General features: G+C 62.6%; 50 protein-coding genes, 1 tRNA gene and 1 pseudogene (2 of these 52 only partly in view). 26 read left to right on the top strand and 26 right to left on the bottom strand.

Annotated elements, in window-relative coordinates; genetic code table 11:
- Both ABIE33_RS10605 and ABIE33_RS10600 read left to right on the top strand, forming a co-directional pair.
- Positions 1 to 419, top strand: the 3' end of a protein-coding gene (locus ABIE33_RS10605; RefSeq protein WP_429124573.1) for an aminotransferase class III-fold pyridoxal phosphate-dependent enzyme. The gene continues 2,638 nt to the left of window position 1, outside the view; 419 of the gene's 3,057 nt are visible here — the last part of the coding sequence; the start codon falls outside the window, past its left edge; it ends in the stop codon at positions 417 to 419.
- 110 nt (positions 420 to 529) lie between these two features.
- A complete protein-coding gene (locus ABIE33_RS10600) occupies positions 530 to 1,540 on the top strand; it encodes an amino acid ABC transporter substrate-binding protein (RefSeq protein ID WP_429124572.1) in 1,011 nt (336 codons plus the stop codon).
- 444 nt (positions 1,541 to 1,984) lie between these two features.
- Here ABIE33_RS10600 and ABIE33_RS10595 read toward each other — a convergent pair whose 3' ends face one another.
- From ABIE33_RS10595 to ABIE33_RS10580, 4 genes are all read right to left on the bottom strand, one after another.
- Positions 1,985 to 2,872 carry a branched-chain amino acid ABC transporter permease gene (locus tag ABIE33_RS10595; RefSeq protein ID WP_429124570.1) on the bottom strand — a complete coding sequence of 296 codons (888 nt, stop codon included), beginning with the start codon at positions 2,870 to 2,872 and terminating at the stop codon, positions 1,985 to 1,987.
- Positions 2,873 to 2,898: 26 nt separating this feature from the next.
- Complete coding sequence (locus ABIE33_RS10590) at positions 2,899 to 3,636, bottom strand: ABC transporter ATP-binding protein (RefSeq protein WP_429124569.1); 738 nt, start codon at positions 3,634 to 3,636, stop codon at positions 2,899 to 2,901.
- Positions 3,637 to 3,726: 90 nt separating this feature from the next.
- Positions 3,727 to 4,890 (bottom strand): ABC transporter substrate-binding protein, encoded by a 1,164-nt coding sequence (locus ABIE33_RS10585; RefSeq protein ID WP_429124568.1) that lies wholly within the window; start codon positions 4,888 to 4,890, stop codon positions 3,727 to 3,729.
- A gap of 33 nt (positions 4,891 to 4,923) precedes the next feature.
- The gene (locus ABIE33_RS10580) at positions 4,924 to 6,801 is read right to left on the bottom strand and encodes an ABC transporter permease subunit (RefSeq protein WP_429124566.1); all 1,878 of its coding nucleotides are present in this window, start codon (positions 6,799 to 6,801) and stop codon (positions 4,924 to 4,926) included.
- A gap of 178 nt (positions 6,802 to 6,979) precedes the next feature.
- On the opposite strand from ABIE33_RS10580, the gene ABIE33_RS10575 reads away from it, so the two are divergent.
- The 5 genes from ABIE33_RS10575 to ABIE33_RS10555 are packed head-to-tail and all read left to right on the top strand — an operon-like array spanning position 6,980 to position 12,102.
- Positions 6,980 to 7,861, top strand: a complete 882-nt coding sequence (locus tag ABIE33_RS10575) for a MurR/RpiR family transcriptional regulator (RefSeq protein ID WP_429124564.1) — start codon at positions 6,980 to 6,982, stop codon at positions 7,859 to 7,861.
- A gap of 42 nt (positions 7,862 to 7,903) precedes the next feature.
- The gene (locus tag ABIE33_RS10570; RefSeq protein WP_429124562.1) at positions 7,904 to 8,566 is read left to right on the top strand and encodes an isochorismatase family cysteine hydrolase; all 663 of its coding nucleotides are present in this window, start codon (positions 7,904 to 7,906) and stop codon (positions 8,564 to 8,566) included.
- 36 nt (positions 8,567 to 8,602) lie between these two features.
- Complete coding sequence (locus ABIE33_RS10565) at positions 8,603 to 9,949, top strand: glutamine synthetase family protein (protein WP_429124560.1); 1,347 nt, start codon at positions 8,603 to 8,605, stop codon at positions 9,947 to 9,949.
- Positions 9,950 to 9,964: 15 nt separating this feature from the next.
- The gene (locus ABIE33_RS10560; RefSeq protein WP_429124558.1) at positions 9,965 to 10,786 is read left to right on the top strand and encodes an N-formylglutamate amidohydrolase; all 822 of its coding nucleotides are present in this window, start codon (positions 9,965 to 9,967) and stop codon (positions 10,784 to 10,786) included.
- On the top strand, positions 10,783 to 12,102 hold the full coding sequence (locus ABIE33_RS10555) for an aspartate aminotransferase family protein (protein ID WP_429124556.1): 1,320 nt from the start codon (positions 10,783 to 10,785) through the stop codon (positions 12,100 to 12,102). The genes ABIE33_RS10560 and ABIE33_RS10555 overlap by 4 nt, the downstream gene beginning before the upstream one ends.
- Before the next feature lie 26 nt (positions 12,103 to 12,128).
- Here ABIE33_RS10555 and ABIE33_RS10550 read toward each other — a convergent pair whose 3' ends face one another.
- Both ABIE33_RS10550 and hutC read right to left on the bottom strand, forming a co-directional pair.
- Positions 12,129 to 15,056, bottom strand: coding sequence for an aminotransferase (locus tag ABIE33_RS10550; RefSeq protein WP_429124555.1), 2,928 nt, complete (start codon positions 15,054 to 15,056; stop codon positions 12,129 to 12,131).
- Positions 15,057 to 15,119: 63 nt separating this feature from the next.
- Positions 15,120 to 15,869, bottom strand: coding sequence for a histidine utilization repressor (gene hutC, locus ABIE33_RS10545; protein WP_429124553.1), 750 nt, complete (start codon positions 15,867 to 15,869; stop codon positions 15,120 to 15,122).
- 132 nt (positions 15,870 to 16,001) lie between these two features.
- On the opposite strand from hutC, the gene hutF reads away from it, so the two are divergent.
- The 6 genes from hutF to ABIE33_RS10515 all read left to right on the top strand — a co-directional run bounded on the left by hutF (position 16,002) and on the right by ABIE33_RS10515 (position 22,364).
- Complete coding sequence (gene hutF / locus ABIE33_RS10540; RefSeq protein ID WP_429124551.1) at positions 16,002 to 17,375, top strand: formimidoylglutamate deiminase; 1,374 nt, start codon at positions 16,002 to 16,004, stop codon at positions 17,373 to 17,375.
- Between the two features lie 44 nt (positions 17,376 to 17,419).
- Positions 17,420 to 18,454 (top strand): ABC transporter substrate-binding protein, encoded by a 1,035-nt coding sequence (locus tag ABIE33_RS10535; RefSeq protein WP_429124549.1) that lies wholly within the window; start codon positions 17,420 to 17,422, stop codon positions 18,452 to 18,454.
- Positions 18,455 to 18,616: 162 nt separating this feature from the next.
- Positions 18,617 to 19,474, top strand: coding sequence for an ABC transporter permease (locus ABIE33_RS10530; RefSeq protein WP_053249722.1), 858 nt, complete (start codon positions 18,617 to 18,619; stop codon positions 19,472 to 19,474).
- On the top strand, positions 19,467 to 20,294 hold the full coding sequence (locus ABIE33_RS10525) for a quaternary amine ABC transporter ATP-binding protein (RefSeq protein WP_429124546.1): 828 nt from the start codon (positions 19,467 to 19,469) through the stop codon (positions 20,292 to 20,294). The genes ABIE33_RS10530 and ABIE33_RS10525 overlap by 8 nt, the downstream gene beginning before the upstream one ends.
- A complete protein-coding gene (locus ABIE33_RS10520) occupies positions 20,287 to 21,774 on the top strand; it encodes an HAL/PAL/TAL family ammonia-lyase (protein ID WP_429124544.1) in 1,488 nt (495 codons plus the stop codon). Before ABIE33_RS10525 ends, ABIE33_RS10520 begins: the two co-directional genes overlap by 8 nt.
- Positions 21,771 to 22,364, top strand: coding sequence for a HutD/Ves family protein (locus ABIE33_RS10515; RefSeq protein WP_429124542.1), 594 nt, complete (start codon positions 21,771 to 21,773; stop codon positions 22,362 to 22,364). Before ABIE33_RS10520 ends, ABIE33_RS10515 begins: the two co-directional genes overlap by 4 nt.
- Positions 22,365 to 22,398: 34 nt before the next feature.
- On the opposite strand, the pseudogene ABIE33_RS10510 reads toward ABIE33_RS10515, so the two are convergent.
- Positions 22,399 to 22,581 (bottom strand): annotated as a pseudogene (locus ABIE33_RS10510) (acetyltransferase); the annotation flags it as partial.
- A 488-nt stretch (positions 22,582 to 23,069) separates the two neighbouring features.
- On the opposite strand from ABIE33_RS10510, the gene ABIE33_RS10505 reads away from it, so the two are divergent.
- The 4 genes from ABIE33_RS10505 to ABIE33_RS10490 all read left to right on the top strand — a co-directional run bounded on the left by ABIE33_RS10505 (position 23,070) and on the right by ABIE33_RS10490 (position 25,103).
- Positions 23,070 to 23,228, top strand: coding sequence for a hypothetical protein (locus ABIE33_RS10505; RefSeq protein ID WP_429124540.1), 159 nt, complete (start codon positions 23,070 to 23,072; stop codon positions 23,226 to 23,228).
- Between the two features lie 64 nt (positions 23,229 to 23,292).
- The gene (locus ABIE33_RS10500; RefSeq protein ID WP_429124539.1) at positions 23,293 to 23,550 is read left to right on the top strand and encodes a hypothetical protein; all 258 of its coding nucleotides are present in this window, start codon (positions 23,293 to 23,295) and stop codon (positions 23,548 to 23,550) included.
- A 59-nt stretch (positions 23,551 to 23,609) separates the two neighbouring features.
- Complete coding sequence (locus ABIE33_RS10495) at positions 23,610 to 23,834, top strand: hypothetical protein (protein WP_429124537.1); 225 nt, start codon at positions 23,610 to 23,612, stop codon at positions 23,832 to 23,834.
- Between the two features lie 207 nt (positions 23,835 to 24,041).
- A complete protein-coding gene (locus ABIE33_RS10490; RefSeq protein WP_429124536.1) occupies positions 24,042 to 25,103 on the top strand; it encodes an EamA family transporter in 1,062 nt (353 codons plus the stop codon).
- Positions 25,104 to 25,424: 321 nt separating this feature from the next.
- Here the strand turns inward: ABIE33_RS10490 and ABIE33_RS10485 are convergent, their stop codons facing one another.
- The 4 genes from ABIE33_RS10485 to ABIE33_RS10470 form a co-directional block, all read right to left on the bottom strand.
- The gene (locus ABIE33_RS10485; protein ID WP_429124534.1) at positions 25,425 to 26,174 is read right to left on the bottom strand and encodes a hypothetical protein; all 750 of its coding nucleotides are present in this window, start codon (positions 26,172 to 26,174) and stop codon (positions 25,425 to 25,427) included.
- A gap of 209 nt (positions 26,175 to 26,383) precedes the next feature.
- Positions 26,384 to 26,460 (bottom strand) — tRNA-Met (locus ABIE33_RS10480).
- Positions 26,461 to 26,594: 134 nt separating this feature from the next.
- On the bottom strand, positions 26,595 to 27,851 hold the full coding sequence (gene mnmA, locus ABIE33_RS10475; RefSeq protein WP_429124532.1) for a tRNA 2-thiouridine(34) synthase MnmA: 1,257 nt from the start codon (positions 27,849 to 27,851) through the stop codon (positions 26,595 to 26,597).
- 177 nt (positions 27,852 to 28,028) lie between these two features.
- Positions 28,029 to 28,778, bottom strand: coding sequence for a helix-turn-helix transcriptional regulator (locus tag ABIE33_RS10470; protein WP_429124530.1), 750 nt, complete (start codon positions 28,776 to 28,778; stop codon positions 28,029 to 28,031).
- 487 nt (positions 28,779 to 29,265) lie between these two features.
- On the opposite strand from ABIE33_RS10470, the gene ABIE33_RS10465 reads away from it, so the two are divergent.
- Positions 29,266 to 29,541, top strand: coding sequence for a DUF1153 domain-containing protein (locus ABIE33_RS10465; protein ID WP_003527546.1), 276 nt, complete (start codon positions 29,266 to 29,268; stop codon positions 29,539 to 29,541).
- Between the two features lie 259 nt (positions 29,542 to 29,800).
- The gene (locus ABIE33_RS10460; protein WP_429124528.1) at positions 29,801 to 30,082 is read left to right on the top strand and encodes a GNAT family N-acetyltransferase; all 282 of its coding nucleotides are present in this window, start codon (positions 29,801 to 29,803) and stop codon (positions 30,080 to 30,082) included.
- Between the two features lie 266 nt (positions 30,083 to 30,348).
- On the opposite strand, the gene ABIE33_RS10455 is transcribed toward ABIE33_RS10460, so the two are convergent.
- Positions 30,349 to 30,699, bottom strand: coding sequence for a hypothetical protein (locus ABIE33_RS10455; protein WP_053249711.1), 351 nt, complete (start codon positions 30,697 to 30,699; stop codon positions 30,349 to 30,351).
- Between the two features lie 442 nt (positions 30,700 to 31,141).
- Here ABIE33_RS10455 and ctrA point away from each other — a divergent pair, with 442 nt between their 5' ends.
- Positions 31,142 to 31,843 carry a response regulator transcription factor CtrA gene (gene ctrA / locus ABIE33_RS10450; RefSeq protein WP_429124526.1) on the top strand — a complete coding sequence of 234 codons (702 nt, stop codon included), beginning with the start codon at positions 31,142 to 31,144 and terminating at the stop codon, positions 31,841 to 31,843.
- Positions 31,844 to 32,153: 310 nt separating this feature from the next.
- Here ctrA and ABIE33_RS10445 read toward each other — a convergent pair whose 3' ends face one another.
- Both ABIE33_RS10445 and chpT read right to left on the bottom strand, forming a co-directional pair.
- Complete coding sequence (locus ABIE33_RS10445; protein ID WP_025424707.1) at positions 32,154 to 32,516, bottom strand: response regulator; 363 nt, start codon at positions 32,514 to 32,516, stop codon at positions 32,154 to 32,156.
- A 266-nt stretch (positions 32,517 to 32,782) separates the two neighbouring features.
- On the bottom strand, positions 32,783 to 33,436 hold the full coding sequence (chpT, locus tag ABIE33_RS10440) for a histidine phosphotransferase ChpT (RefSeq protein WP_429124523.1): 654 nt from the start codon (positions 33,434 to 33,436) through the stop codon (positions 32,783 to 32,785).
- Positions 33,437 to 33,714: 278 nt separating this feature from the next.
- Here chpT and ABIE33_RS10435 point away from each other — a divergent pair, with 278 nt between their 5' ends.
- Positions 33,715 to 34,305, top strand: coding sequence for a DUF1134 domain-containing protein (locus ABIE33_RS10435; protein ID WP_429124522.1), 591 nt, complete (start codon positions 33,715 to 33,717; stop codon positions 34,303 to 34,305).
- Positions 34,306 to 34,564: 259 nt separating this feature from the next.
- On the top strand, positions 34,565 to 35,746 hold the full coding sequence (locus ABIE33_RS10430) for a hypothetical protein (RefSeq protein ID WP_429124520.1): 1,182 nt from the start codon (positions 34,565 to 34,567) through the stop codon (positions 35,744 to 35,746).
- A gap of 18 nt (positions 35,747 to 35,764) precedes the next feature.
- Here the strand turns inward: ABIE33_RS10430 and ABIE33_RS10425 are convergent, their stop codons facing one another.
- Positions 35,765 to 36,601: a TrmH family RNA methyltransferase gene (locus ABIE33_RS10425; RefSeq protein WP_429124518.1), complete on the bottom strand. Its 837-nt coding sequence runs from the start codon at positions 36,599 to 36,601 to the stop codon at positions 35,765 to 35,767.
- 4 nt (positions 36,602 to 36,605) lie between these two features.
- Positions 36,606 to 36,989 (bottom strand): hypothetical protein, encoded by a 384-nt coding sequence (locus ABIE33_RS10420; protein WP_025424712.1) that lies wholly within the window; start codon positions 36,987 to 36,989, stop codon positions 36,606 to 36,608.
- A 29-nt stretch (positions 36,990 to 37,018) separates the two neighbouring features.
- Here ABIE33_RS10420 and ABIE33_RS10415 point away from each other — a divergent pair, with 29 nt between their 5' ends.
- Both ABIE33_RS10415 and rpoH read left to right on the top strand, forming a co-directional pair.
- The gene (locus tag ABIE33_RS10415) at positions 37,019 to 38,047 is read left to right on the top strand and encodes an RluA family pseudouridine synthase (RefSeq protein WP_429124516.1); all 1,029 of its coding nucleotides are present in this window, start codon (positions 37,019 to 37,021) and stop codon (positions 38,045 to 38,047) included.
- A gap of 210 nt (positions 38,048 to 38,257) precedes the next feature.
- Complete coding sequence (gene rpoH / locus ABIE33_RS10410) at positions 38,258 to 39,163, top strand: RNA polymerase sigma factor RpoH (RefSeq protein ID WP_025424714.1); 906 nt, start codon at positions 38,258 to 38,260, stop codon at positions 39,161 to 39,163.
- An 87-nt stretch (positions 39,164 to 39,250) separates the two neighbouring features.
- Here rpoH and ABIE33_RS10405 read toward each other — a convergent pair whose 3' ends face one another.
- Positions 39,251 to 41,536, bottom strand: coding sequence for a hypothetical protein (locus ABIE33_RS10405; RefSeq protein ID WP_429124514.1), 2,286 nt, complete (start codon positions 41,534 to 41,536; stop codon positions 39,251 to 39,253).
- Between the two features lie 63 nt (positions 41,537 to 41,599).
- Positions 41,600 to 42,898, bottom strand: a complete 1,299-nt coding sequence (locus tag ABIE33_RS10400; protein ID WP_429124512.1) for an adenylosuccinate synthase — start codon at positions 42,896 to 42,898, stop codon at positions 41,600 to 41,602.
- 207 nt (positions 42,899 to 43,105) lie between these two features.
- Between ABIE33_RS10400 and ABIE33_RS10395 the strand changes: the two genes are divergently transcribed.
- Complete coding sequence (locus ABIE33_RS10395; RefSeq protein ID WP_429124510.1) at positions 43,106 to 43,990, top strand: DMT family transporter; 885 nt, start codon at positions 43,106 to 43,108, stop codon at positions 43,988 to 43,990.
- A gap of 123 nt (positions 43,991 to 44,113) precedes the next feature.
- Positions 44,114 to 45,928, top strand: a complete 1,815-nt coding sequence (locus ABIE33_RS10390; RefSeq protein WP_429124509.1) for a methyl-accepting chemotaxis protein — start codon at positions 44,114 to 44,116, stop codon at positions 45,926 to 45,928.
- A gap of 137 nt (positions 45,929 to 46,065) precedes the next feature.
- Here ABIE33_RS10390 and ABIE33_RS10385 read toward each other — a convergent pair whose 3' ends face one another.
- The 8 genes from ABIE33_RS10385 to tilS form a co-directional block, all read right to left on the bottom strand.
- Positions 46,066 to 46,581, bottom strand: coding sequence for a GNAT family N-acetyltransferase (locus ABIE33_RS10385; protein WP_429124507.1), 516 nt, complete (start codon positions 46,579 to 46,581; stop codon positions 46,066 to 46,068).
- A 182-nt stretch (positions 46,582 to 46,763) separates the two neighbouring features.
- A complete protein-coding gene (gene serA / locus ABIE33_RS10380; RefSeq protein ID WP_429124505.1) occupies positions 46,764 to 48,359 on the bottom strand; it encodes a phosphoglycerate dehydrogenase in 1,596 nt (531 codons plus the stop codon).
- Positions 48,360 to 48,445: 86 nt separating this feature from the next.
- Positions 48,446 to 49,624, bottom strand: a complete 1,179-nt coding sequence (locus tag ABIE33_RS10375) for a phosphoserine transaminase (protein ID WP_429124504.1) — start codon at positions 49,622 to 49,624, stop codon at positions 48,446 to 48,448.
- A gap of 164 nt (positions 49,625 to 49,788) precedes the next feature.
- On the bottom strand, positions 49,789 to 50,625 hold the full coding sequence (locus ABIE33_RS10370; protein ID WP_429124502.1) for an outer membrane protein: 837 nt from the start codon (positions 50,623 to 50,625) through the stop codon (positions 49,789 to 49,791).
- A 193-nt stretch (positions 50,626 to 50,818) separates the two neighbouring features.
- Positions 50,819 to 51,655, bottom strand: a complete 837-nt coding sequence (locus ABIE33_RS10365) for an outer membrane protein (RefSeq protein WP_429124500.1) — start codon at positions 51,653 to 51,655, stop codon at positions 50,819 to 50,821.
- A gap of 229 nt (positions 51,656 to 51,884) precedes the next feature.
- Positions 51,885 to 53,237 carry a phosphoglucosamine mutase gene (glmM, locus tag ABIE33_RS10360; protein ID WP_429124497.1) on the bottom strand — a complete coding sequence of 451 codons (1,353 nt, stop codon included), beginning with the start codon at positions 53,235 to 53,237 and terminating at the stop codon, positions 51,885 to 51,887.
- A 320-nt stretch (positions 53,238 to 53,557) separates the two neighbouring features.
- Complete coding sequence (ftsH, locus tag ABIE33_RS10355; protein ID WP_429124495.1) at positions 53,558 to 55,501, bottom strand: ATP-dependent zinc metalloprotease FtsH; 1,944 nt, start codon at positions 55,499 to 55,501, stop codon at positions 53,558 to 53,560.
- 100 nt (positions 55,502 to 55,601) lie between these two features.
- A protein-coding gene (tilS, locus tag ABIE33_RS10350; RefSeq protein ID WP_429124493.1) for a tRNA lysidine(34) synthetase TilS crosses the window boundary here: on the bottom strand, positions 55,602 to 56,526 show its 3' portion. The gene runs 416 nt beyond the window's last position; 925 of the gene's 1,341 nt are visible here — the last part of the coding sequence; the start codon falls outside the window, past its right edge — the gene reads right to left on this strand; it ends in the stop codon at positions 55,602 to 55,604.

The raw sequence follows: 56,526 nt of genomic DNA, 5'->3' as shown, positions 1-56,526 counted from the left end.
GCATGGAGTACTTCAACACCTTCGGCGGAAACCCGGTTTCCTGCGCCGTCGGCCTTGCCGTGCTCGACGTCATAGAGGGGCAGGACCTGCGTGGCAACGCGCTTGCCATCGGCAACTATCTCATCGAGTCCTTCCGGGCGATGCAGGCGCGCTACGAGGTGATCGGCGATGTGCGCGGCATGGGTCTGTTCCTCGGCATCGAACTCGTCAGCAACCGCAAGACCAAGGCACCCGCCACAGAATTTGCCCGGGCCGTTTCCAATGGCGCGCGCCAGCGCGGCGTGCTGATGGGGACCGAAGGACCGCATGACAACGTCTTGAAGATGCGCCCGCCGATGATCTTCTCGAAACGCGACGCCGACCACCTGCTCGCAGTCCTCGAAGAGACCTTTGCGGATGTGAGCAAGAAGCTCGGCTAAAGGCCGGGCTCGATACCGCCGTAACCGATAGCAGTTGGCCGGGACGCCCACGCATCCCGGCAGCGAAGACGCATGCCTTCATAACAGCATAACAAGAGGAGAACAGGACAATGAAATCAGGAATTCTAGCGCTTGCGGGTGCGGCATTTCTCGCCGGCACGGCGGCAAACGCCGCCACGCTCGATGTCGTGAAAGAACGCGGCGAGCTTCGCTGCGGCGTCAGCCAGGGCGTGCTCGGCTTTTCCGCACCGAACGACAAGGGCGAGTGGAGCGGTTTCGACATCGACTTCTGCCGTGCGGTCGCTGCCGCAGCGCTCGGCAATGCCGACAAGGTGAAGTACGTGCCGCTCTCGACCAAGGAGCGCTTCACCGCGCTGCAATCGGGCGAAGTCGACCTGCTGTCGCGCCAGACCACCTGGACGCTGTCGCGCGACAGCGATCTCGGCATGAGCTTCGTCGGCGTCAACTACTATGACGGCCAGGCCTTCATGGTGCGCAACGACCTTGGCGTGAAGAGCGTCAAGGAACTCTCGGGCGCCTCCGTTTGTACGGAAACCGGCACGACCACCGAGCAGAACATGGCCGACTACTTCAGCTCCAACAATATCCAGTATCAGGTCATCGCGTTTGAAAAGCCTGACCAGACGATCCAGGCCTTCAACACGGCGCGCTGCGACGTCTATTCGACCGACGCCTCGGCACTCTACGCCCAGCGCCTGACGCTGAACGATCCGGATCGCTTCGTCGTGCTGCCCGAAGTCATCTCCAAGGAGCCGCTCGGACCGGCCGTGCGCCAGGGCGACGAGCAATGGTTCAAGGTCGTGCGCTGGACCCTGTTCGCGATGATCGAGGCTGAAGAGCTGGGGATCACCAAGGAGAATGCGACGAAGATGCAGGAAAGCGGCACCGTCGGCCAGAAGCGTTTCCTCGGCATCGACAACGAAGCCGGCAAGGCGCTGGGCCTTGGCCCGACCTGGGCCTTCCAGGCCGTCTCCGCCGTCGGTAACTACGGCGAAGTGTTCGAAAAGCATCTCGGCAAGGACAGCGCGCTCAAGATCGACCGCGGCCTCAACAAGCTGTGGAGCCAGGGCGGCCTGATGTACGCGCCGCCGGCGCGCTGATCGCAGGCAAATCCGGAGAAGGTCTTCCCTCCGGAATTGCGCCAACCAATAGACCAGCCAACGATTTCGCCGCGGCCCTCACCGCGGCGTTTTTCGCTTTTGCCGCTGGCGAGAAGCGGTTTGCCAACGAGCGCGCAGTTTTCCGTGGTTGCGGCTGGAATCCGCAAGCTCGCATCCGCTCGTTGGGGAAATCCGTAGGCGTCCGACAAAACCCCTCATTTCTGTGCTTGTCACAGAAATCCAGCCAGCCCAAGTCCTTGGGCTGAAAACGGTCTCTGACCCGACAGACGTCGGGTCGCTGGATCCCCGCCACAAGGGCGAGGATGAGGGAACACGAAGTGCCCCTTTCCAAAGACAATAAACACCTGTCAATACGCCGATGCTGCCACGCATTACTTATGTTTCAGCCTGGCGTTCGAGCCAGGTCGCGCGGCCGCCGTCTTATCAGAGCTTGACGATCGTCTTGCGCGCAAGCAGCCCCTGCGGCGCAAAAAGCAGCACGCCGATGACGAGCAGGATGGTGAAGGCATCGCGGTAGCTGAGCAGGCTTTCCGGCAGGTAGGCCTGCAGGAACACCTCGATGAAACCGAGCAGGAAGCCGCCGGCGACGGCGCCCGAGAGGCTGCCGAGCCCGCCGATGATTGCGGCGATGAACGCCTTCAGGACCGGCAGGAAGCCCATCAGCGGATCGACGCTGCCGCGCTGCGCCACCCAGAGAATGCCGGCGACGCCTGCAAGCAGCCCGGAAATGGCAAAGGCGGTCGCAACCACCGCATTGGCGCGAATACCCATCAGCCGGACGATGGCGAAATCCTCGGATGCTGCCCGCATCGCCCGGCCGAGAACGGTGGTGCGCAGGAAGAGATTGAGCCCGACGAGCATGATGACGGTGACGAGGATCGACGTGCCCTGGATGAGGCCGAGATGAAGCCCGCCAATCTCGATCGTGCCGGAAAAGCTCTCCGGCATCGGCACCGGCTTGGGCCGCGCCGAGATGAAATTCTGAAAGAGGACGCGCAGGATGGCGCTGACGGCAAAGCTGGTGAGAAGCAGCGTCGTGCCATTGGCGCCGCGCACCGGCCGGAAGGCGACGCGTTCCATCAGCATGGCAAGCACTACGGCGATCATCAGCGCGCCGAAGACCGCAAGCGGAAACGGCAGCCCCAGCAGAAGGGCGAAGCACAGCCCATATCCGGCCGCCGTCATCAACTCGCCATGGGCGAAATTGATCAGCCCCATGATCGAGAAGACGACCGCAAGCCCGAGCGCGAGCAGCGCATAGGTACCGCCGAGGCTGAGCGCATTGACCAGCTGCTGCAGGAACATGTCCATCGTTGTGACCTCTTGCCCGCGGGCCCTCAGGCGCCGAGATAGGCGCCCTGGATTTCGGTTGAATTGCGAAGCTCGGCGGCGGTGCCGGAAAGCACGATCCGACCGTTCGCCATGACATAGCCGGTGTCGGCGATTTCGAGCGACAGCGCCACGTTCTGCTCGACGAGCAGGATCGTCAGCCCCTTCTGGCGCAGGCCGGCAATCAGGTCGAAGATCAGGTCGACCACCTGCGGCGCGAGCCCGAGCGACGGCTCGTCGAGCAGCAGGAGGTCGGGCGACGACATCATCGAGCGGGCGATCGCCAGCATCTGCTGCTCGCCGCCGGAGAGCGAACCGGCCTTCTGACCCAGACGCTCCTTCAGGATCGGAAAGCGCGACAGCATGTCTTCGCGCACCTCGGAGATTACGCCGCGCGCCTTGTGCATGGCGCCGCCAAGCAGCAGATGTTCGTCCACCGTCAGGCTCGGAAAAATGCGCCGGCCTTCCGGCGTCAGCGTCATGCCGAGCCTGACGATCTGTTCCGGCGGCAGACCGGAAATGTCCTGGCCGTTGAAGGCCACCCGCCCCGCCTTCTTTGCCACAAGCCCCACCAGCGCATTCAGCGTCGAGCTCTTGCCGGCGCCATTGGCGCCAAGCAGCGTAACGATCTGCCCCTTGCCGACGGTGAGATCGACGCCTCTCAGCGCCTCGACGGCACCATAGGCGACCTTGAGGCCGCTGACCTCGAGCAAGGGCTTCTGAACTGGAATTTCACTGTGCATCATCGGGGCAAAGTCCTTGCCATGGATTGCGAGACGGCCAGTTGCGACCGATCGATCTCCGGCACCTAGCCTGAGATCGCAAGCGGCGTTGGATCAGGGGGCCGGAATGTCGGCAGCGGCCGGAACGCCCTGGCTGATCAGCTCACGGTTGCCGCCTCCGATGCGCACCAGCGAGACCGAGCGCAGCGGCATGCCCTGCGTGCCGGCGTAGCTGATCGGACCGGTGACGCCCTGGACGTTTTCGAGCGAGGCGATGGCGTTGCGGATGGCAACCGGATCGGTGCTGTTGGCTTCGGTCACGGCGGCATCGATGACCTTGCCGAGGTCGTAGCCGTTGGCGATGTAGACCGTGTCCGGCTCCTGGCCGAACTTTTCCTTGTACTTGACGTTGAAGTCGGCAAGCGGGCTGCCTTCGCTGGCAAATCCGGCCGTGGTGAAGACCACGCCGTCAACGGTCGCGCCAAGGCCGAAGGTCGTCGGTGAGTCGATGCCGTCGCTGCCTAGGATCGGGATGGTGACGCCGGCGCCGCGCAGCTGGCGGATGAAGGCCGGGAAATCGGGCTCGTAGGCCGCGGTCATGATGACGTCTGGCGCCGGGTTCATCGCCTTGATCTTGGTGACTTCGGCGCCGAAATCCTGCTGGCCCATGCTGAAGGTGCCTTCGCCCAGAAGCTCGCCGCCCTTGGCCTTGAAGGCTTCGCCGAAATACTCCGGAAGCTTCAGCGTGTAGGCGCTATCGGGAGACTTGAGGATATAGGCCGTCTTGTAGCCCTTCTCGACGGCGTAGGTGGCAAGCACCGAGGCCTGGACGTTGTCGGCGGGATAGTTGCCGAACATGTAGTCGCCGACGGCAAGCGGCATGGTCGGGGTCGTGGCGCAGAACGAGAAGGCCGGGATCTGGGCGGCCTGCGTCACCTGGCCGGCGGCGATCGACGGATCGGCGTCGCAGGGCGTGATCATGATCTTGACGCCCTGGTCGACCAGTTCCTGCGCCACCAGCGCGGTCTGGGCCGCGTCCGAGCGGGTATCCTTGGCGACGAGCTTGATCGGGAACTTGCCGGCAGCTCCACCGGCGGCGTTGATTTCCTCGACCGCCATTTCCAGGCCCTTCAGCGAGGGCTGGTCATAGGGAGCAAGGCCGCCGGTCTGGGCGGTTGCAAGACCGATCACCAAATCCTCGGCAAATGCCGGCAGCGGTGACAGCGCGAAGCCGCCAAGGATGGTGGTGAGGCACAATGCCCTAAAGTTGGATTTCATCGGTAAGCTCCCTCTTTCTGATTTCGTTGCTGATCAAACTGGACTGTGAAGGCCGCCTGCGTCCGGCTGGAGACCACCGGCCTCGACAACCTCGCTCCCTGCCCGCACCGACGCACGGCGACGGCCGATATAGGCTTCGATTACAGCCGGATTGGCCTGGATCTCCGCCGGCGTACCGATGGCGATCTGCTGGCCCTTGTTGAGCACGACGACGATGTCGCAGAGCCGCATGATCAGCTTCAGGTCATGCTCGACGACGAGCAGGCCGAGGCGGTACTTCGTGCGGATGCGATCGAGCACATGCATCAGTTCCTGCGTTTCGGCAGGATTCATGCCGGCGGCCGGCTCGTCGAGCAGCAGGTAGCGCGGCTTCAGCGCCAGCGCGCGGGCAATCTCGAGCCGGCGCTGCGCACCATAGGAAAGTGTGCCGGCGAGCTGATCGGAAAAAGCGTCGAGACCAACCTCGGCCAGTACCAGCCTGGCGCTTTCCATCGGGTCCTCGCCGTTGCCCTTCAGCGCACTTGCAGCCACCGTGACGTTTTCAAGTACGGTCAGGTTCTTGAACAGGCGGATGTTCTGGAAAGTGCGCGCAAGCCCGGCGACGGGAACGGCGTGCACCGGCAGCGATGCGATATCCCTGCCGTCGATCAGTACGCGTCCACTCGACGGCGGTACGACGCCGGAGACGCTGTTGATCAAGGTCGACTTGCCGGCCCCGTTCGGGCCGATGAGGCCGGTGACGAGCCCCGGCTTGATCTCGAAGTTGGCGTTTTCCAGCGCCACGAGACCGGCGAATTTCTTGCCGAGATTTTCGACCTTGAGCGTTCCGCCCGGTGGGATTGGCGCAACCTTTTGTGCACCATCAGACGATGCCGCAGGCTTCGAGGCGACGCGCTTCAACCAGGCAAAACGCTCGTCCAGCTCCCGGACACCGAAGAGCCCGTCCTGCAGCCGGTACATCACCACCAGGATCGCAACGCCGATGCCGATATCCGTGAGGCCGAAGACGGTCGGCAGCGTGACGAAACCAAGATCGACACCGCCTTCGAGTTTGCGCAGAAGTTCGACGATCAGCATGATTACCGCGGTGCCGCCGACCGCACCCGAAACGGTGGTGACGCCGCCGAGGATCAGCATGGCCAGCAGGACGAAGGTCAGGTTGAAGTAAAAGTCCTTGGGCGAGAAGGCGCCGAGGAAATGCGCCAGCAGCGCGCCGGCAGCACCCGCCAGAATGGCGCCGAGGACCCAGCCGACAAAACGATGAAGCCTGACGTTGACGCCGACGGCAGTCGAGGCAATCTCGTCCTCGCGCGACGCCCTCAGCTTCAAGCCAGCGCTCGAATCCCGATAGAGACGGGCAATGGCAATTGCGGCAACGGCAAAAGGCAGCGCCACCCACAGATTGACCGCGCGCGGAATGCCGAAGAAAGTCTGGCTGCCGCGGGTGATATCTGTCGAGGCGACCAGCACGACATGGACGATGACGAGAAAGCCGAGCGTTGCAATCGACGCCGATGAACCGGCAAGGCGCGCAACGGGTATGCCGATCAGCACCGCGACCAGCGCCACGACCAGCAGTGCCACCGCAAGTGCCGGCAGGAACGGCATGCCGATGCCGGCCAGCCATTCCGGCAGGTGCGGCAGCGCTGTCTTCTGGACGATCGGGTTGATGGTCAAAAGGCCCGACGCATAGGCGCCTATCGCCATGAAGCCGACATGGCCGAAGGAAACGATGCCCGAATTGCCGGCATACATGCCGATGCCGAGCACCGCGATCACGTTGATCATGAACAGCGTCACGAGGCGCTCGCCGCTACCCGGAAAGAACAGCGAGGCGACGGCAGCGGCCGCCAGCAGCGGCAACGACGTTAAAAGGATACCGACGACGGTTTCTCGCCTGACGCGAACCATCTGCATTCCCCCGAATTGTCGGCCCGCCGTTGTTTTTGGCTCGGGCCAGTTCCCGAAATGAAAGTTATCCCATCTCGATCAAATGTCAATCTTGTTTCAAAAAACATTATCTGCTAGCAATTATGTAACAAAAATTAGAAACTGGGGTTCAAGCCATCATTTTTGGGAGGCGGAAATCGTGGCAATCCGGGATCGACTGACAGACGGGGCTATTACCTTCACGCGATCGGAACTGAAGATCGTGCGGCAGCTGCTGTCGAACTATCCGGCAGCGGGACTGAATACCGTCGCCTATCTGGCCTCGTCGGCAGGGGTCAGCAATCCGACCGTCGTGCGCTTTGCCAACAAGCTCGGCTTCGAGGGCTATCCGGAGTTTCAGAAGGCGCTGCTCGGCGAAGTGCAGGAGCGCATGAGTTCGCCGTTGTCGATGCTCGACGAACGGCGGCCGTCGCTGGAGCAGGAGAACTTCTATCAGTACTTCCTGCGCGCCAGCATCCACGCGCTCGAAGCCTCGATGCAGATGCTGCCGTCGGAGGATTTCGAGGCGGCCGTCGACGCAGCCGCAGACACGAGCGCACGAGCGCATTGCCTCGGCGGCCGTTTCAGCGGCTTTCTCGCCGGCCTGCTCTGGTCGCACATGAAGCAGCTCAGGGGCGACACCCGCTGGATCAACGGCAGCCAGGCCGACCAGGTCGACCACCTCGTCGACCTCGGCAAACGCGACGTGCTCTTCGTCTACGATTACCGCCGCTACCAGAACGACACCATTCGCTTCGCCAGGCAGGCGGCCGCACAGGGCGCCCGCATCGTGCTGTTCACCGACCGGTGGCTTTCGCCGATCGCGGATTTTGCCACGGTGACGCTGACGGCGCCGGTCGACACGGTCTCGCCCTATGACACGATGGTGCCAGCAGTCGCCCAGACGGAGGCGCTGATCGCAGCGCTCACCGCTCGTCTCGCCACCCAATCCCGCGCCCGCATCGAGCGGATGGAGGAGCTGCGCCGCGGCTACGCCATCACCGAAGACGCCCTCAACTCGAACGTCGACGACGGCCGCTGACACGCTTGCCGAAAGGCAGAACCACAACCGAGGAGAATCCGAATGAGTGCCGTTACAGTCAAGGTCGGGGACGACATGCTGAGACGCGACAGCGATTACGAACGCGGCCGCACCTCCCTGCTGTTCGTCGACATGCAGCGCATCTGGTGCGAGCCCAATCTCGATCCGACCCACCCGCAGGACGCCGACAGCTACTATCACAAGCGGCTGCGCCAGACGGTGATCCCCAACCAGGTCCGCATCCTGGAGGCTGCCCGCAACGCCGGCTGCGAGGTGTTGCACACCATCATCGAGAGCCTGACGCTTGACGGTCGCGATCGGTCGCTCGACCACAAGCTTTCCGACATGCATGTGCCGAAGGGCTCGCCCGAGGGCCAGGTCATTCCCGAGCTTTCGCCTGTAGACAACGAGATCGTGCTGCCGAAGACCTCGTCCGGCGTCTTCAACTCGACCAACATCGATTACATCCTGCGCAACCTCAACACCCGCTACCTGATCATCGCCGGCGTCATCACCGACCAGTGCGTCGACATGGCGGTGCGCGATGCCGCCGATCGCGGCTACCTCGTCACCGTCGTCAACGACGCCTGCGCGACCTACAGCCCCGAGCGCCACGAAGGCGCCCTTCGTGCCTATTCCGGCTACTGCTGGACCACTGACACCGACACCGTCGTCAACCGCCTTCAGGGCCTGCGCCAAGCCTGAGCCGCCGCCAAGGATCTTGAGACAAGAGGGGAATTCATGACCGAGACCAACAACGGCAAGGCTCACTCCGCACTGACGGAGCTCGCAACCTTCGTCACCACCGACATCGCCGGCATCACCCGCGGCCGCAGCTTCGCCGCTTCGCAGATCGACGACTATCTGCGCAAGGGTGTGGGCTGGGTGCCGGCCAACCTGGCGCTGACGCCGTTCGACCAGATCGCCGAGAACAACCCCTGGGGCTCGGCCGGCGACCTCCGGCTGATGGCCGATCCGGCGAGCAAGGCGCGCGTCACCTGCCTGCCCGACGTCACGCCGCTGCATTTCTACCATTCCGACATCACCGACCTCAAAGGCGACCCGTGGGAATGCTGCGTGCGCAGTCTCCTCAAGCGCACGCTCGAAGAGTTCGAGCGTGAGGCTGGCCTGAAAGTCATCTCCGCTGTCGAGCAGGAATTCCAGCTTCTCGGCGTCGACTGGCCAGACGCGCCGTCCTTCGGCCTGCGTGCCGAGCGCCGTGCCGACCCCTTCGGCCCGCTGCTGATGACGGCGCTGCAGGAGGCGGGCGCAGAGCCAGAAATGTTCCTGCCGGAATACGGCAAGGACCAGTTCGAGATTACCTGCCGCCCTGCAGATGCGCTGACGGCTGCCGACCGCGGCGCGACGATCCGTGCCATCACCAAGGAAGTGGCGGCGCTGTTCGGCTGGAACGCCAGCTTTGCGCCGAAGACGAGCGCCAACGGGGTCGGCAACGGCGTGCATCTGCATGTCAGCTTCACCGATCTCGACGGCAAACCCGTCACCTTCGACGCCTCGCGTCCGGGCCGCCTGTCGAAGGTTGCCGGCTCCTTCGCTGCTGGCGTCGTCCGCCACCTGCCGGCACTCACCGCCTTCACCGCCCCGTCGGTGCTGTCCTACATGCGGCTCGTTCCGCACCACTGGAGCGCTGCCTATACCTGCCTCGGCGAGAAGAACCGCGAGGCGACGCTCCGAATCTGCCCGACGCTCGACCTGCCCGGCAGCAACCCGGCCAAGCAGTTCAATATGGAGTACCGCGCCGCTGACGCCTGCGCCAGCCCGCATCTGTCGCTGGCCGTCCTGCTGAAGGCCGGCCTCGAAGGCATCCGCGCCGGCCTTGAGCAGCCGCCGCTGATCAACTCGGATCCTTCGGATTTTTCCGACGAGGACCAGCAGAAGCTCGGCATCCGTCGTCTGCCTTCCAGCCTGCCGGAAGCGCTGGAAACGCTTGCCGAAGACAAGGTGGTCACCGGCTGGTTCGCCAAGGACTTCCTCGATTGCTACGTCGCGATGAAGCGCAAGGAAATTGAGATCGTCGACGGCCTGTCGCCCGACGAACTCTGCGCCCGCTACGCGGCCGTCTACTGACACGGATAGGCTCCCATGACTTCGACAACGGCCATCAAGAGCCACGACCGTCGCGGACGGCACGACCCGCGCCAGCCGCTGCTGGCGATCGACGAGCCGCCGCCCTATGCGGTGTTCAACCCGGACGGCACGTCGCCGTTCCTGCTCTTATGCGAGCATGCGTCCAACCGCATGCCGCGCGCACTCGGCGACATGGGCCTGCCCGAACACGAGCGCCGGCGCCATATCGCCTGGGACATCGGCGCACTGGCGCTCGCCCAGCATTTGAGCCTCAGCCTCGACGCACCGCTGTTCTTCACCAACTATTCAAGGCTGGTGATCGACTGCAATCGCCCGCTTTCGGCACCGTCCTTCATCCCTGAAGTCAGCGAGACGACGGAGATCCCGGCAAACCGGGATCTCACCGAAGCGGAGCGGAAGCAGCGGGTGGACACGTTGTTCAAGCCCTTTGCCGATGCTGTTGCCCGGCGCCTTGACCTGCTGGAAGCGAAAGGCGAGCGGCCGTTCGTCGTCGGCGTGCACAGCTTCACCCCCGTCTACTTCGGCAAGCCGCGGCCATGGCAGGCGGGCATTCTCTATCGCGATGCCGAGGCTTTCGCACAGTCGCTGATCCGGGGCCTGAACAGCAAAGACCAGCTGACGATCGGCGACAACGAGCCCTACAACATTCACCCGGACGAGGATTACACCGTGCCGGTGCATGCCGATGCACGCCAGCTGCCGGGCGTGCTGATCGAGGTCCGGCATGACCTGATCGACACCGATGCCGGTGCTGCAGCCTGGGGCAAGCGGCTGACCCGTTGTCTCCAGACTAGCCTTGGGGAGTGCAGCCCGTGAGCGAAAACCTCTACGCCAGGGACGGACACGCAATTGCCGGCCTGCAGAAGCTGCGCTTCTTTCCGCTCGCCATCACGGGCGGCCGTGGCGCACGCCTCGTCGTGGAGAATGGCCGGGAACTGATCGACCTTTCCGGCGCCTGGGGCGCTGCGAGCCTTGGCTATGGCCACCCGGCACTGGTGGAGGCGGTATCGCGGGCCGTCGCCAACCCGGCGGGCGCAAGCGTTCTGTCCGCCGCCAACGCACCGGCAACCGCGCTTGCGGAAAAGCTGCTCAGCCTTTTCCCCGGCAACGGGCGAAACAAGGTGTGGTTCGGCCATTCCGGCTCGGATGCCAACGAGGCCGTCTTCAGGGCAATCGCCAAGGCCACCGGCCGCACCGGCGTCATTTCCTTCGTCGGCGCCTATCACGGCTGCACCACCGGCTCGATGGCCTTTTCCGGCCATAGCGTCCAGGCGGGCGCGGCCAAGGCGGAAGGCCTGATCCTGCTGCCCTACCCCGATCCCTATCGACCCTATGAAGGCGACCTCACGGGCGAGGCAACCCTCGATCTCCTGAAACAGCAATTCGCGACGACGGCACCGCCGGAGCAGATCGGCTGCGCCTTCATCGAGCCGATCCAGTCGGATGGCGGGCTGATCATGCCGCCGAAGGGTTTCTTCCAAAAATTCGCCGACCTCTGCCGGCAACACGGCATTCTCGTCGTCTGCGACGAGGTCAAGGTCGGGCTCGGCCGCAGCGGCAAGATGCATTGCTTCGAGCATGAGGATTTCGTTCCCGATATCCTGACGATCGGTAAAGGCCTCGGCGGCGGCCTGCCGCTTTCCGCGGCCGTCGGCCCGGCCGAGATCATGGACTGCGCCACCGCCTTTGCGATGCAGACCCTGCATGGCAACCCGGTCTCGACGGCTGCCGGCCTAGCCGTCCTTGAAACCATCGAGCGAGAGGGACTGGCCGAAGCGGCCCAGCGAAAGGGCGAGCGTCTGCGCGGGGGACTGCGCCAACTTTCCGGGCGCCACGCCCTGATCGGCGATGTGCGCGGACGTGGCCTGGCTACGGGCGTGGAGTTGGTTGCCGACCGCGACAGCCGCTCACCGGCGGCAAGAGAAACAGCCAAGCTGATCTACCGCGCCTATGAGCTCGGTCTCGTCGTCTATTACGTCGGCATGAACTCCAACGTTCTGGAAATGACGCCGCCGCTGACCGTATCGGACGCGGACATCGACCAGGCGCTCGACATTCTCGACCGTGCTTTCGGCGATGTTGCAGCCGGCCGGGTTTCCGACGCGGTGCTTGCCGACTTTGCCGGCTGGTAAGAGCTGCCCGCCGGCAGGACCATTCCCTACCAGCCCTCTTCCAGCACGCACGTCAGCATGTCGGCGAAGAAGTCGGCGCTCTCGCGGCTGAGGCAGAGCGGCGGCTTGATCTTCAGGACGTTCAGGTGGTCGCCGGTCGGCTGCATGATGACGCCGAGCTCAAGCAGGCGGTCGCAGATGGCGGCGGTCTCCTGCGTTGCCGGCTCCAGCGTCTCGCGATCACGGACGAACTCGACGCCGAGGTAAAGCCCCATGCCGTGCACGGCGCCGACGAGCGCAAACCGCTGCTCCAGCGCTTCGAGCCTCGTCTTGAGGTAGCCGCCGACAACGCGCGCGTTGTCCTGCAGTTTTTCTTCTTCGAGCAGATCGAGAACCGTCTGGCCGACGACCGAACTCACCGGACTGCCGCCGGCCGACGAGAAGAAATAGCCCTCCTTCTCCAGGGCGTCGGCAATCTCGCGCCGGGTGATGACGGCCCCGAGCGGATGGCCGTTGCCCATGCCCTTGGCGATGGTGATGACGTCGGGCACGACGCCCTGCTCCGCAAAACCCCAGAAATAGTCCCCGAGCCTGCCGTAGCCGACCTGGACCTCGTCGGCGATGCAGACACCACCACGCTGCCGGACCATGGCATACACGGCGTCGAGATAGCCTTTCGGCAAGGGAATGCCGCCGGCATTGCCATAGACCGGCTCGCAGATGAAGCCGGCAACCCCTTCGGCCCCGTCCTCCAGCTCGCGCAGCTTGGTCGCCACCGACCGGACGTAGTTGTCGGTCGTGTCGGCTCCGCGGAACGGCCCGCGATAGGTGTTCGGCGCCACCACTGCATGCACCCAGTCGGGACGGGTTTCGAGTGCCTGCGGATTGTCGGCAATCGAGGTCGAGACCGCGTCGCTCGCCACCGTCCAGCCGTGATAGGCCTCGAGCAGGCTGACGACATTGCGCTGGCCGGAGAAGGCCCAGGCAAGCCGCAAGGCGAGATCGTTCGCCTCCGACCCGCTGTTGACCAGGAAGACCGTATCGAGACCATCGGGCGCGAGCGCGGCAAGCCGTTCGGAAAACTCGGCAACCGAGGCGTAATGAAAGCGCGAATTGGTATTGAGCAACGACCATTGCCGGCCGATTGCCGCGGCCAGCCGTGGGTGTCCATGGCCGAGGATGGTCACGTTGTTGACCATGTCGAGATAGGCCCTGCCCTCGACATCGAACAGGTGCTCCTTCCAGCCACGCTCGATCTGCGGCGGCGCGCGATAGTAGTTTTTCTGCGGCCTGGCGAAATGTCGATGGCGGCGATCGAGCAGCTCGGTCGAATGCGGCGTCTGTGCATCGCAGTCGAAGCCAAGAATGCCTGATGGTGACGGGCAGAGCATGCGCCAGGCGTCGGCCTGGCGTGCCGAAGCAAACAGCGGCGGGGTCAGCCCCGGTTCGCGGCAGAGCTGCACCCGCATCAGGCCAAGCCCGTGGCCGGCCTCGACCACCGTGCCGATCGGCGTGCCGGCAGCAATCGTCTCCTCCGTGTCCTCGGGTGGCTCTAGACCGGAGAGGTGAAGAATGATCGCAGGTCCGTTCAGGATCATCCGCCCGTCACGCCATTCGATTCGACCGGCAAAGGGCGCCCTGACGACGGTGCCGGTCGGCAGGCAGAGATCGACATGCAGCGCGAAGGTCGGCGTCGCCCGCGATGCCCGAAGTGCGCTCTCCGTCAGCCGATACTCGCCATAGTGGGTCGACGCCATCCCGATCGCATGCGCCGCCGTCTGCAACAGCGAGGCAGGAAGGGTCTCGTGCTGCCAGCGCTCCTCGGGAAGCAGCGGGCTCAGGATGGAAAGATCGATCTGGCGCACGCCGGCCGGCTCGATATCGACAAGCAGTCCCTCGCCAACCACCGGCATCGTCGCCTCCACCACCGCATCGACGGCACGCAGGATCGCATATTGCATCAGGGCCGGTGGCACAGAGACGGCAACGTCGAAGATCTCGCGCTCATGGGCGGCATTGCCCTGCACATAGGCGTTCTCAGGGTCGATGGTAAGCTGCTGTTCGGAACTGGCAAGCAGGACGGCGGCGCGCGCAACGATCAGCGGCCATAGCGCCTTCAGTTCGCTTTCCTCAAGCGGACAAACAGCGTGAAAGGCCCTGACGGCCGGCAGAATGAAGAGAGGATCGCCATCGGCATGATGCAGCAGCGAGGCGCAGGTCACCGCCAATTCCGCGACGAGCCAGCCCTTGAGGATATCGCCGAAATCGATGACGCCATCCGGGATCGGCCGGCCGGCAGCATCCGGCTGCCCGACCACATTGTCGTCAGTCACGTCATGGTGGATGGCCTGGAGGCGCAGATCGGCGGTCAGCGGCTGAAGTCGGCGCATGGCCCCGACCATGGCCTCGGCGATGCGCTTCTTCAGCCCCTCGTCGTTCATGGCGGCAAGCAGGTGAAGCGCGACCGGGGCGGCGTGCCTCAGGTCCCATTGCAGCTCGCGGTCGAGACCCGGATGGTCGAAATCGCTGAGCGCCACCGCCAGCCGACCGGCGATGTCGCCGAGCGCGGCCACGGTTTCCGCCGTCAGATGCTTGCGCCGTGTCAACGGCACGCCATCGAGGTAGGTCAGCAGACGAACGCGATAGGCCCCGCCGCGCATCGTTACGTCGGTGATATCGTTGCCATCGAGCGCGCGCACCACCTGCGGCGCCCGCACCGAGCCGGTTTGCCGGGCAAGATGCAGCAAAGCCGCGTTCTGAGCTTGCAGTTCCAGCGGATCATAGGCCGCCTGGCAGATCTTCAGGACGAAACGCGCCTCGCCGGTGTCGATCCGGTAGTTGCGATCCTGCTGGCTGCCCAGTTCTGTCAGGGCGCCGGAAAGGCCGAAATGCTCCGAAAGAATGCGCGCAGCGTCCTCGGGCGTCACATCGGGCCTTGGCAATTGCGTGCGAAGCTTCAGCGCGTCTTCAACCATAGTGTCGCCTCCATGACATCCGGCACCATGCCGACTTCCGAATCGACCGAACGGGTCTCTTGGCTATTGCGACACACCTTCAAGGCGATAGCGCGTCCCAGGGTAGAGAAGGCGCGCCGTCGTCACGTTGGCAGTGTCGGACCAGGTGCGACGCCGGATCATCAAGCACGGCTCGTTGCGATCGATGCCGAGCAGCTTGCATTCCCATGGCTGCGGCGACACCGCCTCGACGATCTGTTCGGTGCGGGTGATCGGTGCGACCGCCGTAAGGTAAGCGTTCGGCGTCATGTCGCGAAAATCCTGCTCCATGTATCTCGGGCAGATCGCCGGATTGACGAAGCGATCCTCGATCTGGATCGGCAACCCGTTTTCCGAGTGAACCATGATCGAATGGAAAACCCGCGCGCCGGTCACGAGCCCAAGCGCATAGCCAATTTCCGAAGGTGCGACCTCTTCCTGCATCAACGTCATGCGCGAGGTGTGTGCATGGCCGCGCTCGCGGATCTCGTCGGCGATGTTGCGCACTTCCAAAAGCGCCGTGCTGCCCTTGTGTGCAGCGACGAACGACCCGACCCCCTGCACGCGGGTGATCGCACCCTCGGTCGCCAGCTCTCGCAGCGCCCGGTTCGCAGTCATGCGGCTGACGCCGAGATCGGCGACGATCTCGTTTTCGGAAGGAATGCGGTGATGTGCCGGCCATTCCCCGCTGTCGATGCGGGTGCGGATGAACTGCTTCACCGCCTCGTAGCGTGGCACCGGTCCGTCCTCGAATCCGGCCATGTCGATCCTTCGCCTGAGTGCCGTTATCGGCATTTGCCCCGTCCTTTCCGGATGGCGAACAAATCATGCGCATCCGGCAATGATTCTTTTCGTTCATTTCGCGCTTGCGCGCCACCGTAAAATATCTATAGTTCCATATACAACTACGTACAGGAAAATCGCAACATGGCAACTTTTCCCGTCAACCGGCTCTTCGCCGATCATGCGCTTCTGCCGACAGGCTGGGCGCAGAATGTCGCCATTGCGCTCGACGCATCAGGCGGGATCGCTTCCATTGAGACCGATCAGCCGGTCGCCGACGGCGACGAACGTGTTGCCGGGCCGCTGATCCCTGCGATTGCCAACCTGCATTCCCACGCCTTCCAGCGCGCCATGGCGGGCCTCGCCGAAGTCGCCGGCAGCGGCAACGACAGCTTCTGGACCTGGCGGGAAGAAATGTACCGCACCGTCGGGCTGGTAAACCCTGATGACGTCGAGGCGATCGCCGCCAAACTCTATATGGAGATGCTGAAGGGCGGCTTCGGCCATGTCGCCGAGTTTCACTACCTGCACCACACCGCAGACGGCACGCCCTATTCCGACCCGGCCGAGATGTCGCTGCGCATTCTTGCCGCCGCGCAATCGACCGGTATCGGGCTTACGCATCTGCCGGTTTTCTACGCGCATGCCAATTTCGGCGGCGTCGCCCCGAATGCCGGCCAGCGACCCTTCCTGCATGACCCCGATCAGTTCCTCGCACTGCTCGAACGGCTGTCGCCGATCTGCCGCGACAACGGCCAGACGCTCGGCTATGCCATTCATTCGCTGCGCGCCGCGACCCCGGAAGAGATGCGCACGATCCTCGAACGGGCGCCCGTCGCCGGACCGATCCATATTCACGTCGCCGAACAGACCAAGGAAGTCGAGGATAGTCTTGCCTGGAGCGGCCGCCGCCCGGTTCAGTGGCTGCTCGACGAAATGCCCGTCGATGAACGCTGGTGCCTGATCCACGCCACCCATCTGACCGACGAGGAACGACAGCGGCTGGCGCGGTCCGGCGCGGTCGCCGGCCTCTGCCCGGCAACCGAAGCCAATCTCGGCGATGGCATCTTTCCGGCCGTCGATTACATGGCCGAAGGCGGACGCCTCGGCATCGGCACCGACAGCCATGTGGCAACCAGCGTCGCCGAAGAACTTCGCCTGCTGGAATACGGCCAGCGCCTGCGCGACCGCCGCCGCAACCGCCTCGCCGGCCCGGGCGCGTCGGTCGGCCACACGATTTTCGAGGCGGCGCTCAAGGGCGGCGCCCAGGCCGTCGGCCACCAGACATCGGGCATCGCCGTCGGCGCCCGTGCCGATTTTGTCGTGCTCGACGGCTCCAACCCGTACATCGCCGCCGCAAGCGGCAATCAGATTCTCGACCGCTGGCTGTTTGCGCTCGGCGGCGAGACCGTCCGCGACGTCATGGTCGCCGGACAGTGGAAGATCCGCAACGGACACCACGACCGGGAGGAAGACATCGACCGCGCCTTCGCGCGGGTGCTTATGAAACTGAAGTAGCAGAAATAGCAAATCGAAGCGAATATCAAAAAAGGGGAATGCGCATGTCGATCAGCAAACTGAAACTCACCCTCGCCGCCACCGGCCTCGTGCTCGCCGCTTCCGCCGGCAACGCCAGTGCCTCCTATTGCGGCGACGGCAAGACCGTCACCTTCGCCGGCATCGACTGGGAAAGCGGCGCCTTCATCACCGAAGTGATGAAGACCATCCTCTCCAAGGGCTACGACTGCCAGGTGGATTCGATCCCCGGCAACTCGGTGACGCTCGAACAGGCAACCGCCAACAACGACGTCCAGATCTTTGCCGAGGAGTGGCTGGGCCGCTCCGACATCTGGAACAAGGCCGTCGAGGAAAAGAAGGTCGTTGCCGTTGGCAAGACCTTCGTCGGCGCCAGCGAAGGCTGGTTCGTGCCGGAATACGTCATCAAGGGCGATGCCAGCCGCAACATCGAGGCCAAGGCGCCGGATCTGAAGAGCGTCTCGCAGCTTTCCGATGCCAAGATCGTCGAAATCTTCGCCGATCCGGAGGAGCCGTCCAAGGGCCGCTTCCTCAATTGCCCGTCGGGCTGGACCTGCGAGGGCGTCAGCACTGCCAAGCTTGACGCCTACAAGCTCGGCGAGACCTATGTGAACTTCCGCCCCGGCACGGGCACAGCGCTCGATTCCGCCATCACCTCGGCCTATCTGCAGGGCGAGCCGATCCTGTTCTACTACTGGTCGCCGACGGCGATCATGGGCAAGTTCAAGCTCGTGCAGTTGGAAGAACCGGCCTACAACGAAGCCTGCTGGAAGGAGCTTTCGAGCGCCACCGGCAAGCGCGACCAGGGCTGCGCGTTCCCGTCCGTCGACGTCTCCTACGGCGTCAACAGCACCTTTGCGCAGGAAGCCCCCGAGATCATCGCCATCCTGGAAAAGGCGACCTTCCCGCTGGAAGCTGTCAATGGCAGCCTTGCCTACATGACCGACAACAAGGTCGATGCGGTGGCGGCGGCGGCCGAGTTCCTGAAGACCAAGGGCGACGTCTGGGGCAAATGGGTCTCCGACGAGGCCCGCGGCAAGATCGAAGCCAGCCTGAAGTAAAGTCCGTTCGGTCGGCCGACGCGGGTCTGATGCGCCTCGCCTCCGTCTGAGACGGGGCGGTCCCATCGGACCCGCGCCGGCCCCACCCTTCGACACCCCGAGGCAAGCGCCATCGGCCGCCGCGTTGCGCCCGTCCATGGCCCGAGCAAGGAACGACATCCGATGTTTCCGGATTCCCTCAATCTCTCCATCCGCGCGCCGGTGAACGAGTTCATCCAGACGCTGGTCAGCAGCTATGGCTGGGTCTTCAAGGCGATCAGCGCGGTCATCCTGAAGGCCGTGCTCTTCATCGAATGGATCCTGCGCGGCCTGCCCTGGTGGGTCGTCATCCTCGCCTTCATGGCGCTTGCCTGGCAGAGTTCCAAACGCTGGACGCTGACGGTCGCCGTCGGTGCGCTCCTCTTCTTCGTCGGCGTACTCGGTCTCTGGGACCTGACCATGCAGACGCTGGCGCTGATGCTGATGGCGACGCTGGTGTCGGTGGCCATCGGCGTGCCCATGGGCATTCTGGTTGCCAAGAGCCGGCTGGTGCGCAACATCACCCTGCCGGTGCTCGACGTAATGCAGACCATGCCGAGCTTCGTCTATCTGATCCCGGCGCTGATGCTCTTCGGTCTCGGCAAGGTGCCGGCGATCCTCGCGACCATCATCTATGCCGTGCCGCCGCTGATCCGCCTCACAGACCTCGGCATCCGCCAGGTCGACCACGAGGTCGTCGAAGCGGCAACGGCTTTCGGCGGCAGCCCGAACCAGATCCTCTTCGGCGTCGAACTGCCGCTCGCGACCCCGACGATCATGGCCGGCCTCAACCAGACAATCATGATGGCGCTGTCGATGGTGGTCGTCGCCTCGATGATCGGCGCGCGCGGCCTCGGCGAGCAGGTGCTGAACGGCATCCAGACGCTCGACGTCGGCAAGGGCCTGGAAGCCGGCATCGGCATCGTCATTCTGGCAATCGTACTCGACCGCATCACGCAAGGTTTCGGCAAGAGCCGGACGGAGGATCCCCGCAATGGCTGATATCGAGATCCGCAACGTCTACAAGATCTTCGGGCAAGACGCGAAAGCCGCGCTCGCCATGGCCAAGGACGGCCTCGACAAATCGGAGATCCTCGCCCGCTCCGGCTGCAGCGTCGGTCTCAACGACGTCAGCCTGACGATCGGCGCCGGCAAGATCTTCGTCATCATGGGCCTGTCCGGATCGGGCAAGTCGACGCTGGTGCGCCACATCAACCGGCTGATCGAGCCGACCAGCGGCCAGGTGGTCTTTGACGGCAGCAACATCCTCGAGCTCGACGCCAAGGCGCTTCGCACCTTCCGCATGCACCGCGTCAGCATGGTGTTCCAGAGCTTCGCGCTGATGCCGCATCGCACGGTGCTGCAGAACGTCGTCTACGGCCAGCGCGTGCGCGGCCTCTCCAAGGCCGACACCCGTGACATCGGCATGAAATGGATCGAGACCGTCGGGCTTTCCGGCTACGACGCCAAGTTCCCGCATCAGCTGTCGGGCGGCATGAAGCAGCGCGTCGGGCTTGCCCGGGCGCTTGCCGCCGATACCGATGTCATCCTGATGGACGAGGCCTTCTCGGCACTCGATCCGCTGATCCGCGCCGACATGCAGGACCAGTTGCTGCAGTTGCAGCAGAACCTGTCGAAGACCATCGTCTTCATCACCCACGATCTCGATGAGGCTTTGCGCATCGGCTCGGAAATCGCCATCCTGAAGGACGGCCAGGTGGTGCAGGTGGGAACGCCCGACGACATTCTCGACAAGCCCGCCAACGACTATGTCGCCCGTTTCGTCCAGCGCCGTCAGGGAAGGCCGGAAGCGCATGACTGAAACCATCACCCTTGATGGACCGGCAGACTGGGCAGACATCGCAGCAGTCGCAAACGGCGCCCGACTGACGCTTTCCACTAGCGCCCGCGAGCGCATCGTCAAGGCGCGGGCCGTGGTCGAGGCACTGGTCGATCGCGGCATTCGCGGCTACGGTATCAACACCGGCGTTGGTGCCCTTTGCGATGTCATCATCGACAGGGAAAACCAGCAAGCGCTGTCGCGCAACATCATCCTCAGCCATGCCTGTGGCGTCGGCGAACCGCTCGGGCGGGCAGAGGCGCGGGCGGTGATGGCAGCCCAGATCGCCAATTTCGCCCATGGCTATTCCGGCGTCCGCATCGAGACGGTCGATGCGCTCACGGCGCTGCTCAATGCCGACCTCATCCCCAATATCCCCTCGCGCGGCTCGGTCGGCTACCTCAGCCATGCCGCCTCCATCGGCCTCGCGCTGATCGGCCATGGCCAGGTAAACGATGGCAAGGAGACCTTGAGCGGTGCCGAAGCCTTGCGCAGGATTGGGCTTCAGCCCCTGCGGCTGCAGGCCAAGGAGGGCTTGAGCCTCGTCAACGGCACGCCCTGCGCCACCGGCCTTGCCGCGCTGGCGCTGTCGCGCGCACAAAAACTCTTCGCCTGGGCGGATGCCGCATCGGCGCTCACCTATGAAAACCTCGGCAGCCAGGCCAATGCCTTTGCCGCCGGGCCGCTGGCGCTGCGCCACTCGTCCGGACTACAGGCGGTCGGCAACACGCTGCGCGACTTTCTAGTGGATAGCCCGATGCTGGCGGCAAGCGCCGGCACGCGCACGCAGGATCCGCTCAGCCTGCGTGCCGTTCCGCATGTGCACGGCGCTGCCCGCGACGCCTTCGACCATGTGGCCGAGGTGGTGAACCGGGAGCTTGCAAGCCTCACCGACAACCCCGCCGTTTCCGGCACGCCGGAGGCGCCGGAAGTGCATTCGCAGGCCCATGCCGTGGGTGCGGCCCTCGGCCTTGCCATGGACAGTCTCGCGGTGGCCGTCGCCGAAGTTGCGGCGATATCGGAGCGTCGCATCGACCGGCTGGTCAACCCGCTCGTCAGCGGCCTACCCGCCTTTCTCGCCGGCGACAGCGGTGTCTCCTCCGGCTACATGATCGCCCAGTATACGGCGGCCGCCCTTGCCGCGGAAAATCGCCGCCTGGCAGCCCCCGCCAGCCTCGACGGCGGCATCACCTCGGCGCTGCAGGAGGATATCCTGACGCATGCCACGCCCGCCGCCTGGAAGGCGCTCGCCATCGTCGACAACCTTGAGCGCATTCTCGCGATCGAGTTGCTCGCCGCCACACAGGCCTACGACCTGCAGCCGCGCGCAACCGGGAAGGCGAAACGCACGGGCGCGCTCTACCAGCGCATCCGTGCCGCCGTTCCCATCTATGCCGACGACCGGCCGATGAACGAGGATTTCGATCGCATACGGCGGATCATTCAGGAAAGCGCGCCATGAAACTCCTGCCCGCCTCCGGCCACAAGCGCATGCCCTGGAAAAACGGTGGCGGCGAAACCATCGAGATATCAGTCTTCCCCGATGGCGCGTCGCTTTCGGAATTTGACTGGCGGATGAGCATGGCGACCGTCGCCAGCGATGGCCCCTTCTCCAGCTTCCCCGGCATCGACCGCACGTTGTCGATCCTCGAAGGCAACGGCATGACGCTTCTGATCGAGGGACGCAACCCGGCCCGATTGACTGAGGCGGATGCCCCCCTTGCCTTCCCCGCCGACGTCGCCACTTCGGCCACCCTGATCGACGGTACGATCGTCGACCTCAATGTCATGACCCGCCGGGGCAAGCTCGTGCATCGCGTGCGCAGGCTGGCGATCGAGGGCGAACGCTCGCTCACGAGCGAGGCTGCCACCGCCATGCTCTTTTGCCATCGCGGCGCGGCGACGCTGATTGGCAACGGTCAGACGATGGTGCTTTCGGCCGGCGACGCCTTGATGCTCTCTGGGCCGCTTGCCGCCACGATAAAGGCGCCGGCACCGTGCGAGCTGTTTTTCATCGAGATCGACCCGTCACAGGGCCGTCTGACGCCGTGAACGCCGTGAACGCCGCCAGCGGCCAGCGTCTGGATTAAGACCGGCGCAAGTGCAGCAACGGATAGGGCCTGCCGTCATCGTCAACAGGCGAGCGGCCGGTCGTTTCAAACCCCAGGCGGGCATAAAAACCGGCGCCGGAAAGATTCTGCTCGTTGACATCGACCGTCAGCACCGGATGCAGCGCGACCGCATGCTCGACCAGCGCGCGCCCGACGCCGCCGCGGGCAAACGCAACCCCCTGACGACCGAAGTGCGCTTCTTCATCAACCGGAACGGCGATCTGCTGTCGGCGACGGTTCACCGCTCCTCCGGCAGCCGCAAGGCCGATGCCGAGGCCATCGCCGCAGCAGGCGGGCAGCCCCGTTCCCGAAAGCGCCTGCCGCCAGGCCTGCCAGAATGGAAATGCGCATCAAGATCCAGATGGACTCCGATGCCGTCGGCCGGCCTCGGCAAGTAACGCGGACTCCTTAAAGGCGGCTCGAGGTCTGGCGAAGCGGACTGGCACCTAAAGATGCCGTCATGACCGAGCGAAACTGACCGCTCTCGACACGCGAGGCCGTCTTCTAGCACCGCACGCCCTGTTCAGAATTCGGTAACCATACGGCGTGTTACCCGGGGAACAGCGCATTCGACGCCACACGATAGTCTCCATGCCACGGTTTGACAGTCTCTCAGCAACAAACGCAAGGCTTGGAGGATACGGACATGATCAAGACCGGTTTCGGCGTTTCCATCACCGTTCTGGCCTTCTCGGTCGCAGTGATTGGCTTCATGCATGTCGCCCTGTCCCAATATCGGGCGGCCGAAATTGCAGACATCACCCTGCCGGACTACAGCACGATCACTTCGTCCATCCATCGCTAAGGCGCGCCGTCTCGATTTCCACCGAGCAGGAAACGGGTGGCTTGCCCGACGCTGAGGGGCAAGAATGCTCGATCAAACGATCGAGCCAGCCATGATGTCCCTGCTCACCCTCCACACGTTGGCAGCCGCACGAGGCGACGGTCTTCGCCCCGAGTTCCTCACCGCTATCGCCCAAGAAAACCTGATGTCCGAGGCCGGCAAGGACGGCGTTTCACTTCACGCAGGCATTGAGCACCGTGATGGCCTCATCGGCGCCTGCGAGATTGACCCTGGTTTGCGCAGCGCCGGCCGATTGAAACGTCAGTTCAGCGCTTTGCGCTAACGCCGATTGCAACGCGATGGTCGGCCCGCCAGCGTCCGCGCTGACAGCAGGAGGCTGATTTGGCGGCAGCAACCTGGGCAGACAGCCATTGGCTACGACGGGTTCAGGCAACCCCAGAGCTTCGAGACTGCGGCCGACGTACCGGCGAGATCGACCTCGATCTGCTCACCGTTGATCCGCATGACCAGTTTGGCGCTTTTCTCCAGATCCCCCTGATAGCCGCACTCTTGGCGGCAAGGCGACGGGCGAACATAAGTACGGCGATCGCCATGATCCCGGCTTGACCGTTGCGTAGCCGGCCGGCGCTATTCTCCGCGTCAGGCAGGACTGGCCGGTCTCCCTGAAACTTGAACGGCCGATGGCGCTGGTGGAGAAACCTCCCCTTCCCATTGCCGGCACGAACAAACCCTTCCCCTGGCAAAGCTTTGCTGCTTGGATGGACAAAACCGGCCGCCTCATGGCCGATGCAACCCATTGCCGGAAAGTCTTTGATGTCGAGCGATCATTCCCACCTCTGGCCCGGCATTCCCCTCGCCCTGGGTTCCGCCGTTCTCTTCGGCGCCTCGACGCCGCTGTCGAAGCTTCTGCTCGGCGCCATTGATCCCTGGCTGCTCGCCGGCATGCTTTATCTCGGCGCCGGGGTTGGTCTGGCGATCGTCCACCGTGCGCGCGCTCTCGTTGGGCTCGATGGTGTCGAGGCGCCGCTGGCGCGCGCCGACATTCCCTGGCTGATCACCGTGATCCTGTTCGGCGGCGTGCTCGGTCCGCTGTTGCTGATGTTCGGCCTATCCCAGACCACGGCCGCCTCCGGATCGCTGCTCCTGAACCTGGAGGGATTGGCGACGATGGTCATCGCCTGGCTGGTGTTTCGCGAGAACGTCGACCGTCGCCTGCTTCTGGGCGCTGCGGCCATCTTGTGCGGTGCGGTGCTGCTGTCGTGGAATGGTGCGGGCCTGAGCCTCGATCGCGGCAGCCTGCTGATCGCAGGCGCCTGTCTTGCCTGGGGCATCGACAACAACCTGACGCGCAAGCTTTCTTCCGCCGATCCCGTCCAGATCGCCATGATCAAGGGTCTCGCGGCAGGCGCGACGAACCTCGTGCTTGCCCTGTCGCTCGGCGCGTCGCTGCCATCCGTCGGCCTCACCGCCGGCGCCGCCCTCGTCGGCTTTTTAGGCGTTGGCATCAGCCTCGTCTTCTTCATGCTCGGCCTGCGCCATCTCGGCACGGCGCGAACCGGCGCCTACTTCTCGCTCGCGCCCTTCATAGGCGCCTTGCTCTCGATCGCGCTTTTCCGCGACGCCATCACCCTGCAGTTCCTCTCAGCCGGCCTGCTGATGGCCTTCGGCCTCTGGCTGCATCTCGCAGAGCGCCACGACCACGAACACAGCCACGAGACGCTGGAGCACGAACACGCCCATATCCACGACGAACATCACACCCACAGCCACAACAGCCCGGTCACCGAACCGCATTCCCACTGGCACCGGCATGAGCCGATGCGGCATAAGCACCCGCATTATCCGGACCTGCATCATCGGCATAGTCATGGGTGAGAACGCTTAGGGTTGAAAGCAGAACTGGAGCGTCACTGCTCAGGCCGTATGATGAGGAAAAACAACGATGAGGCCGGTCAGCCTTGATGGATCTTTTCATGCTGGGTCCGCTAACGACGTTTCTGTGAAACCTCTGTAGGATGGAATCACTTCTCTCGCCTGGCAAACCAGCCGAACCTGCGTGAAGGACCCTACCCTGCAATGATCCTCCGGGCAGCCTGGCTTCCATCAGCCTGCCCGTCAGACGACTAGCTGAAAAGTCTCTTGCGTATCCAAGAGGATTTTCTTTGTATTCTGACTTAGCCGCCATTGACCGCTGGTTTAGAATGGAATGTCATCGTCGGATTCCATCGATTTCTTCTGCTGCCGGAATGCCTCAGAGGGCCGAACTGGAAGAATGGCAGTGGGCCTATCAACTCTTATCCGTTGCTCGCTTTCATTACCCTTCTCTTGCGCAACCGTCTGGAAGACGTTGGTAAGGAGTTTGGTAGCGATATCATATGAGCCGGCCAGCGCACCGGGTGCAGCAAGGATTTCGACGGTTATCCTGGTCAGCGCAAGAAGACTTAAGCGTCTTTTGTCCAGAGCGTCCTCAAAATTTGCTAGGCTCTTCAGTAGCTCTTCGCGCTTTTCGAGGGGCATTTCCTCTTTGCCGAGTTGTTCACGCAGGTGATGGATATGTGTACGGATTCGTGTCTTCGCGGCCCCAGAAAGGGCAACCGAATCCCTCTTCTTTCCAAGTCCGTCGCTAAGCAGAAGCTGTGTCATATAGTGGTCTAAGTCTGCAGTGAACTGGCGATGCTCGTCACTACCAAAGTTGCCCGCCCGAGGCACATCCATGGAAGCAAAGGGCTCAATTCCGTACCTGCGTGCGGCAGCCGTGACGACGTTCATAAACCCGTGCCGCGCCTCATAGAGTTCCGTCAATCCCTGTTCGTCGCTGGTATCAACACTTGAAGTTGCCTTCGTCAACCGCCCACGCGCAATTTTGACAAAGGCCAGAAATGCGGCCTCGTTCTCCTCCGGTAGATCCTCAATTTCTTCTTCTGTAATGAAGTCATAGATGTGCATTTTCACCTCCACACACGCGAAGGTAAGTGTTACTTCGGGGTGGGGCAATAACCGCCTTGCCGCTGCATGAATTTATTCGCATGGCGGCACCAGAGGGCTCACTTTGCTCTTACAGTCCGGAGCCTAGCGCGGCTGAACTTGAACCTCGCCACGAGGTACTCGTACGGCTGCAAAGCACTCAAAAAGGTCAACGAAAGCGAGTAGAAAAATGGTAGCGGAGGAGGGATTCGAACCCCCGACACAAGGATTATGATTCCTCTGCTCTAACCTACTGAGCTACTCCGCCGGGTACCGCGTCAGGGCTTCGAAGAAGAAGCCGTTTTGACTGGACGGGCGGCTTATAAGGCCCGGTTCAGCCAGGTGTCAAGCCAAGTCGCGGGGAAAATGCGAAGTTTTCCCGCGCGATCGGAAATGTCTGGCTCAAGCCGCCGCAGGCGCTGCCAGAAGCACCTTCAATGCGGCCTCGGCACCGGCCTCGCGCTCGGATTTGCGGATGAAGCCGCCGCCATAGACGCGGGCGTCTTCGCCGATGCCGGAATAAAGCGCGCAGGCCTGGCCCGGCGCGATGCCGGCTTCGCCCTCGGCAAGCTCAACATAGAGGCCCTCGGCGTCGCGCTTCAGAATAGCGGGTGCCGGCTGGCGGGTCGAGCGGACCTTGGCGAAACAGTCGAAGCCATCAGCTGCCACGTCCTCAAGATCCTCGTCGCCCAGCCAGTTGACGTCACGCAGATAGACGCGGCGCGTTTCCAGCGCTTCCTTGGGGCCGACGATGACGCGGCGCGAGCGGGCGTCGAGATAGACGACATAGAGCGGCTCGCCGGTGGCAATACCGATGCCGCGGCGCTGGCCGATCGTGTAGTGCAAAATGCCGTCATGGCTGCCGAGTACGCGGCCATCGAGATGCACGATCTCGCCGGCAAGTGCTGCATTCGGCTTCAGCTTGGAAACGATGTCGCTGTACTTGCCCTGCGGCACGAAACAGATGTCCTGGCTGTCGGCCTTCTGGGCGACGACGAGGCCCATCTCTTCGGCCAGCACCCGCGTTTCAGCTTTCGAAAGGTGGCCGAGCGGGAAGCGCAGATAGTCGATCTGCTCCTGCGTGGTGGCAAAGAGGAAGTAGCTCTGGTCGCGATCGGCGTCGGTCGGGCGATAGAGCGCCCGCTGGCCGGCATAGCGCCGGTTCGGGCTCGGCCGCGAACGGATATAGTGGCCGGTTGCCAGCGCATCGGCACCGAGCTCCTTGGCCGTTGCCAAGAGATCGGCGAACTTGACCGTCTGGTTGCAGGCAACGCAGGGGATCGGCGTTTCGCCGGCGACATAGCTTTCGGCAAACGGGTTGATCACCGTTTCGCGGAAGCGCGCTTCATAATCGAGCACGTAGTGCGGAATGCCGAGCGTTTCGCAGACGCGGCGCGCATCGTCGATGTCCTGTCCGGCGCAGCACGAGCCGGCCCGGTGCACGGCGGCGCCATGATCGTAGAGCTGCAGCGTGATGCCGAGAACGTCGTAACCCTCGCGTTTGAGCAGGCCGGCGACGACGGAACTATCGACACCGCCGGACATGGCGACGACGACACGCGTATCTTCGGGCTTGCGGTCAAAATCGAGAGTATTCACGGGATCCAATCCGGCCTTCGGGCGGCGGCAACAGCACCCCGCCCCTGTTTCACGCTTCATGCGATGCCATGCCGGCGCAATAGCGCGCGGCATGCAGTCGGCTTCTACGGCGCCGCGCGTCGTAATCCTTCGCGCAAAGGTCGCCGTAGCACTTCACTGTCCGCAGCGGGAGGCTCCGGTCGCCGACATATAGAAACTTGTCCGCCCGGCGGCAAGGGCGGCGCTACGGCGCCTGGCTCAGATCAGTTTCAGCCGCATGGCGCGGGCGATCGCCTGCATGCGGTTGACGGCATCGAGCTTGCGGGTCGCGCTCTTGAAGTAGCTGCTGACCGTATAGGTGGAGATGCCGAGGATGATGGCGATCTCGTCGCTGCTCTTGCCGGCAGCCGCCCAGCGCAGACACTCGATCTCGCGGCTCGACAGCTTTTCGCGTGCCGAGCTGCCTGTGTCGAAAGTGCGCTCGAGGCATTCGAACAGTTGCACGAGCGAAAGATAGAGCGTCGCCTGCTCGACGCCGACAGGCGGGTCGCGTCGTCCGGAGAGCATGGCAACGAAGGGATCGCCGCTGCTGGTATGCAACTGGACGGCGAAATGGCGCGCCATCTCCGGATGGGCCAAAAGCCGGTGCACCATCGCCTCGTCGGCCGGCTTGCCGGCCGCATCGAGCAGCTCGCCGCCGCCGGTTATCGGCAGCTTGGTACCACGCAGGCGCTCGACCAGCACACTCGATTGAAAGGTCTCGCAGGCGTCGTACTGGCGCACCAGCTCGGAGGGCCAGTTGCTCAGCACCAGGCGTTCGGAAAAGCGCTGCTGCTCGGCCAGCGGCAGGCGCGCGATCATGAAATGGCCGAAGCCGTACCGCGCGATCAACCGCCGCATCAGGTGCAGAAGTTCGTACTCCGTGCGGACGGCAGCCGTATCGATTTCGGAAATCATGTCCGCCGTCTCAGCCTCGCGCAGCAAGGCTGGTTCATTCGATTCCTTCATCTCTGATCACCACATCACCGGTGCCAACGCACCCGGTAGAGAGAATACAAACGGCCCCGAAAATCATCCGGCGCATGAACTTCACCCGGGAGCCAGAATACAGCCACCCTCTCCGGCATGCCCGCGAAAGCAACGCGACCGGTTGTGAAAATATGACGATGCACCAAGAATGAATCGGGAGCGCACAAACGTCGCTCATCCTTTATTTCGGCGTCTCGTTACCAAGAATTTTAGTTAAAGTGAAATGTGGTAATTGCATGGCTCCCATGTAAAATCCGCGATAATCCAAGGCTTTCCGGGCATCGCGACTGATATTGTCACGCGCGACAGGCGTCGCGATGGCCGGCGGGGCGCTGCGGAAGTGATAGAGGGAGTGTGCGGAAGTATTTAAAATTATGAGTAAATTGTTACCGACCGCTTAGGCAAATGTTAAATGTGGCGGGCTAAGGTCAGCAACATATGGTCTTGAGTTTGTGTAGAGAGTCCCATGACCGAAATGATGCGACCACGTGTAAAATATGTCATCGGCCCCGATGGCAGTCCTCTGACGATTGCGGATCTGCCGCCGGCGAATACCCGGCGCTGGGTTATCCGCAGGAAGGCTGAGGTGGTTGCCGCTGTCCGCGGTGGCCTTTTGAGCCTTGAGGAAGCGTGCGAGCGCTATACCCTCACTGTCGAGGAATTCCTTTCCTGGCAGTCCTCCATCAACGATCACGGTCTGGCCGGCCTGCGCACGACACGCATCCAGCAATATCGCCACTAAAAGCCCCCGACAGGGCCATAGGTTGAACGGCGGCTCCGGTATTTCCGGTGGCCGCCGTCTTCGTTTTCGCCAGCACACCGCCTGAGCCGGGCTTCATGCAAGGCGCTCGACGCGCGCGTTCCCGTACCGGATTTGCCACAAGCATCATTTCGGCGACAGTGCGTTTCCTCTCCGTATCCGCCAAGCAGGTTTCGAACGTAGCAGTCATGCGGTAGCATCGTCGGCGACACGCAAACGTTGAATGTGAAGGGATGCTGAGATGGATATCGCCCACGAAGAAACCGGTTCGCACGGCCGCTACTCGACCACGGTCGAGGGATATACCGGCGAGATGACCTATTCCCGGTCATCGCCGAAACTGATCATCGTCGATCACACCCTTGTTCCCGACGAGTTGCGCGGCAAGGGCGTCGGCCAGGCGCTGGCAAAACATGCAATCGACGAAGCGCGCAAGGGCGGCTGGAAGATCATTCCGCTCTGCCCGTTCATGCGCGCGCAGACGCTACGCCATCCCGACTGGCAGGATGTCATCCAGGCCTGAGTTGGCGGCCGCCACTCAAGCGCGTCGCGATCTCCAGGATTCACCTGCTGCGCTTTAGGCTCTTGTTTTTGCGCATGTCGTTATCGCAAAACCGCCGCACACTTTTGCGCGACATGCTTCCTGCAGTTCCGAAATGGGAAAACCCGCCCGACAGGTGACCGTCGCGCGGGTTTTTCGTTCTTGTGACAATCGTGCCGGATCGGGCCATGCCATCGGCATCGCCCGACAAAGAATGAAAATCGTCTGCCTCGAAACGACCTACAGGCTTATGCCCGAAGACGCGTCGTCGTGTCCCGTTCCTCGAGCGCCGCCGCCTTTGCATACTCGGCCTGCACTTCTTCAAGTGCGAGTTCGGCCGCGTCCTGCTGCGCCTTCAGTTCACGAATGGAGACCTGAAGATTGTCGGCTCTTTGACGAGCTGCCTTGGCGAAAGTGGGATAGGCAAAATGCGAGGGATCGGAAATGCCCGACTTCTTTTCCTCGAAAACAATCTGATTTTCCAGATCCTTGGTCATCCGTTCGAACTCAGCCATCATCATCTGAAGCTGGCTCAGCTGACGCTGCTTCTCCCTGACCTGAAATTCCTTCAGGCGGACAAGGCTCTCACGTGCTTTCATACGCAATACTCCCGTGGATAACGAGACCCCGGTTACTGATTTGGCCCGTCGAGCCTGCCCCAACAGGCAGAAAACGAAAAATCGACAGCGATGTTAACAAAAGCCTACCGCTGGTAACCTTTCGTTTACGGGCATCGTTAATCATAGGGGTGATGATTTAAGGCTCCGTAAATACTGAGGCACGAAATATGACGGCCCCGGCATTAACGAGTCAGAAGAGTCAGATAGCGGCATTTCCTCATGTTTCGCATGAAAAGTGCCATTTTGGATTCACGTTTGAAATCAGGGAACTGCTAAAAATATTTAACAATCTCGATACACCTTGCCAGAGTGAATCAGAATTTGTTAACCATTTGATGGCAGCCTCCAAATCAGGCAACGACTGGATCCGTATCGCGTAAGGGGGCCACGATGACCTTGGGCGGCGGAAAAGGGGAAGAATATGCGGGTTCTACTAATTGAAGACGACAGCGCAACGGCTCAGAGCATTGAGCTGATGCTCAAGTCCGAGAGTTTCAACGTTTACACCACCGATCTCGGTGAGGAAGGCGTCGATCTCGGCAAGCTCTATGACTACGACATCATCCTTCTCGACCTCAACCTTCCGGATATGTCCGGTTACGAGGTCTTGAGAACACTGCGTCTTTCCAAGGTGAAGACGCCGATCCTCATTCTCTCCGGCATGGCCGGAATTGAAGACAAGGTTCGCGGTCTCGGCTTCGGCGCCGACGACTACATGACCAAGCCGTTCCACAAGGACGAGCTGGTGGCACGCATTCATGCGATCGTCCGCCGTTCCAAGGGTCATGCCCAGTCGGTCATCTCGACCGGCGAACTGATCGTCAATCTCGATGCCAAGACGGTGGAAGTCGGCGGACAGCGCGTCCACCTCACCGGCAAGGAATACCAGATGCTCGAGCTGCTCTCGCTGCGCAAGGGCACGACGCTCACCAAGGAAATGTTCCTCAACCACCTCTACGGCGGTATGGATGAGCCGGAACTGAAGATCATCGACGTCTTCATCTGCAAGCTGCGCAAGAAGCTTGCCAATGCTGCCGGCGGTGCCAACTACATCGAAACCGTCTGGGGCCGCGGCTATGTCCTGCGCGAGCCCGATAATGCGGAATACGCCGAAACCGCCTGATTTCAGGTTCTTTTCCGGGCGCGGCGTGGACCCGCATATCCAGGCATGACGCCAACGGACACCTTTTGAACGAACCCGCCCTACGAGGCGGGTTTTTTCGTTGGCCGTGGCTCTTCGCGTGCGGCTGGCGCGCGCCTCCCTTTCGGCGATCAGATGCTTCCCGATGTAGTGAATCGCCATCGGGCAACAGCGCGAAGAAACTGGCGTCACCCGCCCTCGCCTTGACCTCGGGTGCAATGCGGAAGCGGAACAGCAAAAAGCCGCAGCAATCGCCGCGGCTCGCTCATTCCGAAACGAGATGCGCTTGGCTTCAGGCCGCCATCGACTGGCTGGCAAAGACGCTGGTCAGGATCTTGCGGTCGAACGGCTTCAGCAAGAAATCGTCGGCCCCGGCACGCTTGCCTGCCATCATCTTCTTCAGGTCCGCCTCGACCACGCAATAATAGATGCGCACCGATGCACCATTGGGCAGCCGTCTGATATTGGCGATGAGATCGAGAGCACCCTCGAGGCCGGCATCGACCACGAGAATATTCGGCAGCTCGGCTTCGCAGCGCACCAGCGCCTCAAGGCCGCTCGGTGCTTCGTAGACAAGAAAGCCCATGCCGGACAGGATACGTTTCCCAACTTTCCTGACCACATCCGAGCCGTCGGCAATCATCAAGCGCCGCATGTCCAACTCCTTCATGCCTTACCTATACGCGTACTCACGCGCCCGAAACAACCCTATACAAATTTGGCAAAGATTTCGTTACGGAGCTTGCTTAATGGGGGCTTGCCGGCGGCTTTTAATGCGCTGAAAACATTAATATTTCAGCGAGCGGGTCAAAAGCTGGCAAAAGCGGAACGTTCAAACTGCGGGCACGCAAATGTCCGGCGCGGGAGCTATCGCCACACCGCGCCGAACATGTATCAAAACGGAAAAACGTGGCGCCTGTCTTAGGCTTCGGCTGCCGTCATGCGCGCAGTGAAGATGATCTCTTCGCCGGTCGAAACCACGTCGATCGTCATGCCGGCTTCTTCGCCGAGCAGCACCGTGTAGTAAGGCTGGATCGAATGCGCATCGACCGCCTCTTCTGGCGTGCCGGACAGAAGTTCGACCAGACGCGGCGGCACCCGCATCATCCGGCCCTTGCAGACCAGCGTGAACACTGCGTCGAGTTCCGGATTTTCAAGCGTAATGTCGATGACGCCGCCGCGCGGGATCGCCCCATAGGCGATGAGGAAAAGATTCAGAAGCAGCTTGACCCGGTTCTTGGCGATGATGGCGCGCGGCCCGTGCCAGTTAACCTCGGTCTTCTTCTCGGCGGCGGCAAAATCCTTGGCCGCCTTTTCCGCTTCGCCGGTATCGATCGACGCGCCGACCGAGCCGGATGCGCCGAAGGCGAGACGGGCGAACTTCAAGCGGACCGACGCGTTGAGCGCGCTGGTGCGGATGAGGTCCATGGCGTCGGCATCGGCGCCGCCCTCGTCCAGAAGTTCCAGGCCATTGTTGATGGCGCCGACCGGCGAGATGATGTCGTGGCAAACCCGGCTGCACAGAAGCGCGGCCAGATCGGGTCCCGTCAATGTCAGGTTCGGATTCGTTGCCATCGTCTTTCCTTGTTCGGTTCCATCGGCATGCGGACATGAGGCACGCACTCGGGCAGAGCCGGTATAACCTCAGGCGCGTAGACGCAAGCCATGGGCTGCCCGGCGCAGCCGTTCATCAGTGGATCATAATGACACCACATTTGGTAAACCGATTGTTAAGACCATCGGTTCAAATTGCATTGAATATGGTCCAGACCCCCGCTGGCCGCGCCATCACAGGCGGTGCCGGCCACAGCAAACCCGCAAGCGAGTGATTTTCGCGCCTGACGGAGGAAACGATGCAGCAGATCATGAAGGCAGCCACGACGGCCAGCCGCGCTATCCTGGCGACGATGTTCCTGATGGCGGGCGCCATATCCGCCGCCCAGGCCCAGCAGGCAAACAACAGCCAATATTCGATGCAGGAGATCGTCGATGCCGGTCACGGCTTCTTCGGTGAGACATCAGGCGGCCTCGCGAAGGTGGTGGAACGCGCTTTTGAACGGTATGGCCTACCGAATGGTTACATCCTTGGGCAGGAAGGCTCCGGCGCCTTCATCGCCGGCCTCACCTACGGAGAGGGCGAACTCAACACCAAGAATGCCGGCCAGCACAACGTCTTCTGGCAGGGCCCGTCGCTCGGCATCGACTGGGGCGGACAAGGCAGCCGCGCGATGATGCTGGTCTACAACCTGCCGAGCGTGCCGTCGCTTTACAAGCGGTTCGGCGGCGTCTCCGGTTCGGCCTATGTCGTGGCCGGCGTCGGCATGACGGTGCTCACCGATGAACACATCGTCGTCGTCCCGATCCGCACCGGCATCGGCGCGCGGCTCGGGGTCAATGTCGGCTATCTCAAGATGACGCAGAACCCGACCTGGAACCCCTTCTGATCCACTGCATGTTTCCTTAAATCCTATCCGATTTAGGGATAAAACATGCAGCAATTAAAGTGCTACAGCGACCATTGCACGTCTGACAAGACGCGCGGCGCTGTAGATCGCGGGTGCGCTTTGGCGAAATCCCGCCTCAAATACTTGCAGCGCACGAAACGTCATGTTTAGTGCAGGGAAGTAACATGAAGCGCCTTGCTCAGACTGTAATGGTCGGGCGGGGCGTTTGCTTCCGGTCCAGCTTTGAAACGGCCAGCTCGTGATTGAATTCTCGCTCCTCTTTGCCCTGGGCTTCCTGACGGCGATCATCATCGGCCTTCTTGTCGCGCCGGCCATTCACCGCCGCATCGTGCGCTTTGCCGAGGATCGCCTGAAAGCGACCATGCCGCTCAGCCCCCAGGAAGTGCGCGCGCAGAAAGACGCCGCCCGCGCCACCTTTGCCGCCGAGAACGCGCGCACGCTGCAATCCCTGAAGCGCGAGCGCGACAAGGGCGTGTCGCTGATGCTCAACAACGAGAAGACACTGCAGCAGGCGCGCCGCCTAAGTGGCGAGAATGCCGATCTGCATGCCCAGCTTGCCGACATGAACGTCGAAGCCGCCGACATGCGCTCGGCGATCCGCCAGTTCGAGCAGCGACTGGAGCGCATGAAGGTTTCGCTCGAAACCGTCGAACGCGACAACGCCGGCAAGGCGGAAACGATCAAGACTTTGACCAATCAGTTGACGCAACAGGCTGCCGACATCGACAATCTGCGCCTCGACCTTGCCGCCCGCGAAACAGAGGCCGAAAACCTCAAGAGCCGCGTTGCGGCACTCCGCGACGAGCGCGAGGCGCTGCGTGCAGATTTGAAGATCGAGAGCGCACACGCCAAGGAGATGGAACTGCGCCTTGCCCGTGACGATAGCCGCCTGCAGCGGCTGGAAGACAAGCTTGCGCGGGAGTTGGCCGCGGGCGCTGATCGCGAAAGTGCGCTTGAGCGACGCGCCGATGAAATCGAACGACTGAAGACCAAGGTGAAAGACGTGAACCAGGACATGCGGGATGCCGCCAAGGTGTTGCGCGCGGCAGGTATTGCCTTCCCGGCGCGCAAGGATCGTCGCGCAAGCGGCAGCGAGCCATCGGAGGGAACCACCGCCGGCCCGGCGCAGCTCACCGAGCGACCGGTCGTGCCGCCGCTGGAAGCAGCGGCACTTTCTGACGAACTCAAGAACCGCGCGGCCGCCCTGTCCGAACGGTTGACCAATTCCAAGACGGCTGCCCATGACAATGCCTTGCGCGAGGAGGTGGCCGAAATTGCCGCCGGCATGGTAGCGCTGACGGCAACGCGCGAAGGTGCGACCTCGCCAATCCTCAGCCTGCTCGCAAATGACGAAAAGAACGATGCGGCCGGCCGCAAGAGCCTGGCAAAGCGGGCGAAGGCAATGCTGCCGCGCGAATAGGCGCGGGTTCCGACCGGTTCAGATCCGGTCGTTGATCAAGGCGACCTGATGCAGCGCGATGCCGGCTGCCATCGAGACATTGAGGCTGTCGAGCCCGGGCCGCTGGCGAATGCGCGCGGTGCGCACGGATTTCAGGATCGCCGGTGGCAGCCCCTCTCCTTCCGTTCCGACAAGCAAGGCGGTGCGCGAGGCCGGCGGTATTCCGCCGATATCGGTTTCACCGGCCGGCGACAGGCCCCAGATCGCAAAACCCTCGTCCTGCAGCCGTTCGATCAACAACGCCGCCGACCCTTCGCGCGCAAACGGCACCGTCAGCACCGAACCGACGGAAACGCGGATCGCCTTGCGGTACATCGGGTCGCAGCTCGTCTCGTCCATCAGCACCGCATCGACGCCGAAGGCCGCTGCATTGCGAAACAGCGAGCCCATATTGTCGTGATTGGAGATACCGCAGGCGGCCAGAACCAGACTTGAAGCCGGCAGCGAGGCAAGTAGCGCGTCCCGGCCGACAATGCCGTCTCGTCGCCCGAGTGCCAGCACACCGCGGTGCATGTTGAAGCCGGCAATCGCGTCGAACACCGGTGCTGCCGCCACATAGACGGGCACGTTAGCGGGAAATTCCGCCAGAATGGCCTCCACGCCAGCCACGCGGCTTTCGAGAAGCAGGATGGCCTCGGCGACAAGCCCGCGGCCGGCGCGATGCGCCGCCGCCAACATGCGCAGCACCACGGTGCCTTCAGCGATGAAACGCCCCTCTCGGCCCGTCAGGTCGCGCTCCTTGATCGACACGAGGCCGGCGATGCGCGGATCTGCCGGATCATCGATGCGGATCGGAGGCGAGGCGCTTGAGGTCATACCGTCAGTTGGTCCTGACGGTGATGTCGGCCACGATGCGGCCAGCGGCAATATCGAAGACGATGGCACGCGGCTCGGCGCCGGGCAGATTGCCGTAGAAAAGCACCTGTGAGCCCGACAGCGCGACGTTGGTCACCGTGAAGCCGGCCGGAAGGGCGGCGACTGCATTGACCGGCGCTTCGCTCGGAACGGCGATGGCTGCGGATTGCGCCTGCGCCTTTTCGTCCGTGCGGGTCAGCTTGTAGACAATCGTTCCGAGGACAGCCATAAGCATGACCAACATCACGCCTGCCGAGACGAGCTGCAGCCGCACCATCTTGCGGCGAACATTCTCCATCGCCGGGTCTAGCGGCTTGTCTTCCTGGTCATCGGGCGCGGTCGCGGTCATGATTGGCCTTTTATCGGATTTAAAACGGAATGAACGACCCCTTTAAACAAGCAGCAGCCAATAGGAAAGTCCTGACAGCGGGCGAGGACGCCGCAGGACGGCTCGATTCCTTCCTCACTGAAGCGCTTTCGGGTGAATTCTCCCGCAACCGGATCAAGAGCCTGATCGAGCAGGGCGCCGTTTCGATCAACGGCAAGCCGGCGACCGAGCCGAAGAAGAAGGTCCAGCCGGGCGACCATTTCGAGATCGACCTGCCCGAACCGGAAGATCCGGAGCCGAAGGGCGAAGATATCCCGCTCGACGTGCTCTATGAGGACGATCACCTTATCGTCCTGTGCAAGCCGGCAGGCCTTGTCGTGCACCCTGGCGCCGGCAATTGGACGGGCACGCTGGTCAATGCGCTGATCCACCATTGCGGCAACAGCCTCTCGGGCATCGGCGGCGTCAAGCGGCCCGGTATCGTCCACCGCCTCGACAAGGAAACGAGCGGGGTCATGGTCGTCGCCAAGAACGACGCCGCCCATCGCCATCTGTCGGACCAGTTTGCCGATCACGGCCGCACCGGCCCGCTCGAGCGCGCCTATCGAGCCGTCGTCTGGGGCCGTCCGCGCCAGCTAAAAGGGACCATCGACGCCCCTCTCGGCCGGGCGGGAGACCGCACCAAGCGTGCCGTGAAGCGCGAAGACAGCGACGACGCTCGCGAAGCCATCACCCATTACGAGGTTGTCGAGCGCTATCTGGAAAAGCCCGACGGCACCAGTCTCGCATCGACGGTGGAATGCCACCTCGAAACCGGTCGCACCCACCAGATCCGCGTACACATGGCCCATATCGGTCATCCGCTGATCGGCGACCCGGAATATGGCGCAGCCTTCCGCACCAAGGCCAACCTCCTGCCGGAGGCGGCAAGATCCGTGGTCAACCAGTTCCACCGCCAGGCCCTGCATGCCTTCATGCTGCAGTTCGAGCATCCGTCAACCGGCGAGACCATGCACTTCGAGGCACCGATGCCTGAAGACATGGATGCGCTGGTCGAGGCCTTGCGTGGCGGAGCGTAACGTCACCTCTTGAATTTCGGCCGCAGGATTCCAATCTTAACTGCGCCTCTATTCGTGATCTGTCTTGCCTCCGGCGTCACATGTTAGTGAAACCGGACTCCTTGAATCATGCTTTCGCCGTACTTATTTCGTAGCCTCGTGGGGTCTTGACGAAGACCCACATGCCCGGCCTGCCGCCCGGAGGCCGGAGACTATAAAGGGGGGTGCTTCATGGCCCGAAACAATTTGCCGTCCATTGCCGCTGGTGAAGGCGGCCTCAATCGTTATCTCGACGAAATCCGCAAATTCCCCATGCTCGAGCCGCAGGAAGAGTACATGCTCGCCAAGCGGTATCAGGAGCATGACGACCGCAATGCCGCTCACAAGCTCGTCACCAGCCACCTGCGCCTTGTCGCCAAGATCGCGATGGGTTATCGCGGTTATGGCCTGCCGATCGGCGAAGTCGTGTCTGAAGGTAACGTCGGCCTGATGCAGGCCGTCAAGAAGTTCGAGCCCGATCGCGGCTTCCGCCTCGCGACCTACGCGATGTGGTGGATCAAGGCTGCCATCCAGGAATACATCCTGCGCTCCTGGTCGCTGGTAAAGATGGGCACGACCGCCAACCAGAAGCGGCTGTTCTTTAACCTGCGCCGCCTCAAGGGCAAGATCCAGGCGCTCGACGAAGGCGATCTGAAACCCGAACATGTCAAGGAAATCGCCACGACGCTGAAGGTCAGCGAGGACGAAGTCATCTCGATGAACCGTCGCCTGTCCGGCGATGCTTCGCTGAACGCCCCGATCAAAGCGAGCGAAGGCGAATCCGGACAATGGCAGGATTGGCTCGTCGACGACCACGACAACCAGGAACAGATCCTGATCGAGCAGGACGAACTCGACAGCCGCAAGGCCCTGCTCGCAAACGCGATGAAGGTGCTCAACGATCGCGAACGCCGCATCTTCGAAGCACGTCGCCTCACGGAAGATCCGTTGACGCTCGAAGACCTGTCGACCGAGTTCGATATCAGCCGCGAGCGCGTGCGCCAGATCGAAGTGAGGGCCTTTGAAAAGGTCCAGGATGCCGTCCGCAAGGCGGCGCTGGAGAATGCCCAAGCCTTGCGCGTTGTTGAAGGCGCATAAGTCGAGACTTGCATAATACCAAACGAAAAAACCCGGCGAGAACCTCGCCGGGTTTTTTGTTGCCTATCTGTTTCGGCCTGTCCGGTTCTATTGCCCGGTTGCTGCCGTATTGCCGGACGATCCCCAGGCACGCATCGCCTGGCTGAAGGCCTCGTTGCCGCTCTGGCCCTTCTCAAGCGTCAGCAGCGCGCGGCGACCGTTGCGGTATGTCAGCGGGATATCGATCCAGCCGCGGCTGCGCAGCAGCTCGGTGTTGCTGCCGACCGCTTCGGCAAAGTCGTTGAGGGCGATCATATGGAAGTCGTCGGTGATCTTGGCGGGCACTGCGATCAGTGCATCGCCACGATCCTGCTCCGTCCGCTTCATCGAAACGCGCTGCACGCCGTCGATGGCGCCGCCTTCGAAGTTTTGGGGCAGCGAAAAGACGAACTCGATCACGTGGCTTGCCGGCAGGGACGGATCCGCATTGCGCTTGATCGTCATCAGGGCCGTCAGCCCACGGTCCGGCACGGTGATCTGAGCCTGGATTGCCGGTTCCGGCTTGGCGTCGCCACCCGGCGACTCTTCCTTGACCGACCAGGCGACCGTTCCCGGAATAGCCGTCGGAGAGGATTGGCCGAGCCGCTCCTCGTAGAGGAACATCTTTTCGCCGTTGGCAACGGCAACATCCGGCTGTGCCGGCTGAGCACCAGGCTGCAGGCCTGTGCCCGGCGTTCCGGCTGCTGCTCCGGGCGTGCCGGCGGCATTTTCCGGCGGCTTTCCGGCTTCGGTCTGCGGTGCGACGGACTTGCCTTCCTGCGCGGCACTTTCCCCGTTTAGGACGGCCGGGCCGTCATCCGTCTCCGAGCCGTCGGCAAGCAGGCGCTGGGTAAATTTCGTCGACGTGTTGTCCGGCGCGGCCGTGTCGTCATGCGCGCCGGGCTGTTGCGTCGCGGTCTCGCCAGACTGCGCCGGGGGCGCGCTCTGCTGCTCCGCGGGCGTCTCGCCCTGACCGGAAACGGCCGACGTGATCGAGGCCACCATGCCGGAGATCCAGGCATTACCCGCTTCCCGGTTCTGCCAATAGGCAAATCCGCCACCACCGAGCACGAGCAGCAATCCGGCAGCAAGCGCCAGGCGCTTGACGCTGAAGCGCGGAGGCTTTGGGGTCGTGCGGTAGGACGTGGGCCGCGAAGGGGCAGCCGCCGGCATCTCGATGCCGCGATCGGTATCCTTGGCCGTTGCAGCTCCCGCTGCAGCACCGGCCGCCGTGGTCGCACCACCTTCAAGACCGAGAAGATCGTCAATGTGATCCCAGGCCGTGCCGGCGCGCTCCTGCTGGCTTGCGGTTTCCCCCGGGCTTGCGGCCGGCGATGTCTTTTCGACCGGCCACGACCAATCGGAAATTTCGGCCTCGCTGGCCTTCTGCGCGGGGCGTTCGGTAATCGAGGCAAAGGGATCGTCGTCGTCGAACGACCACGAACGGCTGACATCCGCCTTCGGCGCCGCCGGCTCTATTTCGACAGGCTTTTCCTCGACCGGATGCATGCCGAGCAACTCAGGCGCATCGGCATCGTCGACCACGTCGTCCGGTTTCGCGTCCAGTGAAGAAGGCTCGGGAGCGGGCTTCGTGTCTTCCCAGTCCGGCAGTTCCCATTCCGAACGCGCCGACGTTTCCGCAGCAGGCTCGACAGCGGGCGCATCCCAGGTCGCCTCCTGAACCGGTTCGGGTTCAGGCGCGACTTCCGGGGCAGCGGCTGTGTGGTCATAGACCTCTTCAGCGGCAGGCTCCACGGGCGCGACGATCTCCTCGTCATGCGCCTGCGCCGCGACCGGTAGCTCATCCTCGACGGGCGGCTGCCATGTCGGCTCGGCCTGCTCCTCGACGGTTTCGGCTGCTACCTCGACATATTCGGCCGGCGCTTCAACCGGCAAAGGCTCGGCATAGCCATCAGGCTGCTCATCGGGTTCGGCAGGTGCGTCAGCGTAAGCAGGCTCGACATCGCCAGCAACGTCCGGCGCCGATTCTTCGGCAGCCGTCGTTACCGGTTCGCTTTCCGCCTCGGGCTCGGCCTCTTCGACAGGCGTCTCGACGACGTCCACCGGTTCCGGCTCCGCCATGGCGGGCGTGACCGCATCCACGACTTCGGCCTCTGGCTCGACCTCGTCGATCGCCGGAAGGGCTACAGCATATTCACTGTCGACCTCGACGATCGCGTTTTCGAGCTTTGCCAGCTGACGATTGATCATATCGTCCGACGGACGCGGATTCATATTCTCGAGTTGGCGACGCACGGCGGCGCGCGCCTTCTCGTAGACCTTATCCCGCATTTCAGGTGTGTTTTCCGACAGGCCGTCAACGGTCCTGCGAATAACTGCAACAAAATCCGCCATCAGAACTTTCTCATACGCTCAGGCATGTGTTTGCGATTACGACGCAATGTCAGTCCGCCGACACTAGTCCTCAAAGGGGTCCGTCACAAGTATTGTGTCGTCCCGCTCCGGGCTGGTCGAAAGAAGAGCCACCGGTGCACCGATGAGTTCCTCGACCTGGCGAACATACTTGATCGCCTGTGCCGGAAGATCTGCCCAGCTGCGCGCGCCGACAGTCGATTCCTTCCAGCCTTCAAGTGTAATATAGACTGGCTTTGCCGAAGCTTGCTGCGCCTGGCTTGCCGGAAGATGATCGATCTGCTGTCCGTCGAGAGTATATCCGACGCAAATCTTCAGTTCATTGAGGCCATCGAGCACGTCGAGCTTGGTGAGCGCGATACCGGTGATGCCGTTGGCGGCAACCGATTGGCGCACCAGCGCCGCATCGAACCAGCCGCAGCGGCGCTTGCGCCCGGTAACCGTGCCGAATTCGTGGCCGCGTTCGCCGAGGAATTGGCCGATCTCGTCGTGCAGTTCGGTCGGGAACGGCCCCTCGCCGACGCGGGTCGTATAGGCCTTGGTGATGCCGAGGATGTAGCCGAGCGAACCCGGGCCCATGCCCGAACCGGCGGCGGCCTGGCCGGCAACGGTGTTCGACGAGGTTACGAACGGATAAGTGCCGTGGTCGATGTCGAGCAGCGTGCCCTGCGCGCCTTCGAACAGGATGCGCGCGCCCTTGCGCCGTGCCTTGTCGAGCAGCACCCAGACGGTGTCCATGAACGGCAGGACCTTGTCGGCAACCGAAGACAGCTCGAGCATGATCGCGTCATGGCTGATTTCCGGCTCGCCGAGGCCGCGACGCAAGGCGTTGTGGTGCGTCAGCAGACGATCGACCTTGGCCGGCAGGGTTTCGAGATCGGCAAGATCCATCACGCGGATCGCACGACGGCCGACCTTGTCTTCATAGGCCGGGCCAATGCCGCGGCGGGTGGTGCCGATCTTGGTGCCGCTGTTGGAGGCGGCATCTTCGCGGAAGCCGTCGAGTTCGCGATGCAGCGAGAGAATGAGCGTGGCGTTGTCGGCAACGCGCAGGTTCTCAGGCGTGATCGTCACGCCCTGCTTGCCCAGCTTTTCGATTTCGGCGATGAGCGCATGCGGGTCGATGACCACACCGTTGCCGATGACGGCGAGCTTGCCGGGACGCACGACGCCAGACGGAAGCAGCGACAGCTTGTAACTGACGCCGTCGATCACCAGGGTATGGCCGGCGTTGTGACCGCCCTGAAAGCGCACGACGATATCCGCGCGTTCCGAGAGCCAATCTACAATCTTGCCTTTGCCTTCATCACCCCACTGGGATCCGACCACCACGACATTCGTCATAATTCTCTTCCTGTTAACGCGCGCAAGTAGGGTTGCGCTGTTCTCAAAACCCGCGCATCTATACTGTGTTGTCTCTGGGAAAGCGACCCCGTTATGACGGGCGTTCCGCCCTTTTTGCATGACAAGCGCTGGATTTAACGCCTATATCTTGCGTCTCTCCCGCCCTTGCGGCAATCGATCCCCGTCATCCCAGCAGGTTGCAGCATCGTGAATTCCAGAGCTTATTTCTATCTCTGCGTCACCGCACTCTTCTGGGGCGGCAATTCCGTCGCCGGAAAAATGGCCGTCGGCCATGTCAGTCCGATGATGCTCACGACCCTTCGCTGGGTGTTTGCGCTTCTCATCATCCTGGTGCTGATGACGCCACAGATCCGGCGCGACTGGGACAAGATCAAAAAGCATTGGCTGCAACTCCTGGCCTATGGCGTGGTCGGTTTCACCACCTTCAACGCCCTGCTCTATTCCGCGCTGAAATATACGAGCGCGATCAACGCGGTCATCCTGCAGGCCGGCATCCCGATGCTGATCTTCCTGTTCAACTTCATGCTGTTTCGAACCCGCGCCTCGATCGCGCAGGTGATCGGCTTCACCGTGACGCTGCTCGGCGTGCTCATCACCGCCGCGCACGGCGACATCGCCAGCCTCATGCAACTGGAGTTCAACTTCGGCGACGCCCTGATGATTGCCGCCTGCATCGTTTATGCGGCCTATACCGTCGCACTTCGCTGGAAGCCGACGATGCATTGGCAGAGCTTCATCGCCGCACCCGCCTTCGGCGCCCTCATCAGCGCCATTCCGCTGCTCTTTTGGGAAATCGGCAACGGCACGGCGATCTTTCCTGACATGACCGGCTGGATCATCGTTCTCTACGCCGCCATCTTCCCGTCGTTGATGTCGCAGGTACTCTATGTCCGTGGCGTCGAGATGATCGGCGCCAACCGTGCCGGGCTCTTCATCAATGCCATCCCGGTCTTCGGCACATTGCTGTCGGTGATGCTGGTCGGCGAGACATTCCACACCTTCCATTTCATCGCCCTGCTGCTTGTTCTCGGCGGCATCGCCATTGCCGAAAAGGGCCGGCCCAAGCACTGATAGTGCGCGCCTGCGTAGTGAAGCTTCGCCAATGCAATCCCTAGACCTAGGGAGGCGCCTTAAGGCTTGCTTAGCAGATGGATGCTCTTGTCCGCCCCAGATTTTCTTCCTGGGGCTAAGGCAGTGAAAAATATTAGAATTTCGACACGTATCTACTTGCTGACAGCGATGGCGCTGATCTTCATGGCAGCGGCCATGGCCTACAAGACGCAGGTCGCCAACACCGAAGTCAGCCAGGAGCGGCAGAACATGCTGCGCAATGTCACCGAGGCGGCGATCTCGGTGATCGGGAGTTTCGAGGAGCAGGAGCGCAGCGGCGCCCTGACCCGCGAAGAAGCGCAAAGCCGCGCCATTGCGGCCGTGATGGCCATGCGCTTTGGCCAGGACGGCTACTTCTTCATCAACAGCTTCGACGGCGTGATGGTGGCTCATCCGCTTGCCAAGAAGTTGATCGGCACCGACATCCGCGGGTTGAAAGATGCGAACGGCAAAGCGTTCAACGTCGAGCTGATCGCACTGGCCCAGAACCCGGGCAACGGCATCGTCAACTACTACTGGGATAAGCCAGGCCATGAGGAGCCGGTCGAGAAATATTCCTACATCCAGGGCTTCAAGCCATGGGGCTGGGGTATCGGTACCGGCGTTTACGCCGACGATCTCGCGGCGAAGTACAATGCTTCGCTGATGATGACTGTTATCATCACGGCGATTGCGGCCATCGCCACACTTGCCGCCGCCATGGCGATCGGCCGCTCCATCAGCCGCCCGATCAACCGCCTGAAGGATGTCATGCTCGAAGTCTCGCGCAACGAGACCCGTTCGGACGTTCCCGACACCGGCCGCCGCGACGAGATCGGCAACATGGCCGATGCGCTCGTTCTGCTGCGCGGGTCTGTGATCGAACGCAATGCACTCGAAATCCGCCAGCGCGAGCAGCAGCAGGCGCTCGACAGCGAGCGTAGCGCCAATGAGGAGATGCAGCAGGCGACGTCGCGCACGCAGGCCCATGTCGTCACCACGATCGGCAACGCACTGGAGAAGCTCGCAAGCGGCGACCTGACGACGCATGTTCCCGAACTCGGCGTGGAATACGAAAAGCTGCGCAAGGACTTCAACACCGCAGTCGCCGCTCTTCGTTCGACCGTCAGCGCGATCGCCGACTCGACCTCGGTCGTCAACGGCAACGCCAGCGAGATCAGCAAGGCGGCGAACGACCTGTCGCAGCGCACCGAGCAGCAGGCAGCCTCGCTGGAGGAAACCGCCGCGGCGCTCGACGAGATCACCTCGGCCGTGCAGAACTCCACCAACCGGGCCGAAGAGGCAACCCGCATGGTGGCCGATGCCCGCAAGGGAGCCACGGCATCAAGCGAGGTCGTGCGCGATGCGATCACCGCCATGGGCCGGATCGAAAACTCTTCTTCGAAAATCGGCGAGATCATCGGCGTGATTGACGACATCGCCTTCCAGACCAACCTGCTGGCGCTGAACGCAGGCGTCGAGGCGGCGCGCGCCGGCGATGCCGGCAAGGGCTTTGCCGTCGTTGCCCAGGAGGTCCGCGAACTGGCGCAACGGTCGGCAACGGCCGCCAAGGAAATCAAGGGCCTGATCACCGCGTCGAGCGTCGAAGTTTCAGCCGGCGTGCGTCTGGTCGAGGCGACGGGCACGGCGCTCGGCGACATCGAACATCGGGTCAACGAGATCAACGACCGGATCGTGGCGATTGCGACCGCGGCCCGCGAACAATCGGTCGGGCTTCGCGAGATCAACACCGCCGTCAACCAGATGGATCAGATGACACAACAGAACGCCGCAATGGTCGAACAGACGTCGGCAGCCAGCCAGACGCTTGCCTCTGAGAGCAGCGTTCTCGCCGGCCGGTTGGCGCACTTCACCGTCGAGGAAAAGCAGTGGCGGCCTGCCGCCCGCCACGCGGCCTGATCCCATTGGAATAGCCAAGACAAAGGCGCCGGCCGAGCCGGCGCCTTTGTTGTTTGGAGCATTTTGCAGGAAAATGCGAAGCGGTTATCCGCCAGGAAATGCAAAAAGATAGACAGTTTCCGCAGGCGGAACCCGATCTAGGCGAGCGACCGTTCCATGTAGAGCGCATCCTCGCCGTAGCTCGCAAGCTTGCTTGCAAGCTGCTCGTCCATGCGGACGGAAAAGCCCTGCCGCTCCCAGAAGCCGCGCGAGCCGTTGACCGATACCAGCGACATCGAGTGATAGCCTTCCGACCGGGCGATCTCGGCAAGCAGCGGCACGACATTGCCCCCTGCCCCGGATCCGCGGGTCTCGGGCAAAAGCGCCAGATCGTGAATGTACCAGGTGTCGGCAGTTGCAGGGATCTCGCCCAGCACCGCGTTCAGCGAGGGCGGCGCACGCCGGATCCAGGGATGACTCAAGACATAGCCTTGTGCGATCCCGCCGACCTCAAGCATGAAGCAGCCCTCCGGGCTCATTTCCAGCCGGTCGGCCAGCACGTCCTCGTCCTCGGGGAACGCCTCGTGGACCACCAGCTGAATTTCGGAGACCGAAACGAGATCGGGAAGGCTGGCCTCGCGCCAGCGGAACTTCTGCATTGGTATCACTGTCATCAACATTTCAAACCGAAAAACGCACCGGCCTGTGCCGATGCGTTCCTGGTCGTTCTCGAATTCCACCTTGGTCCGCTTTCGCAAAGCGGGCCGTTCGCCGGCGCATAGGCCCGAAAATCATGGCCGATTTGTGCCGATCTGCCTTGCGCGCCGAGCGGTCCGCAAGGCAGCTGCATCGATGATCAATCGATGTTGAACACCAGCGGCTTTGCCTGGCGGATCGCGGCGTTGCCGCGCAGCCTGTCGAGCACATCCTCGGAAACCGGGCCGTCGACATAGAGCAGCGCGATGGCGTCACCGGCTTCCTTCTCGCGACCGAGCTGGAAGTTGGCAATGTTGACGCCGGCATCGCCGAGCGTCATGCCGATGAAGCCGATCATCCCCGGAACGTCGGTGTTGGTGATGTAGACCATGTGGCTGCCGACATCCGCATCAAGGTTGATGCCCTTGATCTGGATGAACCGCGGCTTGCCGTCGGAGAACACCGTACCGGCGACCGAGCGGGTCTGGTTGGCGGTCTTGACCGTCAGCTTGATATAGCCGTCGAAGACGCCGGTCTTGTCGCGCTTGACCTCGGAAAGGATGACGCCCTTTTCCTTGATCATGATCGGAGCCGAAACCATGTTGACGTCGGCAACCTGCGGCCGGATGAGGCCGGCGAGCACGGCGCTGGTCAGCGCCTTGGTGTTCATCGAAGCGGTAGCGCCGTCGTAGAGAATCTCGATTTCCTTGATCGCGCTTTCCGTCACCTGGCCGACAAAGGCACCAAGCACGTCGGCAAGCCGGATGAAGGGCTTGAGGATCGGGGCTTCCTCGGCGGTGATCGAGGGCATGTTGATGGCGTTGGAAACGGCACCCTTGACGAGGTAATCCGACATCTGTTCGGCGACCTGCAGCGCGACATTCTCCTGTGCTTCCGTGGTCGATGCGCCCAGATGCGGTGTGCAGACGACATTCGGCAGACCGAAGAGCGGGCTCTCGGTCGCAGGCTCGACCTCGAACACGTCGAAGCCGGCGCCGGCGACATGGCCGGACTTGATCGCGTCCGCCAGCGCCTTCTCGTCGACGAGACCACCGCGGGCGCAGTTGATGATGCGCACGCCTGGCTTGGTCTTGGCAAGCGCTTCCGCGTTCAGGATGCTGCGGGTCCTGTCCGTCAGCGGCACATGCAGGGTGATGAAGTCGGCCTGCGCCAGCAGCTCGTCGAGCTCGACTTTGGTGACGCCCATTTCCTCGGCACGCTCCTTCGACAGGAAGGGGTCATAGGCAAGCACGTGCATCTTGAGGCCTATGGCGCGCGCGCAGACGATCGAGCCGATATTGCCTGCACCGATGACACCGAGCGTCTTGCCGGTGATTTCGACACCCATGAAGCGGGACTTCTCCCACTTGCCGGCCTGCGTCGAGGTGTCGGCGGCTGGAAGCTGGCGAGCAACGGCAAAGAGCAGGGCGATGGCGTGTTCGGCCGTCGTGATCGAGTTGCCGAAAGGCGTGTTCATGACGATGATACCGCGGCGCGAGGCGGCCGGGATATCGACATTGTCGACGCCGATGCCGGCGCGGCCGATGACCTTGAGATTGGTCGCAGCCGCGATCAGCTTCTCGGTCGCCTTGGTGGCCGAGCGGATGGCGAGGCCGTCATAATTGCCGATGATTTCGGCAAGCTTGTCCTTGTCCTTGCCGAGCTTCGGCTGGAAATCGACTTCAACGCCGCGATCGCGGAAGATCTGGACGGCGGTTTCCGAAAGTTCGTCGGATACGAGAACGCGAGGTGCCATGACGGCCTCCTTGAAAAGATCAGGTCTGAACGGGAATGCGGTACAAGGGCTTCGCTCCCCATCGGGAGCGAAGCGGATCGTTTAGATCAAGCCGCTGCCTGCGACAGCGTCGCCTTCTGGGTCTCGAATGCCCAGGTCAGCCACGGCATCAACGCCGCCATGTCGGACGCCTCGATCGTGGCACCGGCCCAGATTCTGAGACCGGACGGGGCGTCGCGATAATGGCCGATGTCGAACGCGACACCTTCCTTTTCGAGCAGGGCAACAACGCCCTTGGCAAAGGCTGCCTGTCCGTCCGCATCCAGTGCGGCGACATCCTTGTCGACGATCTTCAGGCAGACCGACGTATTGGAGCGGGTCTCGTCCTTGACCGCCAGGTTGGCGATCCAGCCGTTGGCTGCAACGAAGTCGAAGATCACCTTGGCATTGGCGTCGGCACGCGCCATCAAGCCCTTGAGCCCACCGACCTTCTCAGCCCAGGCGAGCGCGTCGATGTAGTCTTCGACGCAGAGCATCGACGGCGTGTTGATGGTCTCACCGGTGAAGATGCCCTCGATCAGCTTGCCGCCCGAGGTCATGCGGAAGATCTTCGGCAGCGGCCACGCCGGCACGTAGGTCAGCAGGCGCTCGACGGCGCGCGGCGAAAGAATGATGACACCGTGTGCGCCCTCACCGCCGAGAACCTTCTGCCAGGAGAAGGTGACGACATCGAGCTTGGCGAAATCGAGGTTCTGCGCAAAGGCGGCCGACGTCGCGTCGCAAATGGTCAGGCCCTTGCGGTCGGCCGGGATGAAGTCGGCGTTCGGAACACGCACACCGGAGGTCGTGCCGTTCCAGGTGAAGACAACGTCACGGTCGAAATCGACCTTGGAGAGGTCAGGAAGTTCGCCGTACCCGGCTTCGAACTTGCGCACATCGGCGAGCTTCAGCTGCTTGACCACATCGGTCACCCAGCCGGCGCCAAAGCTTTCCCAGGCGACCATGTCGACGCCGCGCTCACCGAGCATCGACCAGAGCGCCATTTCGACGGCGCCGGTATCGGAAGCGGGCACGATGCCGATGCGGTAATCGGCCGGCACTTCAAGAATGTCACGGGTAAGATCGATGGCCTGCTTGAGCTTCGTCTTGCCGACCTTGGCGCGGTGCGAACGACCGAGCGGAGCGTCGGAGAGAGCATCGAGCGACCAACCGGGGCGCTTCGAGCAAGGGCCAGAAGAAAAATGGGTGTTGTTCGGACGGATGTCCGGCGTGGCAGGCTTCGTCATGTGCTATCCTTCCAGATAGATAGCCCTTCGTTGGGGAAGGGTGTCCCGCCGTCGGAAATATTGCGGGTCTGGAAGGAAGTCAAGCGACTTGTGTCGCAATCGAGAAAATTCATGGCGTCACAGGCAACATCCGCAAAGATGGGGCTGCGCTTGCCGACCGATTGTTACCAGAACGAGAAACGAAGGCCTGCTCTGATCTCGTGACGGGAAAGACCATCGTCGAAACCCTTGGCTCCGGTTGCGCCGGCAAGCGCCTCGGCGCCAAAGCCGAACATGTCGCCGTCGCCGATATGCGAGTAGCGGTAGCCGACGTCGAGCTTCAGGCGATCACTGAGGTCGTAGGAGACACCCGCCATCAGCGCATAAGTGAAGCGCCAGCTGTCGCGACCATCAAACGAGGTTGTGGCCGGCGCACCCGTGCAGGCGCCACCACCCGCAACGCAGCTTTCGCTGGCAAAGGCCGTGTTCCAGCGCAGATTGGTCGCGCCGATACCGGCCCCGAGATAGGGGGTGAAGCCGGCGAGCGTTCCGAAGTCGACATAGGCGTTCGCCATCAAGCCCAGGGCGGAAAAGTCCGCCGTCGTGGAGAAGGCGCAGGACGTGCCGGCACCCTGCCCTGCACAAGGACTAGCCGCCAGGGATGAGCCGTCGAAACGACCCTCGAAATAGTCGGCAGTGAGGTCGGCGCGGAAGGTGTCCGTGATCTGGTAGCCGAGGCCGATCGTGCCCGAAAGCGGTTTGTCGAAGCGCGCGCCGTCAAAAGGGATATTGCTGTAGCTGCCGGTTCCCGCATCAAAGGTGCGGTAGTAGGGATCGCCCCCGTCGCGCCAGCCGCCATAGCCGATGTCGCCGCGAATGTAGAGGCCGCTGCTGCCGGTTGCTTCCTGGGCAATCGTGATTTCAGGCGCGTCGATTAGGGCCTCGTCTGCGGCAAGTGCCGGGCCGGAAAGAAATAGGCCGACACCGAACGCGGCTCCGCAGATCCCGTTTCGCCATTCCATGCCCATGCCCTTTCGCTGCAATTGCCGTCGCCGGACGGGATCCACCCATCAGGCGCTTCGTTCAGCGTTAACTATTGCAAACGGAAGTTAACTCGCGGTTAACCATGCCCGTTAGGATTTGCGCAAAGTTCTGGGCGAAACGACAAAGGCCGCCCGAGGGCGGCCTTCATCGCGATTTGCAGTATCGTATCGCTTACTTGTAGACGATCGGCTCCGGCGGCGGCTCGTAGGGCACTTCGCAGACATTGCCGAAAGAGTAACGCAGACCGGCGCGTGCCTCGTGGACATAGAAGCCGTCGTCGAAGCCCGGACCGCCACCGTTGGCGTAGCCGAACATGTCGCCATCATCGACCTGGCGGAAGCGGTAGCCGACGTCTGCCTTGAGATTGCAGGTCAGGTCGATGGCAGTACCGGCCATGAGCGCGTAGGTAAAGCGCCAGCTGTCCTTGCCGCCATGGTTGGTCGTCGGATCGCATCTGGTGGGGTCGCCGTCTACGCAGCTCGTGTTGCGCAGTCCGTCCCATTTCACGCGCGTGGCGCCGATACCGGCACCGACGTAAGGGGTGAAGGCGCCGTAGGTGCCGATGTCGACATAGGCGTTGGCCATCAGGCTCCAGGCGGACACCGAGCTTATGTCACGCGACACGCAAGGCAAGCCGGGGAAGTTCCCGCATCCGCCACTGGTCGAGCCGTTGAAGTCAGCGCTGCCCCAGTAGTCGAGCGTGACATCGGTGCGCAGGTAGTTGTTGAACTGGTAACCGACACCGCCGCCAATCACCCATGAGTCATCGATATCGGCCGAATCGAAATCCGCGATGGAGCCGCCCGGCCCCCCCTGGTAGAAATTCGCGCCCCGCAGCTTGTTCCAGGCGTAGCCGACGTCGCCGCGCAGATACCAGCCACTGGTCTGGATGACCTCGACGGGCTGCTCGACGATGGGTGCTTCGACAGGCGGTTGGTAAACATCGGCAGCAAAGGCTGCGGTGCCGCTGAGCAAGACTGCAACAACGCCACTCAAAATTCTCTTCATGGCCCACTCCAATACATTCGATTGCTTGGCGCACCATGAAAGTGGTGTCCAAATCCTGACGTTGGTTATGGATAATGAGGGGGAAAGGTTAAGCTCCGATTAACTACAAAGGTTTACCGTGTGCGTTAACCAACGTTAATACTCCGGGTTGCAGCAGACTGTTCTTTAGGACAAAGAAAAGGCCGGTGATGGTCACCGGCCCTGGAGGAAACTGCTGGGCGTATGTTTTTCAGGCTGCGTTGCGCGCGCTGCCGATGACATTGATCAGCCCATCGACGATCCGTTCAACCTGACCGCGGTCATCGCCTTCGGCCATCACGCGGATCAGCGGTTCCGTGCCCGATGGACGGATCAGCAGGCGGCCGGACTTGGCAAGCTCGGCCTCCGCATCGGCAATCGCCTGGCGGACGGCTGCGTCTTCCAGCGGCTTGCCGGCGGAAACGCGCACGTTCTTCAAAACTTGCGGCACCGGCTCGAAGCGGTGGCAAACCTCGCTCACCGGTTTGCCCAGGCGCTTGACCACTGCAAGGATCTGCAGCGCGGCGACGAGACCGTCGCCGGTCGTGCCGAAGTCCGAAAGCACGATGTGGCCGGATTGCTCGCCACCGACATTCAGGCCGTCCTGGCGCATCTGTTCGACGACGTAGCGGTCGCCAACCTTGGTGCGGCGCAGCTCGATGCCACGGCCCTTGAGGTAACGCTCCAGCCCGAGGTTGGACATGACGGTTGCGGCGATCGCGCCGCCACGCAATGTGCCATCCTCGGCCCAGCTGTCGGCGATAACAGCCATCAGCTGGTCGCCGTCGATGACGGTGCCGTTCTCGTCGACGATCAGAACGCGGTCAGCGTCGCCATCGAGCGCGATGCCGATATCGGCACGCACCTCATGCACCTTCCTGGAAAGAGCCGCCGGATGGGTCGAGCCGCAATCGAGGTTGATGTTGACACCATTCGGCTCGGTCCCGATCGACACCACCTCGGCGCCGAGCTCCCAAAGCGCCTGGGGTGCAACCTTGTAGGCAGCGCCGTTGGCGCAGTCGATGGCGATCCGCAGGCCCTGAAGGGTGACGTCGCGCGGCAAGGTGCGCTTGGCGTGTTCGAGATAGCGATAGATGTCGCCGTCAACGCGCTTGGCGCGGCCGATGTCTTCCGCCTTGGCGAGCTGGCCGGACAGATCCTGATCGAGCAACGCCTCGATCTTGGCCTCGATATCGTCGGAGAGCTTGTAGCCATCAGGGCCGAATAGCTTGATGCCGTTGTCCTGGAAAGGGTTGTGCGACGCGGAAATCATCACGCCGATATCTGCGCGCAGCGAGCGCGTCAGCATGGCAACGCCGGGGGTCGGGATCGGTCCGAGCAGGAACACGTCGAGACCCGCCGCCGTAAAACCGGCAACCATGGCATTTTCAAGCATGTAGCCGGAAAGACGCGTGTCCTTGCCGATCACCACCCGGTGGCGATGGGCGCCATTGCGGAAGATCGTGCCGACGGCAATGCCGACCCGCATGGCGAGGTCCGGCGTCATCGGAAAGGTGTTGGACTGACCGCGGATACCATCCGTGCCGAAATACTTGCGCTTCATAAGAACTCCATCGTTCCGCTGGGTCAATGCTGGCTTTGCCTGCTTCACCTGTCTGCGTGCTCCGCGACTGGGTTTCATCGACCAGACCTCATATCATTCCGGCTGTTGCAGTTGCCGTTGCCCCCGCTACCTTGACGCCGAAGCAAAGGCCGAGGGCATTTCGTTTCTTCTTTGACATAAAACCAATGCAAACGGCAGCGACGATAGCATCAGAAATCATTACATCGCGTTACCAAGTGCAATCCTGCGCTTCGGCAACAGAAAGCCGCCGCACCCTCCGGCGCGGCGGCTTCTGAGATAAGCGTCTGAAACCAAAGCCGCTATTGCGGCTGCGGCTCCAACCCACCTTCGGATTCTTCGCCCTTGTTGCCCGACGAACCCTCTTTCTTCACTCCGGCCGAAGGCACGGCAGAGCCGCGGTGCGGCGGGGTGTCGTCGCCAAGGTCGCGCGCCGGCTTTTCGCCACGGATAAGCGCCTTGATCTCTTCGCCGGTCAGCGTTTCGTATTCGAGCAGGCCTTCCGCCAGAGCCACGAACTCGTGGTTCTTCTCGGTCAGGATGGTGCGCGCTGTTTCATAGGCTTCGTCGATCAGACGACGGATTTCGTTGTCGATCTTCTGGGCGGTCGCTTCCGAAACGTTCTTCTGCTGCGCCACCGAATGGCCAAGGAAGATTTCCTGCTGGTTCTCGCCATAGGAAACCTGACCGAGCTGGTCCGAGAAGCCCCACTGCGTCACCATCGCGCGAGCGAGCTTGGTCGCCTGCTCGATATCGGAGGATGCGCCGGAGGTGATGTTCTCCTTGCCGAACGTCAATTCTTCGGCGACGCGTCCGCCCATCATGATGGCAAGCCGCGAGACCATCCACTTGTAGCTCATGGAATAGCGGTCGCCTTCCGGCAGCTGCATCACCATGCCAAGCGCCCGTCCACGCGGAATGATCGTCGCCTTGTGCAGCGGATCGGCCGAGGGAACGTTCAGCGCCAGGATCGCGTGACCGGCTTCGTGATAGGCGGTCAGCTTCTTTTCGGCTTCGGTCATGGCGGAGGAGCGGCGCTCCGCACCCATCATGATCTTGTCCTTGGCGTCTTCGAACTCGAGCATGGTGACGACGCGCTTGTTGCGGCGCGCAGCCATCAGGGCAGCTTCGTTGACGAGGTTCATCAGGTCGGCGCCGGAGAAGCCGGGCGTGCCGCGGGCCAGAACCTTGAGGTCGACATTCGGCGCCAGCGGCACATTGCGAACGTGCACCTTGAGGATGCGTTCGCGGCCGTTGATGTCGGGGTTCGGCACGACGACCTGGCGGTCGAAACGACCCGGGCGCAGAAGGGCCGGATCAAGAACGTCGGGACGGTTGGTCGCCGCGATCAGAATGATGCCTTCATTGGCTTCGAAGCCATCCATCTCGACCAGCAACTGGTTCAGCGTCTGCTCACGTTCGTCGTTACCGCCGCCGAGACCGGCGCCACGATGGCGACCGACGGCGTCGATTTCGTCGATGAAGATGATGCAGGGCGCATTCTTCTTGGCCTGTTCGAACATGTCGCGCACGCGGCTCGCGCCGACGCCGACGAACATTTCGACGAAGTCCGAACCGGAGATGGTGAAGAACGGAACGTTGGCTTCGCCTGCGACCGAACGGGCAAGCAGCGTCTTACCGGTGCCGGGAGGGCCGACGAGCAGCACGCCGCGCGGAATGCGTCCGCCGAGCCGCTGGAACTTCTGCGGGTCGCGCAGGAATTCGACGATTTCTTCCAGGTCCTGCTTGGCTTCGTCGACACCGGCGACGTCGTCAAACGTGACGCGGCCGTGCGCTTCCGTCAGAAGCTTGGCCTTGGATTTGCCAAAGCCCATGGCGCCGCGCGACCCCCCCTGCATCTGGCGCATGAAGAACAGCCAGACGCCGAGGATCAACAGCATCGGGAGAAGCGTGCCGATATAGCTCAGGAACCCGGAAGAGCCGTCGGTTTCCGGACGAACCGTCACCGTCACGTCCTTGGCTTCCAGACGCTCGGTGAGCGCGGTGTCGACCGAAGGCGCATAGGTTTGGAACGTCGCGCCGCTTTCAGAATAGCTGCCGATGACCTTGGAGCCGGTGATCACGACTTCCTTGACGCGGCTCGCATCGACGTCCTTGAGGAACTGCGAGAACGGAATCTCGCGCGAGCCGGTGCGCTCGGTCGGCTGCTGAAACATGCTAAACAGCGCGATCAGCAAAAGCGCTATGATTGCCCAGAGGGCAAAATTACGAAAATTAGGGTTCATCGAACTCCCCGGAACCTGTCACGACCCGCACATTTCGCCGGGCCGCTTTCTTGCCCCTAACATAGGGTTCTGGCGACGCCTTGCCAAGGCAAACCGCCAACTACCGTTCCATTTCTGTCAACAGATCGTGAACCGGCGACCGAACATAGGGCTGACGCCCGAACAATCCGGCAATCATCTCCGCCATGATCAGGTCGAAACCCGGCAAAAAGGTGTCGTAGGGGCCAATGCGAGGCTCCACCTCGGCTTTCGCGACGCAATTGCTGTCTGTGGATACAACCCCAGGCGCGGAAACCGACGCCCGCCTGGCAACGCCCGGTGGCAGTCCTGCGGCAATAAGTCTCTCCTGTTGCAGCTCGCCATCGTTGGTGGCGCCGACCTGCACCATGCCATTTCCGACATTTCGAACCTCGAAACGGCCGTCCCAGATGCCGGCTTCGCCCGGCCGCAGCGTGAGAAGCGGCAGATCCCGCACCTCGCGATAGAGGTAAAGGCCGGTCGCGCGCATGTCGAACACCACGTGTCCCGCGGTCAGCCGCCCCGGTTCGCGCCGCCCGATAAACGCCATCAGTCGCGTGACAGTTTCCGCGGCCAACGGATGCGTCCGGCCACCAATGACACCAGCCATTGCCAGAAGCGCGCGGCGGCAATCGGCGTCGACGTATCCAGCGACAGCAGCGCCGGCAAAGCTCACGACCAGGTTTTCGTGAACGCGCGCATGAAGCTTCAGCCAGGCAGCGGCCTTCACCGACGAGCGTGCCCGAGACACGGCATCCCATGCGGCAGTCGTTTCGTCAGCCGTTTCGGCGAGGCGCTCGCGGGTCCGTACGCGCTCAAAGCGCATATTGACGTTGCTCGGATCGTCGAACCAGCCGACGCCCTCAGCGCTCAGAAAGGCGCGTATGTCGGCACGGCGAAGGCCGAGAAACGGACGCAACACCCAGAAACGCCTGTCGTAGAGCGTTGCGTCGGCCATTCCGGCGCCGCCGGGTCCCTGCCCGCGCTCGGACCGCATCCGGATCGTC

The organism is Ensifer sp. 4252, assembly GCF_050434565.1.
GTDB lineage: Bacteria > Pseudomonadota > Alphaproteobacteria > Rhizobiales > Rhizobiaceae > Ensifer.
Note: the sequence above shows the minus strand (reverse complement) of the source record. Positions and strands in the feature narration are given on the sequence as shown.

What these genes read in the sequence shown, in the direction of transcription:
- ABIE33_RS10530 (WP_053249722.1), top strand. Translation starts at nt 18,617, where the DNA reads ATGTTTCCGGATTCCCTCAATCTCTCCATCCGCGCGCCGGTGAACGAG.
- ABIE33_RS10465 (WP_003527546.1), top strand. Translation starts at nt 29,266, where the DNA reads ATGACCGAAATGATGCGACCACGTGTAAAATATGTCATCGGCCCCGAT.
- ctrA (WP_429124526.1), top strand. Translation starts at nt 31,142, where the DNA reads ATGCGGGTTCTACTAATTGAAGACGACAGCGCAACGGCTCAGAGCATT.
- ABIE33_RS10565 (WP_429124560.1), top strand. Translation starts at nt 8,603, where the DNA reads ATGACCGAGACCAACAACGGCAAGGCTCACTCCGCACTGACGGAGCTC.
- ABIE33_RS10485 (WP_429124534.1), bottom strand. Translation starts at nt 26,174, where the DNA reads ATGCACATCTATGACTTCATTACAGAAGAAGAAATTGAGGATCTACCG.
- ABIE33_RS10600 (WP_429124572.1), top strand. Translation starts at nt 530, where the DNA reads ATGAAATCAGGAATTCTAGCGCTTGCGGGTGCGGCATTTCTCGCCGGC.
- ABIE33_RS10490 (WP_429124536.1), top strand. Translation starts at nt 24,042, where the DNA reads ATGTCGAGCGATCATTCCCACCTCTGGCCCGGCATTCCCCTCGCCCTG.
- ABIE33_RS10445 (WP_025424707.1), bottom strand. Translation starts at nt 32,516, where the DNA reads ATGCGGCGCTTGATGATTGCCGACGGCTCGGATGTGGTCAGGAAAGTT.
- ABIE33_RS10420 (WP_025424712.1), bottom strand. Translation starts at nt 36,989, where the DNA reads ATGACCGCGACCGCGCCCGATGACCAGGAAGACAAGCCGCTAGACCCG.
- ABIE33_RS10585 (WP_429124568.1), bottom strand. Translation starts at nt 4,890, where the DNA reads ATGAAATCCAACTTTAGGGCATTGTGCCTCACCACCATCCTTGGCGGC.
- hutF (WP_429124551.1), top strand. Translation starts at nt 16,002, where the DNA reads ATGGCAACTTTTCCCGTCAACCGGCTCTTCGCCGATCATGCGCTTCTG.
- ABIE33_RS10435 (WP_429124522.1), top strand. Translation starts at nt 33,715, where the DNA reads ATGCAGCAGATCATGAAGGCAGCCACGACGGCCAGCCGCGCTATCCTG.
- ABIE33_RS10370 (WP_429124502.1), bottom strand. Translation starts at nt 50,625, where the DNA reads ATGGAATGGCGAAACGGGATCTGCGGAGCCGCGTTCGGTGTCGGCCTA.
- ABIE33_RS10405 (WP_429124514.1), bottom strand. Translation starts at nt 41,536, where the DNA reads ATGGCGGATTTTGTTGCAGTTATTCGCAGGACCGTTGACGGCCTGTCG.
- mnmA (WP_429124532.1), bottom strand. Translation starts at nt 27,851, where the DNA reads ATGAAGCGTGAAACAGGGGCGGGGTGCTGTTGCCGCCGCCCGAAGGCC.
- ABIE33_RS10455 (WP_053249711.1), bottom strand. Translation starts at nt 30,699, where the DNA reads ATGAAAGCACGTGAGAGCCTTGTCCGCCTGAAGGAATTTCAGGTCAGG.
- glmM (WP_429124497.1), bottom strand. Translation starts at nt 53,237, where the DNA reads ATGAAGCGCAAGTATTTCGGCACGGATGGTATCCGCGGTCAGTCCAAC.
- serA (WP_429124505.1), bottom strand. Translation starts at nt 48,359, where the DNA reads ATGGCACCTCGCGTTCTCGTATCCGACGAACTTTCGGAAACCGCCGTC.
- ABIE33_RS10425 (WP_429124518.1), bottom strand. Translation starts at nt 36,601, where the DNA reads ATGACCTCAAGCGCCTCGCCTCCGATCCGCATCGATGATCCGGCAGAT.
- ABIE33_RS10560 (WP_429124558.1), top strand. Translation starts at nt 9,965, where the DNA reads ATGACTTCGACAACGGCCATCAAGAGCCACGACCGTCGCGGACGGCAC.
- ABIE33_RS10415 (WP_429124516.1), top strand. Translation starts at nt 37,019, where the DNA reads ATGAACGACCCCTTTAAACAAGCAGCAGCCAATAGGAAAGTCCTGACA.
- ABIE33_RS10570 (WP_429124562.1), top strand. Translation starts at nt 7,904, where the DNA reads ATGAGTGCCGTTACAGTCAAGGTCGGGGACGACATGCTGAGACGCGAC.
- chpT (WP_429124523.1), bottom strand. Translation starts at nt 33,436, where the DNA reads ATGGCAACGAATCCGAACCTGACATTGACGGGACCCGATCTGGCCGCG.
- ABIE33_RS10385 (WP_429124507.1), bottom strand. Translation starts at nt 46,581, where the DNA reads ATGACAGTGATACCAATGCAGAAGTTCCGCTGGCGCGAGGCCAGCCTT.
- ABIE33_RS10550 (WP_429124555.1), bottom strand. Translation starts at nt 15,056, where the DNA reads ATGGTTGAAGACGCGCTGAAGCTTCGCACGCAATTGCCAAGGCCCGAT.
- hutC (WP_429124553.1), bottom strand. Translation starts at nt 15,869, where the DNA reads ATGCCGATAACGGCACTCAGGCGAAGGATCGACATGGCCGGATTCGAG.
- ABIE33_RS10580 (WP_429124566.1), bottom strand. Translation starts at nt 6,801, where the DNA reads ATGGTTCGCGTCAGGCGAGAAACCGTCGTCGGTATCCTTTTAACGTCG.
- ABIE33_RS10470 (WP_429124530.1), bottom strand. Translation starts at nt 28,778, where the DNA reads ATGAAGGAATCGAATGAACCAGCCTTGCTGCGCGAGGCTGAGACGGCG.
- ABIE33_RS10500 (WP_429124539.1), top strand. Translation starts at nt 23,293, where the DNA reads ATGCTCGATCAAACGATCGAGCCAGCCATGATGTCCCTGCTCACCCTC.
- ABIE33_RS10535 (WP_429124549.1), top strand. Translation starts at nt 17,420, where the DNA reads ATGTCGATCAGCAAACTGAAACTCACCCTCGCCGCCACCGGCCTCGTG.
- ABIE33_RS10365 (WP_429124500.1), bottom strand. Translation starts at nt 51,655, where the DNA reads ATGAAGAGAATTTTGAGTGGCGTTGTTGCAGTCTTGCTCAGCGGCACC.
- ftsH (WP_429124495.1), bottom strand. Translation starts at nt 55,501, where the DNA reads ATGAACCCTAATTTTCGTAATTTTGCCCTCTGGGCAATCATAGCGCTT.
- ABIE33_RS10525 (WP_429124546.1), top strand. Translation starts at nt 19,467, where the DNA reads ATGGCTGATATCGAGATCCGCAACGTCTACAAGATCTTCGGGCAAGAC.
- rpoH (WP_025424714.1), top strand. Translation starts at nt 38,258, where the DNA reads ATGGCCCGAAACAATTTGCCGTCCATTGCCGCTGGTGAAGGCGGCCTC.
- ABIE33_RS10460 (WP_429124528.1), top strand. Translation starts at nt 29,801, where the DNA reads ATGGATATCGCCCACGAAGAAACCGGTTCGCACGGCCGCTACTCGACC.
- ABIE33_RS10515 (WP_429124542.1), top strand. Translation starts at nt 21,771, where the DNA reads ATGAAACTCCTGCCCGCCTCCGGCCACAAGCGCATGCCCTGGAAAAAC.
- ABIE33_RS10590 (WP_429124569.1), bottom strand. Translation starts at nt 3,636, where the DNA reads ATGATGCACAGTGAAATTCCAGTTCAGAAGCCCTTGCTCGAGGTCAGC.
- ABIE33_RS10595 (WP_429124570.1), bottom strand. Translation starts at nt 2,872, where the DNA reads ATGGACATGTTCCTGCAGCAGCTGGTCAATGCGCTCAGCCTCGGCGGT.
- ABIE33_RS10505 (WP_429124540.1), top strand. Translation starts at nt 23,070, where the DNA reads ATGATCAAGACCGGTTTCGGCGTTTCCATCACCGTTCTGGCCTTCTCG.
- ABIE33_RS10400 (WP_429124512.1), bottom strand. Translation starts at nt 42,898, where the DNA reads ATGACGAATGTCGTGGTGGTCGGATCCCAGTGGGGTGATGAAGGCAAA.
- ABIE33_RS10375 (WP_429124504.1), bottom strand. Translation starts at nt 49,624, where the DNA reads ATGACGAAGCCTGCCACGCCGGACATCCGTCCGAACAACACCCATTTT.
- ABIE33_RS10520 (WP_429124544.1), top strand. Translation starts at nt 20,287, where the DNA reads ATGACTGAAACCATCACCCTTGATGGACCGGCAGACTGGGCAGACATC.